The organism is Cupriavidus sp. HY129 (assembly GCF_059492215.1).
Window position 1 is genome coordinate 2696091 of sequence record NZ_CP083255.1, and the last position, 56125, is coordinate 2752215.

The window sequence follows — 56125 nt, forward strand, 5'->3', positions numbered from 1 at the left end:
TCGGCCACGGCGCGGCGACGGATACCACCCGTGACCATCAGTGGCATCTGCGCGATGGCAGCGATATCGCGCGCAAAGGCCAGAAAGTACGCCTCGCGCTCGAGCGTGCGGCCATCCCGCGCCTGCCCTTGCATGGCCGGGGCTTCGTAGCTGCCGCCCGACAGTTCCACCAGATCGACGCCGAGCGGATTGAGCAGTTCAACCACGCGCTTCGCGTCATCGGGGCTGAATCCCCCACGCTGGAAATCAGCCGAGTTCAGCTTGACGGACACCACGAAAGCTGGCGACACCGCCTGCCGCACCGCACGTACGATGTCGAGCAGCAGGCGCGCGCGGTTCTCGATCGGGCCGCCCCATTGGTCCTGTCGCCGGTTAGCCAGCGGCGACAGGAACTGACTGAGCAGATAGCCATGGGCCGCGTGGATCTGCACCCCAGTGAAGCCGCTCTGCTCGGCCAGTTGCGCGCTGCGGACGAAGCGCTCGCGCACATCGTCGATGTCGGCTGCCGTCATCTCCCTGGGAACGGGAAACTGCTTGGACAGCGCGCCCAGTTCCAGCGGAACCGCTGACGGCGCCAGCGTGGTCTGTCCCAGCGCGGCGGGCATCTGGCGGCCGGGGTGGTTGATCTGCATCCAGACGTGGGCGCCGCGCGCGCGCGCGATCCGCGCCCATTGCCGGAAGCGATCCAATTGGGCGTCGTTCTCCAGCACGACGCCATTCGGTCCGGTCATTGCCCGGTGATCGACCATGACATTGCCCGTAAGCATCAGGCCGGCGCCGCCCGCGGCCCAGGCTTCGTAGAGGCGCAACAATGCGTCGGATGGCGCATGGTCCGCATCGGCCATGTTCTCTTCCATGGCGGCCTTGGCCAGGCGGTTGGGAATGACTGCGCCGTTGGGCAGGGTGAGGGGCGTGAACAGTTTCATGGCTGGGGTTCGCAGGCATTTGCGCATTGCGTTGACGACTGCGTAACCCTAAGCTTAAAGTCAACTTTAATGTCAAGTCCCCTGGAACACTGCAGATGAAGATTGGAGAACTGGCACGCCTGAGCGGCGTGGCCGCCTCGCGCATTCGGTTCTACGAGGCAAGTGGCCTGCTCCAGCCGGTACAGCGGCAGGCCAATGGCTACCGTGAGTACGCCCCGGAAACGCTGACACGGCTAGAAATCATCCTGCGAGCCCAGAACGCCGGCTTCTCGCTCGACGAAATCCGCGCCATCCTTCCGACCCATCTCAACGACTGGCCGCGCGAAAAACTGATCGAGGTATTGCGGCGCAAGGCCGGCGAGATCGAATTGTTGGAACAGCGGCTGGCAGGCACCCGGCGCGACCTGCTCGCGCTCGCCCACGACATCGAGAACCTTGCCGACGACGAAGACTGCTCGGGACACGCGCGGCACGTGCTGGGGCAGATGGATCAGCGCTCCGGGCGCTGATCCATGCTGTTTCATTCAACGGTTACACCGATTACGCCGGGCATATCCCGTGCGTAGCACGGCGATGCTGGACCAAAGTCCCCTACCCGATCCAGGCGTCGATTGATAGGCTTAGCTGCAGTGGCTCCCACGAGCCGCGTGTGGCTTGACGCCTGTGCAAAGAGGAAAGGACCAGGAAGCCACTCCGGCATCGGCGATATCAACAGGCAAAGCACGATCGTCAAGGCCGAACACGTCACGGAGGTGGCGCATGACCCGCACCGATCTGATCGCCTGCCCCGAATGCGACCTGCTCCAGCGCGCATTGCCCGTGCCCGTCAAGGGCACGCTGCGATGCTGCCGCTGCGACGCTGAACTTGCCCGCAACCGCCCCGACGGCCAGGAGCAAGCGCTGGCCCTTGCGCTCGGCGCGCTGGTGCTGCTGGGCATCTCGAATCTCTACCCGATCGTCGGTCTCTCCGTCAGCGGCACGCTGGTGCAAACGACCCTCGCTGGCGCGGTGCGCGTGCTGTTTCACGGCGACATGTGGCCGCTGGCCATCCTGGTCCTTGTCACGACCATCGTGATGCCGGTGCTGCAGACCGTGGGCATGTTGTGGATCCTGCTGCCGCTGCGTCTGGGTCGCAAGCCCTGGTTTGCGCCTCAGGTGTTGCGGCTCTGCCATCAGGCCGAGTCCTGGGGAATGACCGAGGTGCTGATCCTTGGCCTGCTGGTGGCCCTGGTCAAGCTCGCGCACATCGCGTCGGTAGTGCCCGGCGTCGCACTTTGGTCGTTCGGCGCGCTGATGCTCGTGCTGGTCGGGGCCCACACGGCCTTCGACCCGCATTCGCTATGGGCACACTTCTCGGCAGTGCGCGCAACCGGCGGTGCACGCGCGCATCTGGAACCGCCAATCGTTTCGGGCCCCATCACGGCGGCGCATTGCGGCCTGCTTTCGTGCCACGATTGCGGACTGCTGACCAGCGCCCACACGCGTGACCATGCGCTGGCCTGCCCGCGATGTGGCGCGACACTGCATAGCCGCAAACCCGCGAGCCTGACACGCACCTGGGCATTGCTGATTTCCGCCATCGTGCTGTACATCCCCGCTAACGTACTGCCGGTCATGTACACGAGTTCGCTGTTCGGCGCGGAGAACGACACGATCCTGAGTGGTGTCGCATACCTGTGGACATCAGGCTCGTGGATGCTCGCGATCGTGGTGTTCATTGCCAGCATTGCGGTACCGATGCTCAAGATCCTCGCGCTCGGCTACCTCGCCTTCTCCACGCAGTTTCATTCCACCTCTGCGCCGAAGCGCCGCACGAAAATCTATCGCGTGGTGGAGTTCGTCGGCCGCTGGTCGATGCTGGATATCTACGTGATCACCGTGCTCGTCGCACTGGTGCAATTCAAGGCCCTGGCCACGATCCAGGCCGGCCCCGCCGCCATCGCCTTCGGCGCCGTGGTGGTACTGACCATGTTCGCCGCGATGACATTCGATCCGCGGCTGATCTGGGATGAAGCGGAGCATCAAACATGACCAGTCCAGGCCAGGACCCCGATACCCCGGACTTCCCCGAAGCCGTCGCCAAGGCGCCATCGCGCTCGCGCTGGCGCCTGCAGCTCATATGGCTCGTGCCGATCATCGCCGTGCTGATCGGCGGCTGGCTCGCGGTGAAGGCCGTGATCGAACAAGGACCGACGATCACCGTCAGCTTCAAGACCGGCGAGGGCCTGGAGGCCGGCAAGACCAAGATCAAGTTCAAGGACGTCGACATCGGCATAGTCAAGTCGGTGGCGCTCTCCCCCGATAGCAAGCGCGTGGTGGTGACCGCCGAGATCGCCAAGGACGCCGGACGCCTGCTTGTCGACAACACGCGTTTCTGGGTGGTGCGGCCGCGCATCTCGGGCGGGTCCGTTTCCGGCCTCGGCACACTGCTGTCCGGCTCGTATATCGCCACCGATACCGGCACGGCGACGGCGACGCGCCACGACTTTGTCGGGCTCGAGACGCCGCCCGCATTCACCAGCGACGTGCCGGGCCGCGAGTTCACGCTAAAGAGCGAGGACGTGGGCTCGCTCGATGTCGGCTCCCCGGTTTACTTTCGCCGCCTTCAGGTGGGACAGATCACCGCGTTCGACCTCGACTCCGACGGGCGTGGCGTCACGCTCAAGGTGTTCGTGAATGCCCCGTACGACCGGTTCGTGCAGCAGGGCACACGCTTCTGGCACGCCAGCGGCGTTGACGTTTCGCTCGATACGAGCGGCTTGCGCGTGAACACCCAGTCCGTGGTGTCGATCCTGATCGGTGGCATTGGCTTCGAGACCCCGTATGAAGCGCAGGACCAACCTGCTGCAGCGGCAGGATCGACCTTCGCGCTGTTCCATGACCGTGTCACCGCACTCAAGCGCCAGGACAGCGTCGTGCATCACTACGTGGTCAATTTCACGGACACGGTGCGCGGCCTGGCCGTCGGCGCTCCGATCGAGTTCCGGGGCATCGTGATCGGCGAGGTCACTGGTATCTACACGCGCTACGATCCGGCGACGCGCAAGTTCAGCATTCCGGTGGAAATAAACTTCTACCCGGGACGATTCACGTCGCGTTACCGCACCGGGGCCGCCTTGGGCCCGGTAGCCGAAAATCCCCGCGAGCTTGGCGACTTCCTGGTCTCCCAAGGGCTCCGAATGCAATTGCGGAACGGCAACCTGCTGACCGGGCAGCTTTATATCGCGCTGGATTTCTTCCCCAACGCACCCAAGGCCAAGATCAACTGGAACGAAAGCCCGCCGGAGTTTCCGTCCATCCAGGGCGATCTGCAGTCGCTGCAGCAATCCCTGACACGCGTTGTCGCGCAACTGAACAGCGTGCCCTTTGCGCAGATCGGCCAGAACACCAAGGACATGCTCCGCAACGCGACCTCGCTATTGACGCGGCTGGACTCGGAGCTCGTGCCGCAAGCACGCGACACGCTGGCATCGGCACGCTCCACGCTCGACTCCGCCAACACCGCGCTCGGCCCCGACTCGGCGCTGCAGCAGAACACGGCGGACGCCATGAAGGAACTCGCACGTACGGCCGCCGCGCTCCGCTCGCTTGCCGACTATCTGGAGCAACACCCCGAAGCGCTGATACGCGGAAAATCGGAGGACAAGCCATGAAACGCGTGACAAGGTCGATCGCCAGCGCAAGCGTGGCATTCGTGGCGCTCATCGGGCTGCTGGCCGGCTGCAGCTCGCCGAAAGCGCGGTTCTACACGCTTGATCCGGACAACACTGTGGAGCGTGCCTCCACCGCGACACCAGTCCGTGTCGTCGTCGGGCCGGTGACGATACCGGATCTGGTCGACCGGCCTCAGATCGTGACACGTGTCTCGGCCAACGAAGTCAAGGTCAACGAATTCGCACGCTGGGCCGAGCCGCTCAAGTCCGAAATCTCCCAGGTCATTGCCGCAGATCTGAGAACCATGCTGGGGTCCGATCAGGTGACTGTCGTCGATACGGGTTCGAATGCAATGCCGGCCTGGCGTGTCCGCGTGGATATCCTGAGTCTGGATACGGAGCCGGCCGTCGCCGTGTCGATGGATGCGCTATGGACCATCCAGCCGCCGGGGAAACAGCCGGCGATCGCCGGGCGCTCGGTGGTACGCGAGGCCGTTGCCGGCGATGGCTTCGAGGCGATCATCTCGGCGCATAACCGCGCCCTCGCCTCGGTGAGCCGCGATATCGCCACGTCGATTCGCACCCCGTCGGGCCGCTGAGCACCCAGAGCTGTCCGGCGCTGTCCGGCGGCTCAGCGGATAACCGAGTGAATCGGCGCGTCAGTCCAGCAGATCGGAGTAATCGCCCTGCGCGTAGCCGCGTGTGCGAGACCAGGGCGCGCTCGCCGGCGTCGCGACCGACGTGACACGCGTGATCTTCTTCTGTGTGCCGCTCGTGTTGAGCGACTGCACCAGGCGCGGATACTGCCCGGCCACATCCCATTGCACCGTCACGCGCTCGTCGCCGCGGCGGGCCGTGTATTCCTGCACGCCATCGCGTACGGGCCCGTTGGCCTTCATCGTCTTGAGCAGGGCGGGGTCGAGCAGATGGCTCGCCGCGGCCCAGGAACCATCGAAACCGATATTGCCGTAGTCACCCTGGCGCACCTCGAAGGTCTTGCGCATCTGATCGCTGACGAGCCGAACATTCAGTTCGCCGTTGGGCTTGCGTTCGATCCAGCGCGCCGCCGTGGAAACATCCATGTGCTTGTGGCCCTTGTCACCCGCCGCATGTTCTGCCTCGTCATGCGCATGCCGCACGCTCGCCGGCACTTCGCGCTCGATCCAGACCGAGTCACCGTTGCGATAGACACGCTCGCCGAACGACACATCACGCTTCACGCCATCCTTGCCGAGTGCCGACAGTTCGTGCTGCACGCGCAGCGCGAGTGGCCTGCCCGAATCCGTAGCCGTGGCCGCGAGAGCCGTCGACGAGGCGCATACGCCGAGCGCCAGCAGAACGAACTGGCCGATTGCCTGCTTCACGCCGGCTTGTTTCATGCTGGCTTGTTTCATGCTGGCTTGCTTCATGTTGATCATTGCCGTGCTGAAAGTGGAAAGCGCACGCCGGCGAACCGGCGTGCGTCATGGCACGGGCACGTGAAGTGCCCGTGTCGGGTACGACTAGGATCAGAGACCCAGGGCCGACTTGACCACACCGAACACCTTGGTGTTGTCGAGGGTGCCCTTCAACGGCGCGCTGCCGGGGCCGGTGGAGAACAGCATCACATCGCCGCCACCGTGCGTTTCGGCACCCGGGGAACCCAGGTTCACGCCAACTTCCTGCAGATAGTCATTGGCGGTGGTGTCCACCAGCGACGGGTTGTCGCGGGTAGCCTTGCGCGGGGTGCCACCGTTGCCGAACACCAGCGTGGTGTAGGGCAGACCGTCGGCCGCCAGGGCGGTCTTCTTGGTCTTGTAGTCGGTGGCCGTGGCCAGGATCGGGTTGCCGCGGTGCGAGTAGCCGTTGATCGTCATCGTGTGATCGTGATCGGCGGTGACCACGATGATCGTGTTCGACAGATCGACCATCGACAGCGCGCGCTTGATGGCGTCGTCGAAGGCGATGGTGTCTTCCAGCGCGCGCTTGGCGTTGGTGCCATGCAGCGCGTGGTCGATACGGCCACCCTCGACCATCAGGAAGTAGCCGTTGCCGTTCTTCGACAGCAGCTCGATCGCCTTGGCGGTCATGTCGGCCAGGCTCGGCTGGGTAGCGCCTTCGCCCTTGCCCGCCACGCGGTCGATCTCGTACTCGAGATGGCTCGTCGTGCTGAACAGACCAATCAGCTTGTTGCCGCTGGCCTGCATCATCTGGTCGCGCGTGGCGGCCACGGCGTAGCCCTTGGCGGAGAACTCCGTCAGCAGATTGCGGCCATCGGCACGGCCCTTCTTGTTGGTCGTGGCGTCAAACGGCGTCCAGTGGTTGCGTCCGCCGCCCATCAGCACGTCGACACCGTCACCCAGCGCCGTGTTGAAACCCGCGCCGCCCGGCACCGCTTGCGCGGCGATGTCGTACTGCGCATCGCGATGGCAGATGTGCGAGTACGTGGCGGCCGGCGTGGCGTGCGTCAGCTCGGTCGTGGTGATGGCGCCGGTCGCCTTGCCGCGCGCCTTGGCCAGTTCCAGCAGCGTCGGCACCGAAGTACCGTTGGTCGGCAGGCAGTTGTTGATGGTCTTGTTGCCGTTGCCGTCTGTGCCCGGCGCGGTCGCCTTCGTGTCCGGGGACATCGAGATGACCTCGTTGTTCATCTTCACGCCGGTCATGTAGGCAGCCATCGACGGTGCGCTGTCGGTGGTTTGCGCGTCGTTGGAGAACGTCTTGATGCGCGCGGTGCGCTTCAGCGATTCCATCGTCAGCTTGCCCGATTCGCCGTACTTGTAGATACGCGATGCGGTAACGGTGGCGGGGCCCATGCCGTCGCCCAGGAAGAAGATGACGTTCTTGGCCTCGCCAGCGGCGTGCGCCGCGGGCATCGTCAGGCAAGCGCTGGCCGCCGCGGCCGCCAGCATTCCGATACGGGTAGTAATTTTCATGTCGATATTCCGTTGTGCGGTGATGGCGGGTTGGCTCAGAGTCCGATTGCCTTCTTGATCAGGCCGAACACCTCGATGTTGTCCATCACACCGGTGAAGCTGGTGGCCCCGTTGCCCATGGCGCCGATGAACACATCGGTGCCACCGTGGGTTTCACCACCCGCGGGCATCGGAATCACAGCTTCCTGGTGATAGGTCTTGTCGAAGACCTGCACATCGGTCAGCGCGGTACGCGTGGCCGGACGGTTCTCGCCATTGCCGAAGCCGATGATCGAGAACGGGTTGCCGGTCGAATCGAGCTTGGCCGAACCAGTCACGTAGTCCTTGACCAGACCCAGCACGCCGGGGTTGGCATCGCTGGTCTTGCCCGTGCGCTTGGCGTAGCCGTTCAGGACCAGGGTGTGGTCATGGTCGGCGGTGACGACGATCAGCGTGTTCTTCAGGCCCGGGTCGATGACGTTGAGCTTGTCGATGGCAGCCTTGATCGCGTCGTCGAATGCGGCGGTGTCCTGCAGCGCCTTGCGGGCGGTGGTCTCGTGCAGCGCGTGGTCGATACGGCCGCCTTCCACCATCAGGAAGAAGCCCTTCTTCTTGGCAGCCAGCACGTCGATGGCCTTGCCGGTCATTTCTGCCAGGCTCGGCTCCTTCGCCGGATCGCGATCGAGGTCGTAATCCATGTGGCTCGCGTTGAACAGACCCACCACCTTGGCGGAGCTGGCCGTGATCTTGTCGAAGTCCGACTTGCTGGCAGCGTAGCTATAGCCAGCCGTCTTGAACTCGCCGACCAGATCGCGGCCGTCGGTACGCTTGCCGCCTGCGGCCGTAGCCAGGAAGTGCTGGCGGCCGCCGCCGAAGATCACGTCGACGCCATCGGTCAGCGCGCCGTTGAAGCCAGCGCCCTTCGGTACCAGTTGCGCAGCGATGGCGTTCTCGCCGTCGCGGTGGCAGATGTGGGCGTAGGTGGCCGCCGGCGTGGCGTGCGTGATACGCGTGGTGGTGACCACGCCCGTGCCGTAGCCGGCAGCCTTCATCTGCTCGAGCAGCGTCGGCACGCTCTTGCCGTTGCCCGTCGCCGGGCAGGTGCTGTCAGCGCCCGACACGTAGGCCTTGCCGTTGGCGTCCACGGCGCTCGTTTCCGGAGTCATCGAGATGACTTCGTTGTTCATTTTCACGCCGGTCATGTAGGCGGCCATCGACGGGGCGCTGTCCGTGACCTGGGCGTCGTTCGAGTACGTACGGACGAAGCCGCTTTCCGGCATCGTGTCGATCGTCAGATCGCCTTCCTCGCCCACCTTGTAGATGCGCGCGGCGGTCAGCGTCGTCATGCCCATGCCGTCGCCGAGGAAAAACACGACGTTCTTGGTCGGCGTGGCGCCGCCTTGTGGCTGCTCGATCGGCGGCGTCGTGCCACCGTTGCTGCCGTTGTTGCCATTCGACGCCGCGGCGTTGTTGTCATCGCCGCCGCAGGCCGCGAGGGCGACCGACATGGCGGCTGCCGCGAGTACGGAAATCCTTCTCATTATGGTGTCCTCCCTGTTTGAGACGGACTGGAGGATGCATGAGAAATGTGGCAGGAAGATTACTACTTGATTCTTCTGAAAGACATTCTTGGCCAACCCAGAATGGCAGCCATGTTGCTGCGCATTCGTTACATGGCAATGGCAACAGGCCGCGTTGCCGCGCGGAAGGCGCTTCATTTTTGCAACACCTCGCGCCACACCACGGGATCGCGTTCCCCGAAATGAGCATGGGATGACCACGAACCGCATCCGGTCGCCAGTGGTTCGCAAATTGCGTGCTTTCGGCATTGCTCAGGCTGTTTTGCCGAATCTTCCAGGCGAGCGCCGTCACCGCCATCGTCTTCGGGTGAACGACGAAGCGCCGCGCGAATTCGCGCTGAATCCCTGAACCACCGTCCCCACGCTCTCCCTGCCGGATGGGGTTCACGCCCACACCCGGCGCTGCGCCGACGGCGCCCATCCACTTGTTGCCGGAGACTCACCATGACCCGCTACATCGTGCTGGCAAGCTTCACCGATCAGGGCATCCGCACTGTCAAGGAAACGACCAAACGCGCCGCCGCCGTGCGTGAACTGGGCGCGCAACTTGGCGTGCAAGTGAAGGATGTGTTCTGGACACTGGGCAAATACGACGTCGTGCTGACGCTGGAGGCACAGGATGACACCGTGGTGACGGCGTTCGGGCTGAGCGTCGGCGCGCTTGGCAACGTTCACACCCAGACGCTTCGGGCATTCGATGCCACCGAGATGCAGGCCATCCTCGGCAAGATGCGCTGAGCCGCGCAGTGCTCCGAGTCGGTGTTTGCCACGGTCATCGTCGGCGAACACCGCCGCCGATGCATCGCGACAACAAATGTAATGCGCTTGGCGAAATTGGAAACACAAGTTTACTCGCCGTAGGGCGCGTGCGTTCTTAGACTCTCCGACTTCTGGAGATTGATATGAACAACTGGCTGAAGGAACGATTCTCAGACCCCCATCGGGCGATGGACACGCTCTGCACGGTGGCGTTTTCGCTCTGCGGACTGCTATTCGTGTACTTCATGGTCCTTGTGATCGCCGCGCAAATCATGTTCCGGTCGTAGGTGCCAGCGGTAGCGGAAGTCCTTGGGCTGGCCCGCTGCGCAATGGTTGGCCTCATCGTCAACTATTGGCCCAGCCTATCGCCCGAATAACGATCCGGTCTTGGACGCTATGGCGGAAGGCGCGGATCATTCTGGGCATGGTTTTTCCCACCCGTCGGAGTTTTCTGATGAAGTCCGCCCTGCTCGCCCTGTGTGGCGCAGCCTCCCTCCTTGCCTCGCTGTCAGCCGTTGCCGGCCCCGACTTTGCCGTGATCGAGCGCGGTCGCGCCGAGGCCCGGCAGCGACAGCAAGTCACCCGCCCGGCCTGCGACACCGCCGCGGCCAGCACGCCGAAGGTTTCGGCCACTCCGGCCACCGCTACCACTCCTGCGCAGTCGAGCTGACTGACACCGATCAGCCCTAGTCCATCGCCCATCTGCGGCGATACAAGCGCCAATCCGCTTCGTGACTCAGGCTGCGACCTGAACGCATGGTCGCCGCGCCGTCGGGTGCGGATTGGGATCTGGATTTCCTCATGTCGCCTATCGAAAACATTCACTTCGATCCAGGGCGGCATTCGGTAAAGATCGTGCATCTTGACCGGACCAAGGGAATGCGCACGCGATGGGAGTACTCGGCGGACGAATCGGCTGCCTGCCGCTTGCCGCCCACGGTTGGACCGCGGGCGGCGGCGGTGCGGCAGCGGCCAGACTACCCGCCTGAACTACCAGATGGCCGAGCAGGTCACTGGGCCCTGGAGCGGATCCGTGGGCGCGAGCTGGGCAATCAACCGCGGCGTCGGCTTACTGCTGGAGATCGGTTACGGGTATAACCGCAACTACGTGATTGCTACTGGCTTCCTCCGGTTCTGACGACGATGCGCACGCCCCTGGTTATCCCGCTCGCTCTTGCCCTGGCCGCCGCGAACGCGGCCGCGCAGTCGAGCGAGCCGGCGCAGGACCCGGAACACGTAGGCTGGATAGACAAGATCCTTAACAAGCTCGGCGCCTCGAAGCAGGTAGACCTGAGCCACGGCATCGACTGGGGCGTGTTACCGGGTCCTTTTTATAACCCGGAGATGGGTTTCGGCATCGGCGCCGCGGCCATCGGCCTCTACAAACCGAAGAACGCCGAGGAAGATACACAGCTCTCCACCGTCAACATCCATGGCTTCGCCACCACCACGGGGGCCCTGGGTATCGGCGTGGACAACAACACGTTCTTCGCCGACGACAGTTACCGCTTCGTGTTTTCCGGCGCGCTGATCAATATACCCACGTCGTACTGGGGCATCGGATACGACAACGCGGTCAACGACGCCAACAAGGAGGGCTATACGCGTCGCGGCGTCGTGTTCAAGCCCCGGGTCATGATGCGCGTGCAGCCCAACACCTATATTGGCGGCGGCGTCGACGTCGAGTACGACGACGCAACGCACCTGGATCGCGGCGCGAACAGCGCGCTGGCCACCGACCCGCACGGCACTCGCGTGCTCAGCAGCGGCCTGACCGCCCATTTTTCGTACGACACGCGAGACTTCCTGCCCAATCCGTACAAGGGGCAAGCGCTGCTGCTGAACGGCACTGTCTACCGGCGCGCGCTGGGCAGCGACACCGATTTCGAATCGCTGGAACTCACCTACGACCGCTACTTCCGTATGCGTGAGCGGGACGTGCTGGCGTTCGACATCTACGGCAAGTTCAACTGGGGCGATGTGCCGTGGAGCATGATGTCGATTCTCGGTGACAACAAGCACATGCGCGGCTACTTCATGGGCCAGTATCGGGACAAGGCGATGCTGACCGCCCAGGTGGAATACCGCTGGCACATCGTGGGCCGGCAGGGCATGGTGTTCTGGCTCGCCACTGGCGCCATCGCCGGCAACCCCGGCGGGCTGACGTCGGCCCACTGGCTACCGAATGGCGGCGTGGGCTACCGCTTCGAGTTCAAGCCGCGGGTCAATGTCCGGTTCGATGTCGGTGTCGGTCGCCAGACGAAGGGCGCCTACTTCCAGATCAACGAAGCCTTCTGACGTTCGGCTGACCTTCCCGGGCGCAAAAAAAATGCCGCGACCATTGGCCGGCCGCGGCGTGTCAATTCGCCGGTCCGTGCGACACCCACTTGTCGCCCGTTTGCACCCATCGCTGGTGACCGGCTTGTCTTTCCATGGCAGAGGAAAACCGCCACGGCACAGATCGTAGGCGTCGCACATGACGCATTCGTGACAATTTGTCCTATCAATAGGGCATCTATGGCCGTATATGCCGTCCACACATTATTCAACGCTGTCGCAAAAACCACACGGTGAATATCGTGCCGCGCCGACGTTTTTCATGCATCACATCGAAAGTGCCGTTGGTAGGGAATATGTCCTCGAAAACCTATTGAAGTCAGCGATCGACACGGCTAAGGTTCAGCGCACATAACATTTTCCACGGTAGTCATTGTTGGTCAGAACAATGACTGCTCGCCCCCGACGGAAAAATAATGAGCCATTTCATCCCGGGACGCCTCGCGTCTCTCGCCACACCGACTGCCGGATCCGCCGGCACTCGCTCGCGCCAGTTGCCGCGGCGCCATTACCCGCAGCGCAATCCCATTTCCGATTTGTAGTGTGGTAGCAAGCGTCGACCAGTCCGGGCCATAAATATGTCCAACACCCGGTGCGTCGACACATCTGGGGGTAATCCGACCGCGGCGTGACGGGTCAACCGGCTGGGCCACCCAGACCCGCCGGCGCGCCATGCTGCAAGCGGAACGGTTGCCCAGGACCCTCGTCTGGAGAACGCTCGATGAGCAGTGTGATGAATCAAGGCAGCAGCCCGGCCTATGGCCCGGCCCCGTTCTTTTCCAAGGAAGCGACCTACGCCAAGCCGGGATTTTCCCGCTGGATGGTCCCGCCCGCCGCGCTGGCGGTTCACCTTTGCATCGGCCAGGCCTATGCATTCTCGGTATTCAACGTACCGCTTTCGAGGGTAATCGGCATTACCGAGTCAGCACCCGATGACTGGAAACTGACCACGCTTGGCTGGATTTTCTCGCTGGCGATCTTCTTCCTTGGCATTTCCGCTGCATTCGCCGGTAAATGGCTCGAGCGCGTGGGTCCGCGCCTGACGATGTTCACCGCCGCCTGCTGCTTTGGCAGCGGGTTCCTGGTCTCCGCATTGGGTATCTACACGCACCAGATCGCCCTGCTCTATCTCGGTTACGGCGTGCTGGGCGGCATCGGACTGGGCCTGGGCTATGTATCGCCCGTGTCCACGCTGATTCGCTGGTTCCCGGACCGTCGCGGCATGGCCACCGGCATGGCGATCATGGGCTTCGGCGGCGGCGCGATGATCGCCGCGCCGCTGTCCGTGGCGCTGATGAACACCTTCAAGACCGCTACGTCGGTCGGTGTGGCCCAGACTTTCGTGGTCATGGGCATCGGCTACTTCGTGTCGATGCTGATCGGCTCGCTGGCCATCCGTGTGCCCGCCCCGGGCTGGAAGCCGGCTGGCTGGACCCCGCCCACCACCGCCAGCAAGATGATCACGCGTAATCACGTGCACATCGACCAGGCCCTGAAGACGTCCCAGTTCTACCTGCTGTGGCTGGTGCTGTTCCTGAACGTGACGGCCGGCATCGGCGTGCTGGGCCAGGCATCGCTGATGATTCAGGAGAGCTTCAAGGGCAGCGTGACCGCCGCAGCAGCAGCCGGCTTCGTTGGCCTGCTGTCGCTGTTCAATATGGGCGGCCGCTTTTTCTGGGCTTCGTCCTCTGACTGGATCGGCCGCAAGAACACCTACTTCGTATTCTTCGCGCTGGGCGCTGTCCTGTACTGGCTGGTGCCACAGCTTGGCGCAAGCGGCAACATCGCGCTCTTCGTGCTGGCCTACTGCGTGATCATGTCGATGTACGGCGGCGGCTTCGCCACGATCCCGGCTTACCTGGCCGACATGTTCGGCACCGCCTTCGTGGGCGGCATCCACGGTCGCCTGCTGACGGCCTGGGCCGCCGCGGGTATCGCCGGCCCGGTGCTCGTGAACTACATCCGCGAGTACCAGGTCGCGCACGGCGTGACCGGCGCCGACGCATACACGATGACACTGCACATCATGGCGGCCCTGCTCGTGGTCGGCTTCATCTGCAATCTGCTGGTGGCGCGCGTCAGCGACAGGCACCACATGAGCGAAGCCGATGTATCCAGCCTTGCCGGCAATGCCAGCGCAGCCCACTGACCGCCCGACGGAGAGATGCACATGGACAATTCACAAGTGAAAGCCCACCCCACCAGCAAAGGCCTGCTGGCCATCTTCTGGCTGTATGTGCTGGTGCCGCTGGTCTGGGGCGTATCCAACACGATCACCCAGGCAATGAAGCTCTTCCACTGAGCGGCATCGCACGAAGAGAAGGCCGCATTCATGCGGCCTTTTTTCTTGCTCCCGGATCGAGCTGCCGAGTGAGGTCGTTTGAGCCGCGATACAACAATCTGGTATCGTAGAAAATCCAAAAATTACAAAACTCGCCATGTCATCAGCGATACTCGGCGTTGCTGCAGCGGGAGTGCTTTCTTTCTGTTATCGGGTGACCAATGTCTAGGCGCGATCCGGCGCTTCGCCGCAGTCAGAATCCGCCCATGTCGGCGGGCCGCCGGCGACTTCTTATTGCTGGAGGCTTACTGCTGCTGGTTGCACTTGGCTGGTCACTGGTAGCTGTCATCCGGCCCGCCATCCAGCATACGATCATCATCACCACCGGCGCGGACAAGGGCATCTATCAAGGTTTCGCGGATCGCTACGCGGCCATCCTGAAACGCGACGGCATCAAGCTCGAGATCCGCAGTTCTTCCGGTTCGATCGAGAACTACGAACGGCTGAAGAATCCGGATAGTGCGTACGAGGTGGGGTTCATCCAGTCGGGCACGGTCAGCCCGAGCGATACCGACGGGCTGCAGACCATTGCCGCCGTCGCCTATGAACCGATCTGGGTGTTCTATCGCGGCGCCGCCAGGATGGACCGACTGTCCCAACTGCAAGGGAAGAAAGTCTCCATTGGCGTTCCGGGCAGCGGGCTACTCGAAGTCTCCCGGATCCTGCTCGCGCATAGCGGCATTACCGCTGCCAATACCACGCTGCTGCAAATGGACGCCAATGCGGCCTACCAGGGCCTCAAGGATGGGCAGGTGGACGCCGCGTTCTTCATCGGCAGGCCGGATGCGGAGATGCAGCAGACGCTATTGAACAGCGACCTGAAGCTGATGAGCTTTGCCCAGGCCGATGCGCTGGTGCAGAAATTCCCGTCGCTCTCGAAGATCGTCTTCCCGCGTGCCTCGACCAGCATCGTCAACGATCTTCCGCAGGCCGACGTCACGCTGCTGGCCGCCAAAGCCCTGCTCGTATCCAAGGACACCATGCACCCCGCATTGGTGTACCTGCTGCTGGAAGCCGCCAAGACCGTCCACGGCGGCGAAGACTACTTCACGCCGCTCGGCACGTTTCCCAACCTGAACACCAACGAGTTCCCCGTTTCGGAGGAAAGCACGCGCTTCTTCAAGTCGGGGCGTCCTTTCCTGCAGCGATACCTGCCCTTCTGGCTGGCCAGCTTTGTCGAAAGACGGCTGCTGATCCTGCTCCCCTTCATGGCCCTGCTATTGGGCCTGTTGCAGGCCCTGCCGCGCTTCGCGGAGTCGCGGATCAAAGGCCGGCTCGTGGTCTGGTATCGGGAGATCAAGGCGCTGGAAGATGAAATCTGGAAAAGCGAGCGGCCAACGCGGCACCAGATTGCGCAGTGGCGCGAGGAAATCGAGCAGATCGATGCGCACGCCAGTCAGATACGGATGCCGCAGCGCTATTTTCAGGACGTCTACGCCCTCAAGCAGGCAATCGCCGTGGTGCGGAACCGGATTCTGCACGTGGCCGGAACGGTGAAGGAATAGCCGGTACACAAAAACAAGGGCTGGCCACGTCACCCGCCGGTGGCTCACCTGACCCCGGCGCAGTTCCCGTTTCATTGCCGTTTCCTTTCACGGGCGGAACGCAGCATTCCACAGGCCCGGCTTGCAGTTCGCCGGCGGCTTCATACACTTGACGGGTTGCCCTGCCGTAGCGGCCAAGGGCTCACCTTCCAACGAAATGGAGTCGCCATGAACATCGATCTGTCGGGCAAGACCGCCCTGGTCACCGGTTCCACCGCCGGCATCGGCTTTGCCACGGCGCGCGGACTGGCCGAGTCTGGCGCCCACGTGATCGTCAACGGCCGTAGTCAGGCCTCGGTCGATAACGCGCTGGCATCGCTGAAGAAATCCTATCCCACCGCCCAGGCCACCGGATTCGCAGGCGACCTGACCGACGCTGCCGTCTGCGACACCCTCGTCAAGACCCACCCGGCTGTCGACATCCTCGTCAACAACCTCGGCATCTTCGAGCCGAAGGATTTCTTCGATATTCCGGACAGCGACTGGACACGCTTCTTCGACGTCAACGTGCTGTCCGGCGTACGCCTCTCGCGCGCCTATGCCAAGGGCATGGCCGAGCGCAAATGGGGCCGCATCGTGTTTATCGCCTCTGAGTCTGGCATCAACATTCCGGTCGAGATGATCCACTACGGCTTTACCAAGACCGCGCAGTTGGCAGTCTCGCGCGGTCTGGCCAAGCGGATGGCAGGCACCGGCGTCACGGTGAACGCCGTGCTGCCCGGCCCGACGCTATCCGAAGGCGTGACGGCCATGCTCAAGGATGAAATCGCGAAATCCGGCAAGAGCGCCGAGGAAGTGGCGGCCGAGTTCGTCAAGGCACACCGCAGCACGTCGATCATCCAGCGCGCGGCCAGTGTCGAGGAGGTGGCCAACATGATCGTCTACGTCTGCTCGCCACAGGCGTCCGCCACCACCGGCGCGGCCCTGCGCGTCGACGGCGGTGTGGTCGACACGATCGTGTAAAGCACACCAGGGATCGGCGGCGGCCTGCTCCCGCGGGGAGAGGGCCATCGCCGTCCCTGCGGCTACGCTGCCTCGCCGCTCCACTCGCGTATCAGGTCCACGGTCAGGCCGTCGGCCTCACAGGTCGCCTCGCCAAGTTCGCGCGCCCAGTACCGCTCCGACCCATCCGCCAACCGCCACGCGTGCAGCCGGCGCGTGTAGAGTTGCAGGTCGTACTCCGCCGTCACACCAATCGCGCCATGCACCGCGTGGGCGATCGACGTCACGGCCGTCACCGCATCGCTCGCATTGAACTTGCCGATGGCCGCACGCAGCCGGTCAGGTTGCCAGCCGTCGGCCGCGCAAGCGATCTGTGCCGCCATACGCACCGCCGCCACCTGCTCCGCCATCACGCTGATCTGATGCTGGATCGCCTGGAACTTGCCGATGTTGCGACCGAACTGCGCCCGGTCGTTGGCGTATTGCAGCGTCAAGTCGAATACGCTCGACATTGCACCCGCCATTTGCACCGCGTGCAGGCACGCGCCCACCGAACGCAACAGCCCAGCCGGTAATGGAAAGCGTGGCGCGGCACATCCCCCGAGCGACAGCGTCAGGTCATCCCTCACGCCAGTGGGCGAAAGCGCCACGGCATCGCGATGGACGAGCGCCGCCTGGGCGCCGTCCTGCACCAGAAACCACGTTGCCGTAGCGCCGCACGGCACGTGCGTGCGTTGCGCGCCGTCGAGATCGGCCAGCGCAATCGGTCCCTCCGGCACCTCCGGCACACCTACGCCCGCCATCCGCAGCACGGCACGCGCAAACATCGTCTGCGCCAACGGCACCGGGAGCACATGCCGGCCCATCACGAACAGCATCGGCGCGACGTCCGCCAGGCTCAATCCGGCTTCCGGCAGCAAGCTGTCCGCGAAACCGCTGTCATCGAGCAAGCGCCAGAGATCTGCGCCACTGCCGCCGGACTCGATCTGTCGCACGACAGCGGGCGTGCAGTGATCGCCTAGTAGCGCTTCCAGTGCTTCCGAGTATTCGTTGTACATGGTGCTTCCTTAATCCCTTAAGCGTCCCTCAGCATCACTAGCGTCCCTGCATCCCTGTGTCCCTGTGTCCCTTAGAGGCGCTATCAAAATGAAGCGAAGCGGTTCTGGCTAGACGCGCGGCCGCAGACAGTACAAGTGGATCGGCCAAGGCCGCGCAACGACGCCAGAATCTTTTTGATAGCGCCTCTTAGCGAAGGCCCAGGCCGCGGGCGATCATGCCGCGAAGGATCTCTCGCGTACCACCGCGCAGCGAATAGGTTGGCGAAATCTGGCTGACATAGGCAGCGGTGCGAACCAGCTCCGCATCCATCGCCAGCTCCGGATCATCGCCCAGCGCCGCTTCGGCCAACGCGCCGATCGACTGCTCCAGGCCGGTGCCGAGATCCTTGACCAATGCGGCCTCCACCAACGGGCTTTCTCCGGCAGCCAGCCGCGCCGTCACGGCCACGGACATCGCCCGTAGCGTCGCCAGCCGGCCGACAATCCCGCCGATCGTGACCGCATCGCGGCGCACTGCGGGCAGACGACGGAGCGCAGCCACCCAGGCATCGAGCAGCACCACGCTCGAGTACAGCCGCTCGGGGCCGCTGCGCTCGAATGCCAGTTCCGCGTTGACCTGTTCCCAGCCCGCGCCTTCGTTGCCGATCAGCGCGTCGGCTGGCAGCAGCACGTCCTCGAAGCTGACCTCCGAGAAATGCGCATCACCGCTCAGATCATGGATCGGCCGAACCGTCACGCCCGGCAGGGACAGGTCAACGATCACCTGCGACAACCCCTTCTGCCGGTCTCCAGCCTCGCCCGACGTTCGCACCAGCGCGAGCATGTAGTGGCAGCGATCCGCGTTGGTCGTCCAGATCTTGCGGCCGTTCAGGCGCCAGCCGCCACCTGGCTGCGGCACCGCACGCGTGGCCACGCTGGCCAGATCGGACCCCGAATTGGGCTCGCTCATGCCGATGCAGAAGAACGCCTCGCCCCGGCAGATACGCGGCAGATAGAACTCGCGTTGGGCATCGCTGCCGTAGCGCAGGATCAACGGGCCACTCTGGCGATCGGCAATCCAGTGCGCGGAAACCGGCGCGCCGCAGGCGAGCAGTTCCTCCACCAGCACGAAGCGCGAGAACGCATCGAGCCCCGCACCGCCGAACCGCGCTGGCAGCGTGACGCCAACCCACCCACGTTGCGCAAGCGCGCGGCTGTACGCGGCGTCGAATCCCATCCACGATCGCGCGCGGACATCGGCGGGAAGATCCGGCAGATGCTCGGCCAGGAATGCCTTCACCTCGCGCCGGAACGCCAACGCCTCAGGCGGCAGGGATGTCAGCGAGAACGTGCCAAACAGTGAACTCAAAACGGTACCTCCGTAAGCGCCCGGTGAGCGCCTGATGCTGCTTCAATCCAGCGTCACGCCGGTGTCCTTGACCACCTTGTGCCAACGGTCGATTTCCGATGCCACGTACTTCGCATAGGCCTCCGGGCTCGACGCCCGCACCTCCGCGCCCTGCAGCGCCAGGCTGGCACGCACATCGGGCGCCGCAAGCGCCTTCAGCGCCGCGCTGTTGAGCTTCTTGATGATCTCCGGCGAGGTCTTCGCGGGCACCATCATGCCCTGCCACGCACCCACTTCAAAACCATGCATGCCAGACTCGGCCAGCGTCGGCACGTCCGGGAGTTGCGAACTGCGCGCGCTGCTGGTGACGGCAAGCGCGCGCATCCGCTTGTCGCGGATAAACGGCAGCGACGAGTTGATGGTGTCGGTCATGAACTGCACCTGCCCGCTGGCCAGATCGGTCAGTGCCGGGGCGCTGCCCTTGTACGGCGCATGGGCGGCGTCGAGCCCGTTGGCCTGCAGGAACAAGAAAGCCGCCAGATGCGTGACGTTGCCGTTGCCCGCCGAACCATAGGTCATCTTGCCCGGATTGGCCTTCAGCCAGGCAACGAACTCCGGCACGGTGCGCACCGGCACCTGCGCGTTGACTTCCAGCACGAGCGGCACCATCGCGGTCATCGCCACCGGCGCGAAGTCACGCTTCACGTCATAGGGCAGCTTCTTGTACAGCGCCGGGCTCAAAGCGATCGACGACGTGTTGTACAGCACCGTGTAGCCGTCAGCCGGGGACTTGGCCACCATCTCGCCGGCGATATTGCCGTTGGCGCCGGGCCGGTTGTCTACGATGACCTGTTGCCCGATCTCCTCGGACATCTTCCGCGCAATCACGCGCGACACCAGATCGGTAGGTCCGCCGGGCGGGAACGGCACGACGAGCCGGATCGGATGATCCGGAAACTCGCCCGCCATGGCCGGCTTAATGGCCAGCGCGACGGCCGCCGTCAGCGCGAAGGCGCAACCGGCAAGCAGAATCGAACGAATGGAATGCCCGGCTTTTTTGCTCTGTGTCGGCATGATGGTTGTCTCCTCCAGAAAGTACGGCAAGTACGGCAAGTACAGCGAAAGCGGCTACGCCACCGGATCAGCGGCCCGCCAGCAGGCGTCGCGCCGTGTACGTCATGACCAGCTCGTTACGCTGATTGAACACCTCGATCGACGAATCCACCACGGCGCGACCGCTCTTCGACGTCGGACGAATGCCAGTCACGGTGATCCTGGCATGGATCGTGTCACCCACCACCACCGGACCGAGGATCTTCTGCGTCAGCTCGAGCATCGCCAGCCCCGTGCCCTGGATCATCGTTTGCAGGATGAAGCCCTCGATCAGCGAGTACGTCAGCGCGGCGGGCACCGGACGTCCCTTGATGGCGCCAGCCTCGTAACCTTCTTCGATAAAGATCGCTTCGAGCATCCCGGTGACCGAGATGAAGTTGACCAGATCGGTCTCGGTAACGGTACGGCTAAAGGTCTCGAAAACCTGCCCTTCGCGGATGTCCTGCCAGTAGAAGCCCTGGCCCAGGCGTTGCGGTTGTGAAGTCGTCATGGTGTCTCCTCGGGAATTCGGTGATGGATGCGGGGCCTACTGATTCGATTGCAGCCGGTCGATCTCGTCGTCGCCAAGTCCGGCGGCGGCAAGAATCTCGCGCGTGTGCTCGCCAAGCCTGGGCGGCACGGCCGCGCGCGCGCGTTCGCCATCGAAGCGCACTGGCGCGCCGGGAAAACGCAGCGTGCCCATCGACGGATCTTCGATCTGGTCGAAGAAACCGGTCGCGCGCAGGTGCGGATCGTCAACGAGTTCGTGAAGGTCGTTCACGCGGGCCACCGGAATTTGCAGCCGCTCGCAGATGGCCAGCCAGTCCGCCGTGCTGCGCGCGCGCACGAGTTCGCCAGTGATTTCATAGAGCGTTTCGATATGGCGCGTGCGGGCGGCGATATCGGTAAAACGCGCGTCGGCAGCCAGGTCCTCGCGCCCCGACGCCTGGAAGAAGTCACGCCAGTGCGCGTCGGTGTACGGCATCATGCAGACGTAGCCGTCCGCGGTCTGGTACGGCCGGCGCAGCGGTGCCAGCACACGCGGATAGCCGGACGGCCCGCGCGGCGGCTCGAAGTGCTGCCCGTACAGATGCTCGACCATATTGAAGGCCACCATCGATTCGAACATCGGCACTTCGACCATCGAGCCCTTTCCGCCTTGTCGCGCCCGGCCCGCAATCGCAGCCGAGATCGACAGCGCGGCCACCAGACCACTGGTCTTGTCCGCCGAGATGGTCGGGAAATAGCGCACGGTGCCGGTCTGCGCGGCCATCAGCGCCGCGTTGCCACACAGGCCCTGGATGATGTCGTCATACGCGGGACGGCCACCGTACGGGCCGTCCTCGGCAAAACCGAGCAGGCTCACGAAGATCAGTTGCGGATGGCGCGCCATGACGCTGGCGGGATCGAGATCCAGCTTCGCCAGCTTTTGCGGCCGCATGCTGTGGACGAAAACATCGGCCGACGCCAGCAGCCGGTGCAGCGCCGCCTGCGCCTCCGGGCGCTTCAGGTTCAGCACCACGCTCTTCTTGCTGCGGTTCACGCCCAGGAAGATCGCGGACATGCCGTCTTCGGTCGCCGGGCCGGTACGGCGCGTGGAATCGCCTTCGGGCGTTTCCACCTTGATGACTTCCGCGCCAAGATCGGCCAACCACTGGCTGGCGTAAGGACCCATCACCACGGTCGACAGATCCACCACGCGGATGCCGGACAGAGGCAGCATACCGTGTCTCCTGTTGTATTGATTCGATGTATTGATCGGCCAAGATTAAGGCAGCCGGCCTCATTGCGTCTAATATTAGATTTTTAGCAACCGATATTCATTGGATATCATCATGGATCTACGTCAGCTCCAGCAATTCGTCGTGCTGGCCGAAACCGGCAACTTCCATCGCGCCGCCGAGCGCCTGCACATGGCGCAACCCCCGTTGTCGATTTCGATCCGCAAGCTGGAGGAATCACTGGGCACGCCGCTGTTTGTGCGCACCACGCGCGGCGTGCGGCTCACCCAGGCGGGCGAAGCGGCGCTCAACGATGCGCGCCGGGCCCTGTTCCATGCCGGCCAGGCGCGGGCCGCAGCGGTGTCTGCGGCGCTTGGGGAACGCGGCGCGCTGCGTATCGGCTTTGTCGGCTCCGCTACCTATGCGTTGCTTCCCCGTCTCATCCCGGCCTTCCGCTCGGCACACCCTGGCATCGACCTGATCCTTCACGAATCCACGTCGGCCGCGATTCTGGACCGCATCGAACACGGCCAGCTAGACGCCGGACTCGTACGCTTTCCGATCCTCAACAGCGGCCCCTATACGCTGACCCCGCTCGAGTCCGACGCCTTCGTGGCGGCCGTGCCGGCCGACGGGCGTTTTGCCGAGCAGGAGAGCATCGCGTTGAAGGCACTGGCCGACGAGCCCTTCATCATGCATCCCCGTGCCGATGTGCCGAACCTGCAGGCCGTGGCGATGCTGCTGTGCCAGCAGGCCGGTTTCGTACCGCGCATCGCGCAGGAAGCGGTGCAGGTCCAGACCATCGTCAGTCTGGTGGAAAGCGGATTGGGCGTGGCGCTAGTGCCGGGCGTGGCGGCGCGTTACACGAATCGGCGCGTGCGCTTTCTGCGCCTGTCCAGCCCGCGCCCGGCGGCACGTATCGGCATCGCCCTGGCCACGCAGCAGGACACCGACGATCGCCATGTGCAGCGCTTTATCGCTGCAGCGCAGCGAATCGCAGGCGACTAGGCGCAGCGGCACAAGGCCGCTCCAGGCGGCTTCAGGCAGCAATTCCGCAGGGCGGCTGCGGCTATACAGCCGATGCATGGCCGCCATGAAACTTGCGCCATGGGTGCATGCACCTTGCCGCACGCGCCTTACATTCTGGCTTGCATCCGGGCGGTACCGCATCCATCCCTCACGGAATCGAGCCAGTGAAAAAGCTTCTGATTGCCAACCGCGGCGAAATCGCGCTGCGGGTTCAACGCGCCGCGCAGGATCTCGGCATTGCCACTGTCGCGGTGTACGCCACCGACGACGCGCAATCGCGCCATCGCCAGCTTGCCGATGAAGCCATCGCGCTACCCGGCAATGGTCCGGCCGCCTATCTCGATATCGACGCCATTCTCGGCGCGGCGCGCGCCGCTGGCTGCGATGCGATCCATCCCGGCTACGGCTTTCTGAGCGAGCGTGCCGACTTCGCGCAGGCATGCGCGGCAGCAGGTATCACGTTCGTCGGCCCCACGCCCGAGCAGCTTGCCCTGTTCGGCGACAAGGGCCGCGCGCTCGAACTGGCCGCGCAGTGCGATGTCCCGGTGATGCCGGCCACCCCCGGTGGCGCTTCGCTCGACGACGTCCGCGCGTTCTTCGCGGCGCAGCAAGGCAATGGCATCGTGCTGAAGGCCGTGGGCGGCGGCGGTGGACGCGGGATGCGCGTCGTCCGCGATGCCGAAGCGCTGCCCGAAGCCTACGCGCGCTGCCAGTCGGAAGCCCGCAGCGCCTTCGGCATCGAAGCGATCTATGCCGAGCGGCTGGTCGAACGCGCGCGCCATATTGAAGTGCAAATCATCGGCGATGGGACCGAGATCATCGCGCTCGGCGAACGCGACTGCACGCTACAGCGCCGCTTCCAGAAATTGGTGGAAATCGCGCCGAGCCCGGTGCTGACACCCACCCTGCGCGATCGCATCGTGCAGGCCGCCAGCAGAATCGCAAGGCACACCGGCTACCGCAGCCTGGGCACGTTCGAGTTCCTGGTGGAGACCGACGACGCCGGCACGCCCCACGGCTTCGTGTTCATCGAAGCCAATCCCCGTCTGCAGGTAGAGCACACCATCACGGAACAGGTGACGGGTCTCGATCTCGTTGCCCTCCAGCTTGGCCTTGCCGATGGCCGGAGCCTGCGCGACCTGGGTCTCGACCCCGCCGCGCCGCCGACAGCGCGGGGCTTCGCTGTTCAGCTACGCATCAATGCCGAGGCCACCGATGCGCAGGGCCAGGCGCGCCCGGCGCAGGGAAGGCTCGAACGCTTCGATCCGCCTACCGGGCCGGATGTTCGCGTCGACACCCACGGCTACACCGGTTACGCGCCGCCTGCAGGCTATGACTCCCTGCTGGCCAAACTGATCGTGAGCACCGCCTCGCCCCGTTTCGAAGACGTGGTGCGGCGCGTGCGGCGTGCGCTCGGTGAGTTCCGTGTTGACGGCGTGCCAAGCAACCTCGACCTGCTGCGCGCCCTGGTGGCACGCGAAGACTTCGCGACGCAGCACGTCCATACGCGTCACTTCGAGGCGATCCTTCCGGAACTGCTGACCGCCGCGCAACGCGTGGCGGCCAGTGACGCAGCGCGACAGGCTTCCATCGGTATCACGCAGACCGCCCCCGTGCCTGTGCCGGTGCCGACCGCTACTGCCGAGGCCATCGACGAAGGACTGGTTGCAGTGCGCGCGCCAATGAACGGGCGCGTGGTCGAGATGCGCGTTCAGGAAGACGACATTGTGCAACCGGGCCAGATCGTGGCGATCCTCGACGCGATGAAGATGGAGCACACCATCGCGGCCGAGTGCGCGGGGCGTGTGATCGATGTGCGCGTCGGTGCCGCCGGCCAGACTATCGAAGGGCAAATCCTGCTCGTGCTGGAGCCGGTGGCTGACGCCGGCGTCGCGCATCACCGCAGCGAAGCGGCCGACCCACGCGCGATCCGCCCCGATCTGCAGCGTGTACGCGATCGCGATGCGTTCCTCGATGATGCCGCGCGGCCGGACGCGGTGGCGAAACGCCATGCGCGCGGCCAGCGCACCGCGCGCGAGAACGTGGCTGATCTGTGCGATGCAGGCAGTTTCGTCGAGTACGGCGCCTATGCGGTAGCCGCGCAGGCCAGCCGACGCAGCGCCGAGGACCTGATCGCCAATACGCCGGCCGATGGCCTGATCACCGGCACCGGCCGCATCAACGGCACCCGATTCGCACCGGAGCGCGCGCGCTGCGCGGTGCTGGCGTACGACGCCACGGTCCTGGCGGGCACGCAGGGCAAGCGCAACCACATCAAGACAGATCGCATCCTGCAGGTGGCCGCCGAACAGAAGCTGCCAACTGTGATCTTCGCGGAAGGCGGCGGCGGACGCCCCGGCGATGTGGACTTTCCCACCGTCGCCGGCCTCTACCAGCCGTCCTTCGCCGCATTTGCCGCGCTGAGCGGCGAGGTGCCGGTGATCGGCATCGCCGCTGGCCGGTGCTTCGCGGGCAACGCGGCCCTGCTCGGCTGCAGCGATGTGATCATCGCCACGCGCGACGCGAACATCGGCATGGCCGGCCCCGCGATGATCGAAGGCGGCGGCCTTGGCGTGTATCGTCCGGAGGACATCGGCCCCGCCGCCGTGCAGTACCAGAATGGCGTGGTCGACCTGCTTGTCGACGACGAAGCCGAGGCCGTGCGCGCGGCGAAGCATTACCTGTCGATGTTCCAGGGCCGCACGCAGGACTGGGAGGCGCCCGACGCCCTGATGCTGCGCGGCGTGGTGCCCGAGAACCGCCTGCGCGTTTACGACACCCGTGCCGCGATCCAGGGCATTGCCGATGTTGGCAGCGTGATCGAATTGCGCGCGGGCTATGGCACTGGCGTGCATACCGCGCTGGCGCGTATCGAAGGCCGACCCGTGGGCATCGTCGCCAACAACCCGCGCCACCTGGGTGGCGCCATCGACGTAGACGGCGCGGACAAGGCCGCGCGATTCATGCAGCTGTGCGATACGCATGGCCTGCCGATCGTCTCGCTGATCGATACGCCGGGCTTTATGGTCGGCCCGGAGATCGAAGCCCGCGCGCAGGTCCGCCATGTGTCCCGCCTGTTCGTGCTGGGCGCCAAGGTGCGCGTGCCATTCATGGCCGTGGTGCTGCGCAAGGGCTACGGCCTGGGCGCGATGGCCATGGCTGCGGGCGGCTTCCGCGCGCCGGCGTTCACCATCTCCTGGCCAACCGGCGAGTTCGGCGGCATGGGACTGGAAGGCGCGGTACGGCTCGGCTTCCGCAAGGAGCTGGAAGCGCTGCCGGCTGGCCCCGAACGCGATGCCCTCTACCAGCAGCTCGTGGCGCAGATGTACGAACGCGGACACGCGATCAATGCCGCGGCCGGGCTCGAGATCGATGCAGTGATCGATCCAGCCGAAACGCGGCGCTGGTTGCTGGCCGGGCTCGATGCCGCCCCACGAGACGAGGCGCCCCGACGCTACGTGGATGCGTGGTAGCCACCGCATTGACTGAACTGCCCCCTGACTCCGCTCCCGCCGTGCCGGAGCGCGGAGCAAATACTCCTGGAGACACGATGGAAGACGCAGCTTTCTTCGCAGATCTTGAAGCGCGGCATCGCCGCATCTGGCCCGCCGGCCTGCCCACCTCACCGCAGTATCCACACGGCGAGATCAGCCTTGGCGAGACCCTGCGCGCATGGGCGCGCATCCAGCCTGAGCGGCCCGCGCTGATCTACTACGGCAGCGAGATCACCTTTGCCGAACTCGACGACCTGAGCGAGCGCTGCGCGGAACTGCTGCGGGGCCACGGCATCGGCCCCGGCAATCGCGTGGCCGTTCTACTGGGCAACTGTCCGCAGTTCCACATCGTGTTCTACGCGATTCTCAAGCTTGGCGCCGTCTATGTGCCCGTGAATCCGCTGTTCAAGGAACACGAACTGGCCTACGAGCTGAACGACGCCGGTGCGACCATGGTGATCGCGCTCGACACGCTTGTGCCGATGCTGATGACGGTGAAGCCGCAGACCAGCGTGGAAACCGTGTTCAGCACATCGGCCGGCGAATTCCTGCCCGCGCATCCCACGCTGCCCGTTCCGGCTGGACTCGATGCCGCGCCCGTGGCGCACGCGGGCACGATCGACCTGATGGCGGCCATCCAGACATGCACGGGCAACGTGCGCGACGTGAGCGTGGATCTCGACGCACTGGCCGCGCTGAACTACACGGGTGGTACCACCGGTATGCCCAAGGGCTGCATGCATACCCAGCGCGACATGATCTACACGGCGGCCGCCACGCTGGCGGTCACCAGCGGGCGCGAAGACCAGGATGCAACGCTGCCGTCGTCGGACGTGATGCTGAACTTCCTGCCGATGTTCTGGATTGCTGGCGAGAACCTCGGGTTGATCTATCCGATCTTCAGCGGCGCCACGCTGGTGCTGCTGGCGCGCTGGGACCCCCTCGCCGTCATGACCGCCGTGGACCGCTACCGCGTCAATCGCACCTTCATGGTCGTCGACAACCTTGTGGAATTACTGCAGCACCCCGAACTTGCGCGGCACGACATGCGCTCGCTGCAACATACGCGCGTGGCATCGTTCATCCGCAAGCTGACCGTGGACCTGCGCCGCCAGTGGCACGCGCTGACCGGCAGCGTCGTGGCCGAAGGCGCCTGGGGCATGACGGAGACGCACACGAGCGACACCTTCACCACGGGGATGCAGACAGACGATATGGACCTGCACGGCCGGCCAGTCTTTGTCGGTCTGCCAGTTCCGGGCACGCGCATCAAGATCTGCGACTTCGAAACCGGCGTGACGCTGCCCGTTGGCGAGGAAGGCGAGATTGTCGTCACCACGCCCTCGCTGCTCAAAGGCTATTGGGGCCGCCCCGACGCCAATGCCGAGGTGTTCCGGGACGGCTGGTTCCGGACAGGCGATATCGGCGCCTATGACGATGCGGGCTACCTGCACTTCCTGGGACGGCGCAAGGAGATGATCAAGGTGCGCGGCATGAGCGTATTCCCGTCCGAACTGGAAGTCCTGCTCGGACGTCATGCCGCCGTACTCGGGTCCGCCGTGGTCGCACGTCCCGATCGGGACAAGGGCCAGGTGCCGGTGGCCTTCATCCGCCTGCGCCCCGGGCATGACGATGTGTCGGCCGAGGCGCTGACGGCATGGTGCCGCGAGCATATGGCGACCTACAAGGTGCCCGAGATCCGCGTGGTGGACGAGTTGCCGATGACGGCAACGGGCAAGGTCAAGAAGGGGGAACTGCAGAAACAGTTCGAGCAGGACGAATAAGAGGCGGGCGGACAGCCTGCCACCGCGCCCCGACACGACCAAGAGAACATTGGAGACAACGATGAACACCCAGCGACGCCACTTGTTGAAGCTCTCCGCCGCGATGCTCGGCGGCCTCGCGCTGCACCGCCCCGCGTTGGCGCAGGCCGTCACCGGCCCGATCCGCATCGTCTTGCCCTATCCGCCCGGCGGCTCCACCGATGCGATCACGCGCTTTATCGCGGACAAGCTCGGTACCGCGCTGAAGACCAACGTGATCGTCGACAACCGCCCGGGCGCGGCTGGCATGATCGGCGCCGCCGCTGTTGCCACAGCCGCGCCTGATGGCCGCACGCTGCTGTTCACGAACACCGCCCTGATCCAGAGCCCGTTGATTCAGCCCCAGCCGCTGTACAACCCGCTGACCGATTTCGAAGCGCTCACTCTCGTGGCGGATGCCGCGCAGGTCCTGGTGGCCAGCGATGCCACCCCGGCCCGGACACTGCCCGAGTACGTCGAATGGGCCCGCAAACATCCCGGCTCCGCCTATGGCAGCCTGGGGGTCGGCTCCACTGGCCATCTGTACGGTGAACTGCTCAAGCGCAAGGCCGGTATCAATATCGTCCATGCCGCCTACAAGGGCGATACGGCGGCCATTGGCGATCTGCTGGCCAACCAGTTGCCGGTGGGCTTCGTCTCCACGGTGATGGCCAAGACCTATGGCGATGCCGGCCGCATCAAGGTGCTGGCAACACTGGGCCGGTCGCGCGTGCCATCAATGCCGAATGTACCGACGTTCGCCGAAGCCGGGCTCAGCGGCTTCGAGTCCATCGGCTGGATCGGCATGCTGGCGCCGGCCCGGACGCCGGCGCCACTGGTGCAGCGGCTATCGAACGAGCTTGCGACGATTATCAGGACGCCTGCCGGTTCGAAGATGCTGATTGACAGCGGCATGTTGCCCAGAGGCACGACGGCGCAGGAGTTCGCCGCGTTGCTCCGACGCGACCAGCAGGTCTGGCAGACGCTCGTGGCTCAGTCGGGCATCAAGGCCGAAGGATGAGGCACGAAGTGGCAGTACAGGAATGACTGCGTGTGCCCCGCCGGGGTTGTATGGGTCTCCGTGGTGTGCGCGACGAGATCGAACGCGGGGGCGAATTCGGCCCGCAGCCCTGCGACGTCGTATCGCGCCACCGGCAGGCCGCTGCACTGCGTGGGCCCGTCCAGCGCGAAGGTGGCGATGATCAGGTGACCGCCGGGCCGGACCGCGCGTCTGGCCTGCGCCACATACGCCCCGCGATCCTCTGACTCAGTCAGAAAGTGAAATACGGCACGGTCATGCCAGAGATCGACGGACGCTTCCGGCAATACCGGCGTGGTGACATCGCCAACGATCCAGCGCACGCCGGCCGCCCGCGCGCCCAGACGGTCCCGCGCGGCGGCCAGTGCATGGCCGGCGAGATCGACAACCACCAGGCGATGAAATCCCTGTGACAAAAGATGATCGACCAGCGTCGCGGCACCTCCGCCAATGTCGGCGATGGTGGCGTCCGCTGGCAGATCGAGCTTGCGGATCAGGTCGAGTGACAACGTCGGCGCAGATTGATACCAACTGACCTCTGTTGGCGGCTTCGTCGCGTAGACAGTCTCCCAGTGATCTTTGCTTTGCATGGCTTTACGGGCGATAGGCATGGTAGGGCCGGCGGCGGGCACGGCGATCTCCGTCGAAGGTACCAGAACCACGCTTTTCCATCTTCAGCGCCTTCGCGCAGGCCACGGTCACGGTCACGCATCAGATCACGTCTTGATATATTCCACCGCCGTCGGAGCGGCGTGACCACCGCGTGTGGCCGCCTTGACACTTCGCTTAATGGTTTCTTTAATAAGTACGCATAACCGGCGCAAAGTCCGGCAAGCCTGTACATAACCAGAGGCCGCTATGCAATCAGGCAGCGTCGAAGATCCCCAACGCAAAACGGAAGAGCTGCGCAGCTTCCTGTTTCTGACCGCCGTGATGGTGCCCGTGCTCTCGATCATCGTCGTGGCCGGCTATGGCTTCATCGTCTGGATGAGCCAGTTGATCAGCGGACCGCCAACCCATTGAATATTGCCATTCAGGATTGGCCTTTGGTCCAATGCCCGGGCCATAACAAGGCTGCGACGCTAGGCTGAGCAGCCGAAAAGCTGGAGTCCCCCGCCATGCCAGCATCAGGAGTGTCGATTCCCATCGTGCCCGTGCCGGCCGGCGAAGAGTGGCATATCGCCGGCATCATGGTGTACGCGAACCCAGAAAAGCTCGATGCCGTCTGCACGGCCATCGAGGCCATGACTGGCCTGGAGATCCATGCAATCAGTGACGCCGGCAAGATCGTCGTCACCGCGGAAGCGCCCAGCTCGCGCGCCATCGCCGCGCAACTCACCTGTCTGCATCAACTCGAAGGCGTCTTTTCCGCCACGCTGGTCTACCAGCACAACGAAGATGCCGCCGCCATGAACGAGGAGATCTCCGATGCCACTCACGCGCCGTGATTTCATCAAGCAGACAGCCATCGCCGCCACGGCCTCGGTGGCGGGCGTCTCGCTGCCGACGGATGCGGCCAATTTCGTGACGGACAGCGAAGTCACGAAACTGAAATGGTCGAAGGCGCCCTGCCGCTTCTGCGGCACGGGGTGCGGTGTGACAGTCGCGGTCAAGGACAACAGGGTGGTGGCCACCCAGGGCGACCCGCTTTGCGAGGTCAACAAGGGCCTGAACTGCGTGAAGGGCTACTTCCTGTCGAAGATCATGTATGGGCAGGACCGCCTGACCAAGCCGCTGCTGCGGATGAAGAACGGCAAGTACGACAAGAACGGCGAATTCGCGCCAGTCAGCTGGGATCGCGCCTTCGACGAGATGGAGACCCAGTTCAAGCGCGTGCTCAAGGAGAAAGGCCCGACCGCCGTGGGCATGTTCGGCTCCGGCCAGTGGACCGTATGGGAAGGCTACGCCGCTTCCAAGCTGTACAAGGCGGGGTTCCGCTCCAACAACATCGACCCGAACGCGCGCCATTGCATGGCATCGGCCGTGACCGGCTTCATGCGCACCTTCGGCATGGACGAGCCGATGGGCTGCTACGACGACATCGAGGCCGCCGACGTCTTCGTGCTGTGGGGCTCCAATATGGCGGAGATGCACCCGATCCTGTGGACACGCATCACGGACCGCCGCCTGAGCCACCCCAAGACCCGCGTGGCCGTGCTGTCCACGTTCACGCACCGCTCGTTCGACCTGGCCGATATCCCGGTCATCTTCAAGCCCCAGACCGACCTGGCGATGCTGAACTTCATCGCCAATTACATCATCCGCAATAACAAGGTCAACAAAGACTTCGTCAACAAGTACACGGTGTTCAAGGAAGGCGTGACCGATATCGGCTATGGCCTGCGCCCGGACAATCCGCTCCAGAAGGCGGCCAAGAACGCCGGCAACCCGAACGACTCCAAGCCGATTACGTTCGACGATTTCGCGAAGTTCGTCTCGAAATACGATGCTGACTACGTCAGCAAGCTCTCAGGCGTGCCCAAGAAGCAGCTCGAGCAACTGGCCGAGCTTTATGCCGATCCGAATCTCAAGGTCATGTCGCTGTGGACCATGGGCTTCAACCAGCACACGCGCGGCACGTGGGTCAATAACATGGCCTACAACGTTCACCTGCTGACGGGCAAGATCGCCACGCCGGGCAACAGCCCGTTCTCGCTGACAGGGCAGCCATCCGCCTGCGGCACGGCGCGGGAGGTAGGCACGTTCTCGCACCGGCTGCCGGCCGACATGGTCGTCACCAATCCCAAGCACCGCGAGGAAGCCGAACGCATCTGGAAGCTGCCGCCGGGGACCATCCCCGACAAGCCCGGCTACCATGCCGTCCTGCAAAACCGGATGCTCAGGGACGGCAAGCTCAACGCATACTGGGTGCAGGTTAACAACAACATGCAGGCTGCGGCCAACATGATGGAGGAGACCCTGCCCGGCTACCGCAATCCGAAGAATTTCATCGTCGTCTCCGACGCCTACCCGACGGTCACCGCGCTCTCCGCCGACCTGATCCTGCCCACCGCGATGTGGGTGGAAAAGGAAGGCGCGTACGGTAACGCGGAACGCCGCACGCAGTTCTGGCATCAGCTCGTGGACGCCCCGGGCGAGGCGCGCTCCGATCTCTGGCAGTTGATGGAATTCTCGAAGCGCTTCAAGGTCGAGGACGTCTGGCCGGCGGACCTGATCGCGAAGAAACCCGAGTACAAGGGCAAGACGCTCTTCGACGTGCTGTATCGCAACGGCCAGGTCGACAAATTCCCGCTCAAGGAGACCGCGTCCGACTACAACAACTACGAGTCCAAGACGTTCGGCTTCTACGTCCAGAAGGGCCTGTTCGAGGAATACGCGACGTTCGGCCGTGGCCACGGCCACGACCTGGCGCCGTTCGACATGTACCACGAGGCACGCGGCCTGCGCTGGCCGGTGGTCAACGGCAAGGAGACGCGCTGGCGCTATCGCGAAGGCTCGGACCCGTACGTGAAGGCGGGTACCGGCTTCCAGTTCTACGGCAACCCTGACGGCAAGGCCGTGATCTACGCCCTGCCCTACGAGCCGCCGGCCGAGTCCCCGGACAAGGAATACCCGTTCTGGCTGGCCACGGGCCGCGTGCTCGAACACTGGCACTCCGGCTCGATGACGCGGCGCGTGCCGGAGTTGTACCGCGCCTTCCCGAATGCGGTGTGCTTCATGCATCCGGAGGACGCCAAGGCGCTGGGGCTGCGGCGCGGGGTGGAAGTGGAAGTGGTCTCTCGGCGCGGCCGCATGCGCACGCGCATCGAAACCCGCGGACGCGACGCGCCGCCGCGCGGTCTGGTATTCGTGCCCTGGTTCGATGCCAGCCAGCTGATCAACAAGGTCACACTCGATGCAACCTGCCCGATCTCGCTGCAGACCGACTTCAAGAAGTGCGCGGTCAAGATCGTCAAGGTATGAGTACAGGAGGACACGCCATGTTGCCAAGCCGATCCTGGGTCCCCCTGCCCCTGCTGGTCCTCATGCTGGTGGTCATGCTGCTCGGCGTGCCGCTGGCGCGCGCGCAGGGCCTGGTGGACTCGATGCGTGGCCCCACGCCGGTGGCCAACGAGACCTCGCCGCCAATACTGTTCCCGACCGAGAACAAGGACATCCGCCGTACCCGCAACTACACGATGCAACCGCCGACGATCCCCCACAAGATCGACAGCTACCAGCTCGACAAGGACTTCAACCGTTGCATGTTCTGCCACGCGCGCACGCGCACGGAGGAAACACAGGCCATTCCGGTCAGCATCACGCACTACATGGATCGTGACAACAACGTGCTGGCCGAGATCTCGCCACGGCGCTACTTCTGCACGCAATGTCACGTGCCGCAGGCCGATACCAAGCCGCTGGTGAACAACACGTTCGTCGATGTGGACGCGATCCTCAAACGCAGTGGCGGCACCAAGGGTGCCAAATAACCAGGCGACGGTGACCGATCATGTGGGACCTGATCAAGCGCTACTGGCATACCATCAACCGCCCCAGTGCCTACTTCAGCCTGGGATTCCTGACCCTGGGCGGCTTCATCGCCGGCGTGGTGTTCTGGGGCGCGTTCAACACGGCGCTGGAACTCACCAACACCGAGCAATTCTGCACCGGCTGCCACGAGATGCGCGACAACGTCTACCAGGAACTGCAGGGCACGATCCACTTCACCAACCGCAGCGGCGTGCGCGCCAAATGCTCGGACTGCCACGTGCCGCACAACTGGACCGACAAGATGGCGCGCAAGATGCAGGCGTCGAAGGAGGTCTGGGCCAAGATCTTCGGCACCGTGGACACGCGCGAGAAATTCCAGGCACACCGGCTGGAGCTGGCGCAGCACGAATGGGCCCGCTTCAAGGCCAACGATTCGCTCGAATGCCGCAATTGCCACGACTACCAGTCGATGGACTTCACGCGCCAGAGCCCGCGCGCGCAGGCCATGCACTCGACCTATCTGGCCAACAAGGAAAAGACCTGCATCGATTGCCACAAGGGGATCGCCCACCACGTGCCTGACATCTCCAAGGCCGAGGAGCAATAGCCTATGGCCGACGCGGTACTGGAGGCCCGCGAGCTTGGCGTCCGGCGCGGCCATTGCGCTATCTTCCGCGGCCTCGGTATTTCCCTGGCACCCGGCGACCTGTTGCAGGTGATGGGCCCAAACGGCGCTGGCAAGACCAGCCTGCTACGCGTGTTGTCCAGCCTGATGCCGCCCGCCGAGGGCGACCTGTACTGGCGAGGCCGCCCGGTGCGGGCCGGAGACCCCGACTATCTCGCGCAGGTTGCCTACCTCGGCCACGTCAACGGCATCTACCCCGATCTGTCCGCTTTCGAAAATCTTCAGTTCGCCGCGCGCATGGCTGGCCAACATCCCGATGCGGAAGCCATGCACCATGCACTGGCCAGGTTCGGCCTCGATCGCGTCGCCGATGCACCAGCGCGCACGCTCTCGCAAGGACAGCGCCGCCGCGTGGCGCTGGCCCGGCTGGCACTGGCGCCGCGCGCGCTATGGCTGCTCGATGAACCGCTGACTTCGCTCGACGATGCATCGACCGAGCGCTTCCACACGCTGCTCGCCGAACACCTGCATCGGGGCGGCATTGCCGTGATCGCCACGCATCAGCGGCTGCCCGCCGAGGGTGCCGTGCTCGATCTCGCCAGAGACGCGGGTTCGCCATGATTCAGGCCATCGGCACGATCATCGCGCACGACCTGTCGATCGCATGGCGGCGGCGCACCGGGCTGCTTGCCAGCCTGGTCTTCTTTGTCATCGCCACGAGTCTCTTTCCGCTCGCCATCGGCCCGGACCCGCAGCAGTTGCGCGCGCTGGCGCCGGGCATCCTGTGGGTATCGGCGCTGCTCGCGTCGATGCTGTCGCTGTCGCGGCTATTCACACAGGAACACGAGGATGGCAGTCTCGACCAGCTCCTGCTGTCGCCCCACCCGCTGGCCTTGCTCGTGCTGGCCAAGATCGGTGCGCACTGGCTGACCAGCGGCCTGCCGCTGCTCGTGCTGACGCCGCTGCTGGCCCAGCAATACAGCCTGCCGGCCGGCTCCGCGCTGCTGCTGTCGGCCTCGCTGCTGGTGGGAACCCCTGCACTTAGCCTGATCGGGGCCGTTGGCGCAGCATTGACGCTGGGCGTGCGCGGTGGCGCGGTGCTGTTGTGCATCCTGGTGCTGCCGCTGTCAATTCCTGTGCTGGTGTTCGGCGCCAGCGCGGGCGCGGCGGCCGATGCCGGGCTCGACGTGATCCCGCAGTTTTCGCTACTCGGCGCCTGCCTGGCGCTATCGCTGTTCCTGTGTCCGCTGGCCACGGCGGCAGGCTTGCGCATCGCCATGGAGTGACACGATGCAGCGCGACTTTCCCCTCGACGCCAACGCCCGTTCCCCACGCACCGCGCGGGCGCGCTGGCTGGCGTTCGCCGCGCCAGTGCGCTTCTACCCGCTTGCCGGGCGCCTTGCGCCCTGGTGCTTCGCCGTTGCGGCGCTGTTCCTGGCCCTCGGCCTGTACCTCGGATTCGTGGTGGCGCCCACCGATGCCCAGCAGGGCGAGGTCTACCGGATCATCTTCATCCACGTGCCGGCAGCGTGGATGTCGATGTTCATCTACGTGGTCATGGCGGGCTGGTGCGCGCTGGCGCTGGTGCTGCGCACGCGGCTGTCCTCGATGATGGCGTCGGCGCTGGCGCCCACAGGCGCGATGTTCACGGTTATCGCGTTGTGGACCGGGGCACTCTGGGGCAAACCCACGTGGGGCACGTACTGGGTCTGGGACGCACGGCTGACGTCGGAGCTGATCCTGCTGTTCCTCTACCTCGGCTACATGGCGCTGGAGGCAGCCATCGACGAGCCGCGCCGCGCCGAACGTGCCTGCGCCGTGCTGGCGCTGGTCGGCGTGGCGAATGTGCCAGTGATCTACTTTTCCGTGCAGTGGTGGAACACGCTGCACCAGGGCGCATCGGTCAGCCTGACTGCTGCGCCAACCATGGCGGCCACGATGCTGGCCGGCATGTTGACGATGACGGTGGCGTGCTGGCTATACGCGATCGGCGTGGCGCTGGTGCGCCTGCGCTGCATCCTGCGCGAGCGCGGCGAGATCGACGCCGGCACCCTGGAGACCATGCCATGAGCACGCTGAATCTCGACATGCTGGCCGGACACGGCGGCTATATCGCAAGCGCCTTCGGCATGACCTTTCTGCTAATCGCCGCGGAACTGATCCTGCTCCGCGCGCGGCGCCGCAACAGCCTGCGGGCAAGGTCGCGCCGATGACGCGCAGGCAACGTCGCCTCGGTCTGCTGCTGGCCGCGCTGCTGTGCGGCGGCACGGCACTGGCATTCGTGCTGAATGCGTTTCGCTCCAATCTCGTCTTCTTCTTCAGCCCGACCCAGGTGGCCGCGCACGAAGCGCCGGCATCACGCAATTTTCGTCTCGGCGGCCTGGTCGCCCCCGGCTCGCTGAAGCGCGATCCAGAAAACCTGACGATCCGCTTCGTCGTGACCGATACACGGCACGACATACCCGTGGTCTACCGTGGCCTGCTGCCGGACCTGTTCCGCGAGGGCAAGGGCGTGGTGGCACGCGGGGCGCTCGATCGCGATGGCACGTTCGTCGCCAGCGAAATCCTGGCCAAGCATGACGAGAACTACATGCCGCCCGAAGCCGCAGATGCGCTCAAACGCGCCGCATCGGACAACCCCACGGAAAAAACGCGATGAATCCGGAACTGGGCCACTTCGCACTGATCCTGGCCATGCTCGTGGCGCTGGTGCTGGCAACGCTGCCGATGGTGGGCGCGGCACGCGGCAATGTTGCCTGGATGTGCCTTGCACGGCCCGCCGCTTTCCTGCATGGCATGCTGCTGATCGCGGCCTACCTCTCGCTGACATACGCCTTTGTCGACAACGACTTCAGCGTGCTTTACGTGGCGGCAAACTCCAACAGCGCGCTGCCGCTGATCTACCGCATGGCGGCGGTATGGGGCGGCCATGAGGGATCGATGCTGCTGTGGTCGCTGATGCTGGCGCTGTGGGCGATGGCCGTGGCGGGCTTCAGCCGCCGCCTGCCACTGGCGTTCGTCGCGCGCGTGCTCGGCGTGATGGGGGCCATCAGCACCGGACTGCTGCTGTTCGTGCTGTTCGCCTCGAATCCGTTCCTGCGTCTGTTGCCCCGCGCGATGGAGGGGCGCGACCTCAATCCGCTGCTGCAGGACCCCGGCATGGTGTTCCATCCGCCATTCCTGTACATGGGCTACGTCGGCTTCGCGGTGGCGTTCTCATTTGCGGTGGCGGCCTTGCTCGAAGGCCGGCTCGATGCGGCGTGGGCGCGCTGGTCGCGCCCGTGGACGATCCTGGCGTGGATGTTCCTGACCATCGGCATCGCGATGGGCAGCATGTGGGCCTACTACGAACTGGGTTGGGGCGGATGGTGGTTCTGGGATCCGGTGGAGAATGCGTCGTTCATGCCCTGGCTGGCCGGCACCGCGCTGATCCACTCGCTGGCGGTCACCGAAAAGCGCGGCGCGTTCCGTGCCTGGACCGCTCTGCTGGCGATCTTCACGTTCTCGCTGAGCCTGCTCGGCACGTTCCTGGTCCGCTCTGGCGTGCTCACTTCGGTCCACGCGTTCGCGGTGGATCCCCGGCGCGGCATCTTCATCCTGACCTTGCTGGGACTGGTCACGGGGCTGGCGCTCGCGCTATTCGCGTGGCGCGCGCCCCGCCTGACCCAGCGCACCGATTTCAACCTGACCTCGCGCGAGTCTTTCCTGCTGGCCAATAACGTGCTGCTGGCCGTGGCCGCCTCGGCGGTGCTGCTCGGCACGCTGTATCCGTTGCTGCTCGACGTGCTGGACCTCGGCAAGGTATCGGTCGGCCCCGAGTACTTCGAAGAGGTGTTCGTACCGCTGATGGCCCCCGCCGTGCTGCTGATGGGCGCCGCCCCACTGGCACGCTGGGGACGCAGCGACCTGCCCGACATGGCCAGGCGCCTGCGCTGGGCGGCCGTGGCAAGTGCGGTCATCGCGCTCGGGCTGCTGGCCGTGCTGCGCAACAGCTCCGCCATGACCGGGCTCGGCCTCACGCTGGCCGCGTGGTGCGCAATGAGCGGGCTGGCCAGCCTGGCCACGCAGATGCGGCACGCGCGCGACTGGCGCTCCGGCCTGCGCCAGTTGCCGGCCGGCTACTACGGCATGTTGCTGGCCCACATCGGCGTGGGCGTGTTCATCACCGGCGTCACGCTGGTCAAGAGCCAGGAGAGCGTGCGCGAGTTGTCGATGCGCGTGGGCGATTCGGTCGCGGTGGGCGGCTACGATTTCCGCTTCGACGGTGTGGCGCCGGTCAGGGGACCGAACTACGACGCGCTGCGGGGCACGGTTACGGTGACGCGGCAGGGCCGCCCGGTCACCACGCTAGCCACCGAGCGGCGCGTCTATCGCAGCCAGGACATGCCGACCACCGAGGCCGCCATCGACACCGGGCTCGCACGCGATCTCTATGTCGCGCTCGGCGATTCGTCGGATGCCACGTCCGCCGATGCCCGCTGGGCGCTGCGGGTCTACGTCAAGCCCTTCGTCTCGTGGGTCTGGGGCGGCTGCGCGTTGATGGCGCTGGGCGGACTCCTTGCCGCCAGCGACCGCCGATATCGCGCGCGCCATCCGGCGATGGCGGTCACGTCTGCGGTCACGACCAATGACGATGCGGGGGCTCGCCCCGCCACGCCCCCGCTGACGCTGCCGGCCAGCAAGGAGTCCGAAGCATGATGCGCTTCCTGCTTCCATTGGGCGTATTCCTGGCGATCGTGATCGCCCTGGCGGCGGGGCTGCGCCACGATCCACGCGAGCTGCCTTCGTCGCTGGTGGGCAAGCCTGCGCCCGCATTCGTACTGCCGGTACTTGAAACCTCTGCAAACGCCAACGTGCAAAAATTCGACCCGGCCAGCCTGCGCGGCAAGGTCTGGGTGTTGAATGTCTGGGCGTCCTGGTGCACCGCGTGCCGCGCCGAGCATCCGGTCCTGCTCGGCATGGCCGGGCAGACGCAGGTGCCGCTCTATGGCCTGAACTACAAGGACACGCGCGGTGCGGCGCTGGAGTGGCTGCAACGGATGGGCGACCCGTACAAGGCCTCGGCCGTCGATGCGGATGGCCGCGTCGGCATCGACCTTGGCGTGTATGGCGTGCCGGAGACCTTCATCATCGACGCAGCGGGTGTGGTGCGCTATCGCCAGGTCGGCCCGGTCACACAGCAGGTCCTCGAACAGAAGCTGCTGCCACTCCTGAAATCGCTCGAAAACGGGGGCGGCCGTGCCTAGAACCTGGCTCTCCACGCTGACGCTGCTGATTGCGCTCCATGCCGGCGCGGCATTCGCGCTGACGGATGCGGAACTCGACGCGCGCGTGCTGGCGCTCTCCTCGCAGCTTCGGTGCCTGGTCTGCCAGAACCAGACACTGGCCGACTCAAACGCCGATCTGGCCGTCGACCTGCGCCGCCAGATCCGGGCCCAGATGGCGCAAGGGGCCAGTGACGACGCGATCAAGACCTATCTGGTGCAGCGCTACGGCGACTTCGTGCTCTACAAGCCGCCGTTCAAGCCGCAGACGTGGCTGCTGTGGCTCGGCCCCTTCCTCCTGCTCGTGGCGGTGCTGGCCTGGCTCTGGCGCGGCAGGCGCCGCCAGATGGCCGCGGGCGATGCCGTGGAGGAGACGGAACGGGACATGCAATCGCCCGCGCGCCGCCAGTCGCCGCTGACCAATGCGATGCTGTTTACCGTGCTGCCACCGGTGGCCGTCGCGCTGTATCTGCACCTGGGCTCGCCAGTATCGCTGCTCGGATCGGCAGTGGCGCACGATGGACCTCACGGCCCCGATGGCGAGGTCACCCTGACGGCCGCCCGCGTCGAGGACATGGTCGACCAGCTCGCCGCACGCCTGCGCAAGAATCCGAACGACGCCGAGGGCTGGGTCATGCTGGGGCGTTCGTACATCGTGCTCGAACGCAACGACGACGCGGCGGAGGCATTCGCCCGCGCGGTGGCGCTGGAGCCAGAGGTGGCGTCGCTGCGTTCCGACTACGCGGACGTGCTGGCCAGCGTCAACGGCGGATCGCTCGAAGGCCCGGCGATGGCACAGATCGACGCCGCGCTGCGGCTCGACCCCGACGACCCGAAGGGGCTGGCGCTGGCCGCCAGCGCCGCCGCCGAACGCGGCGACAAGGCTGGCGCGATCGCCTACTGGGAGCACCTGTACCGGCTGCTGCCCCCGGATTCGCAGACCGCCGGCCGGATCGCCGCCAATCTGGCGGCCGCCCGGTCGGTAGCGGAGCCCGGACAGCGCAAATAGGGCCATTCACGGCCGTGCGGCCACACCTGGGCACATGTCACGGGTGGCGATCTCACGGCATCGTAGAATGGCTGCTGGCTTGCGCTTAAGGATTCCACCATGGCCGATTCACCCGGTCTGTATCACAAGACGTTCCTGTTGTTGCTCGCGGCGGTCTCCATCGCGTTCTTCTGGATTCTGCTGCCCTTCTATGGCGCTGTTTTCTGGGGCGCCGTCCTCGCCATCATCTTCGCCCCGCTGCAACGGCGCCTGACGGCCGGGCTGCGTGGGCGCAACAACGTGGCAGCGCTGCTCACACTGCTGCTGGTGCTGGTGCTGGTTATCCTGCCGCTGACGATCATCACCGCCTCGCTGATCAACCAGGGCGCCAGCCTCTACGACAGCATCCGCTCGGGCCAACTGAATTTCGGCGTGTACTTTCAGCGCGCCGTAGACGCCCTGCCGCCCTACGTGCGCACACTGCTGGCGAAGGTGGATCTGACCAGCATCGCGGACTTGCAGGAAAAGCTGAGCGCCAGCGCGTTGCAGGCCAGCCAGTTCGTGGCCACGCGGGCACTGAGCATCGGCCAGAATACGGCCCAGTTCGTGATCAGCTTCGGCATCATGCTGTACCTGCTGTTCTTCCTGCTTCGCGACGGCCCGCGGCTGTCCCGCAAAATCCGCACGGCCGTGCCGCTCAGCGATTTGTACAAGCAGCACCTGATCCAGAAGTTCACCACCGTGGTACGCGCCACCGTGAAGGGCAACGTGGCTGTGGCACTCGTGCAGGGGACACTCGGCGGCGGCATCTTCGCGGTCCTTGGTATCCAGGGCGCGCTGCTCTGGGGCGTGATCATGGCATTCCTTTCGCTGCTGCCCGCCGTGGGCGCAGGCCTGATCTGGGCGCCCGTCGCGGTCTACTTCCTGCTGACCGGCTCGACGGTCACGGGCCTGGTGCTGATTGGGTTCGGCGTGCTGGTGATCGGCATGGTCGACAACGTGCTGCGCCCAATCCTGGTCGGCAAGGACACCCAGATGCCGGACTACGTGGTGCTGATCTCCACGCTCGGCGGCATGGCGCTGTTCGGGCTCAACGGCTTCGTCATCGGGCCGCTGATCGCCGCGCTGTTTATCGCCTGCTGGGACCTGCACGCGCACGGTATCGACGAGAACGGCGATATCGGCAGCAACGGCCCCACCGCCTGACGGAGAACGACGGTGGATCGCCTGCAGGCCATGAAGACGTTCGTGACCGTGGTGGATGCGGGCGGCTTCACGCCCGCCGCCCGGAAGCTCGACGTGTCGCTCTCGGTGGTCAGCCGCGTCATCACCGAACTGGAGACACACCTGGGCGTGCGCCTGCTCACGCGCACCACGCGGCTGGTGCGCCCGACGGCAACCGGCGCCACCTACTACGAAAACTGCCGCCGCATCCTGGCCGAGATCGAGGAAGCCGAGCTTGCCACCACGGGCGCCCATGCCGCGCCGCGCGGCAAGCTGTCGATCACGGCTTCGGTCCTGTTCGGCCGTCGGTTCGTCACGCCGATCGTGGTCGAGTATCTGCGACGCTATCCGGAAGTCGATGCCGAATGCCTGCTGATCGACCGCAACGTCAATTTCGTCGAGGAAGGCATCGACGTCGGGGTCCGCATCGGCCCACTGCCCAGTTCGTCGTTGCAGGCCATCCCTGTCGGTCGGGTACGCCGCGTGGTCTGCGCCGCGCCTGACTATCTGGCCCGCGTCGGCACGCCAGCCACGCCCGACGATCTGGCCCGCCACACCGTCATCCAGACCACGGGTATCTCCACCCTGCCCGAATGGCGCTTCATGCGCGATGGGGAGAGCGCGCCGACACGCCTGACGCCGCGCCTGGCCACCTCGACCAACGACTCGGCCATTGGTGCGGCGGTTGCGGGCTTCGGGCTGGCGGCGGTGCTCTCTTACCAGATCGCCGACGAAGTCCGCGACGGCAAGCTGCGCATCGTGCTCGATACATTCGAGCAACCGCCGCTGCCGATCCATGTGATCCATCGCGAAGGCCGCCACGCCATGCACAAGGTGCGCGCCTTCATCGATCTGGCTGTCGATACGCTGCGCGCCACGGCGTCGCTGAATCCGTAAGACGCCCCCATCGTCAGGTTCTCCGCGGATTCTTCTCGAATCCGCAAGAGTCACTTCTTCCCCCGGCCATTTTTCGTGGCACGGGACGCCCCTATATTTGATGCGAGCCCGGCATTTGCCGTAGCGCCGAACTATCGCATCCAAGGACGTCCCGACCATGAAACTCTATGTGCACCCGCTTTCCGGCCACGCCCACCGCGCACAGCTGTTCCTGTCCCTGCTCGGCCAGCCGGCAGAACTGATCGAAGTGGACCTGATGACCGGCGCGCACAAATCGCCCGAGTTCCTGAAGCTGAATCCGTTCGGCCAGATCCCGGTGCTGGTCGATGGCGAGACGGTCGTGCCCGATTCGAACGCGATCCTGGTCTACCTGAGCAAGAAGCTCGGCCGCACCGACTGGCTGCCCGAAGCACCGGCGACGGCAGCGGCTGTGCAACGCTGGCTGTCGGTCGCCGCTGGCGACATCGCCTTCGGACCGGCCCGCGCGCGCATCGCCACACTGTTCAACGCCCCGTACGATCTGGATGATGCGGTCGCGCGGGCCCACGTCGTGCTCAAGCGCATGGACGATACGCTGGCCGACCGCCCATGGATCGCCGCCGATCAGCCAACAATTGCAGACGTGGCGCTCTACAGCTATACCGCGCGGGCGCCGGAGGGCTTTGTCGATCTGCGGGACTACGGCAACGTGCGCCAATGGCTGGCACGCGTGGAAGCGCTGCCGGGCTTCGTCCCGATTGTGAAAAGCCCGGTCGGACTCGAAGCCTGAATCCGCCAGCCTGAAATCGCCTGCCTGAGAAGTCGCCACCTGGAGCGCGCCATGAACCGTCAACCTGCCCCCCATGCAGAGCTGCTGCCCGGCACGCCCTGGCATACCGGCGAGCGCATCCTGCAATCGCGCGCCGGCGTGGAAGAGCGTCTGGCCGAAGTGGGTCCGCGCGTGGTGCGTGATTACATGCCCGACCAGCATCGCGAGTTCTTCGCGATGCTGCCCTCCATCGTCATCGGCGCGGTAGCCCCGGACGGCCAGGTCTGGGCCACCCTGCGCGCGGGACAGCCAGGCTTCCTCCAATCGCCCAATCCGTATCTGCTGGAAGTCGCGAGCCCGCGCGATGCCGATGATCCCGCCGACAGTGGTATGGAAGACGGCAACGCCATCGCACTGCTCGGCCTTGACCCAATGACCCGCCGCCGCAACCGGCTGAACGGCACCGTGCGCCGCGATGACGCGCGCGGCTTTGGCGTGACGGTGGGACAAAGCTTCGGCAACTGCCCGCAGTACATTCAGAAGCGCGAGTTCGTGGTCACGCGCGACCCCGCGACGCCGGGCACCGTCGCGCCCCAGATCCTGACCGCGCTCGATGCTAGGGCGCGGACGTTGATCCGCCATGCCGATTCGTTCTTCGTCGCGACTTATGTGGATCTGCCGGGAGGACGCCAGGTGGATGTCTCCCATCGTGGCGGCCGACCCGGATTCGTGCGCGTGGATGCCGACGGCAGCCTGACGATTCCGGACTTCGCCGGCAATACGTTCTTCAATACGCTTGGCAACATGCTGGTGAATCCGGTGGCGGGACTGGTGTTCGTCAGCTATCCGACCGGCGACCTGCTGCAGATGACGGGCCGCGCCGAGGTCATCACCGATTCGCCCGAGATCAGCACTGTCGAGGGTGCGGAGCGGCTGTGGCGCTTTTTCCCCCGGCAGATCGTGCGCCGCGATCGGGCGCTGCCGCTGCGCTGGGATTTCATGCCCGGCGGCGAATCGCCGCAGGCGCTGCGGACCGGCATCTGGCCCGGAGATCCAGCTTCATGACAGGAACATGAAACCCCCACGGGTGTCAGGCAGCGCAGTGCCTGTGCCACAATCGCGCCAGTCTCTGCCCGCACGGATGCGCCCTCGAACATGTCCCTGGAAGCCCTGCAGAACATCAATCCACAATCGCTGCTCGACACCGCCATCAGCCTGGCCGCCGCCTTCGTCCTGGGCGGAATGATCGGCTACGAGCGCCAGTACCGCCAGCGCACGGCCGGCCTGCGTACCAACGTGCTGGTGGCGCTGGGCGCCGCGATCTTCGTCGATCTTGCCAATCACATCGCCGGCCATGAGGGCGCGGTACGCGTGGTGGCATACGTGGTATCGGGCATCGGCTTTCTGGGCGCGGGCGTGATCATGCGCGAGGAAGGCAACGTGCGTGGGCTCAACACCGCGGCCACGCTCTGGGGCTCGGCGGCGGTGGGCGCCTGTGCGGGAGCGGACCTGATTCTCGAAGCGGGCATCGGCGCATTGTTCGTCCTGGCCGCTAACACGCTGCTGCGACCCGTGGCCGATCGCATCAACCGCCAGCCGATGGATACACCAGCCGTGGAAGTCACGCACACCGTGCATGTGATCACGCTACGCGAGTACCAGAAGACCGCCATGCGATTGCTCGAAGACGCGCTGGAAGCCGCGCAGTATCCAACGCGCGACCTGGAAGTCCGCGCGTTCGGCGATCAGGATGTGGAAATCGAGGCAGCACTGGTGGCCACCTCGGTGGACGGCGACGCGCTCGACGCGATCGTCGCCCGACTCGGCGGCACCAGCGTGGTCAGTCAGGCGTTCTGGAGCGCAAGCACAACGGAGTAGAAACGGGGTCGGCCTTTCAACCGGCAATCGCTTCAACGACCGCCGGCACCACAAGCTGCCCCAGCAGCCGCAGCGCAGTCATCTCATCGGCCGTCCACGCCTGCACATTCGCCAGATAGTTGAACGTGCCGATCACCGCGCCGCGTCGGCTCAGCGGCACGTTGACCACGCCGTTCAGGCCAAGGCCGCGAATCACGGCGATGTCGTCGAACACCGCTGCCAGCGCCTCGTCGCCCTCGCCGACGAAGACCTCGCCGCGCACCAGCAACTGACGCGTCCAGACCGTATCTCCCTTGATCTTCTTGCCGCCCACCGGATAGGCTGCCGGGTCGGACGACCATAGCCGTTCGATCTCGCCCGTCCTCGCGTGCCATGCGTTGATCGTCAGCAGGCCGGGGCCGACCATCGCCAGCGTGGCCTGCCCCACGGCATCCATCGCGCCTTGCGGCGTGGCCGCATCGCGCAGGCGGTCCAGCAATGCATTCAGTTGTGCCTGCCAATGCATCGGTAACGTCATGTTCGCTGCGCCCGCCATCATTCGCCCTGGATGCCGAGTTCGCGGATCAGCTTGCCGTAGCGGTCCGCATCGCGGCGCAGGATCTTGCCGAATTCCTGCGGGGTGGACGTCGCCGTCTCGACGCCGATCGACTCCATCTTGGCCTTGACGTCGGGCAACGCCATCGCACGGTTGATCTCGTTGTTCAAGCGCGTCACCAGTTCCGCAGGCATGTTCTTCGGGCCAAAGGCGCCGTACCAGACCGAAAGCTCGTAGCCGGGCAGCGTCTCGCCCACCGTCGGCACATTGGGCAGCAGCGGGGAGCGCTTGGCTTCGGTCACGGCCAGCAGGCGCAGCTTGCCGGACTTCACGTGCGTCAGCGTCTGGGTACCCGCCGAGAACAGCAATTGCGTCTGGCCCGCCACTGTATCGACCACGGCCGGCGCGCCACCCTTGTACGGCACATGCAGCAACTGCACGCCAGCCATCTTCTCGAACAGCACCGCGCTCAGGTGATTGGTGGAGCCGGGGCCCGCGCTGGCGTAGGCGACCTTGCCCGGATTGGCCTTCGCGTACGCAATCAGTTCCTTGACGTTGTGCACCGGCACGGACGCGTTCACGACCATCGTGTTGGTCACATAGGCCAGCAATCCCAGCGGCGTGAAATCATCCACGCCCTTGAACGGCATGTTCGGCATCAGCGCCGGGTTCATCGCGTGCGTGCTCATCGAGCCGATCAGCAGCGTGTAGCCGTCCGGCTTCGCGCGTGCCACCATCGCCGAACCGATGTTGCCGGAAGCGCCCGGCCGGTTGTCGACAATGACCGGCTGGCCGAGCGACTTGGTCAACTGCTCGGACAGCGTGCGCGCCAGGATATCCGTCGAACCACCCGCCGCCCACGGCACGATCAGTGTGATCGGCTTGGTCGGCCAGGCATCGGCCGCGCTGGCCAGGTTCGCAAACGACATCGTCAATGCGGCGGCACCGCACAGCAGGCTTCTCAGTACGGACTTCATCTCGGACTTCATCTCCAACCCCCTTCGGTTTCTGTTTCTGTATCGGTCTTCGGTAATGTCGTGCGTGAATCAGCGGCCGACGGCATAGCCCTGCATGCCACGCGCGTTGGCGCCGGCGCGCAGCACGAGCCGCCCCCTGGCGTCGCGCTCGCGTGTGCAGGCCGACATGCGGCCCTCTGACCAGTCATCACCGACGCGAACCTCGTGCCCACGGGCACGCAGCGCTTCGATCGTGGCAGCGGGAAAGCGCGATTCGACGGTGATGCGGTTCAGTGTCGTCTGGCGCGGCCAGAACGACTGCGGGAAGTGGTCGATATGCCAGGCGGGCGCGTCGATGGATTCCTGCAGGTTCATGCCATGCACCGCGTGGCGCATGAAGAATGCCAACGACCACTGGTCTTGCTGGTCGCCGCCGGGCGTGCCGAACACCATGTAGGGCTCGCCGTCGCGCATCGCCAGTGACGGCGACAGCGTGGTGCAGGGCCGCTTGCCCGGCGCCAGCGTGTTGGGCAGGCCCGGTTCGAGCCACGTCATCTGCAGGCGCGTGTTGAGCGCGAAGCCGAGCGACGGAATCGTCGGGCTCGACGACAGCCAGCCGCCCGAAGGCGTGGCCGCCACCATGTTGCCGTGCCGGTCGATCACGTCGATATGGCAGGTGTCGCCGACGAACAGCTCCCGTTCGGCCCATTCGGTTACCGGCGGTAGCGCGGCGAAGGTCGGCTCGCCCACGCCGAAGCGCGTATCGGCAGCGGTCAGCGTGCGCTCGGCCACGGCGGGGTCAGGCATACGCGGCGCGCGGCCACCCAGCGCGCCGGGGCACATCGTCAGCGCCGCCCGATCACCGATCAGCGCCGCGCGGCTGGCCAGATAGTGCGGATTGAGCAGCGTGGCCAGCGGGCTATCGACGAAGCGCGGATCGCCATACCAGGCGGCGCGGTCGGCCATCGCCAGCTTGGCAGCCTCGGCGATCGTGTGGACGAACTCGGGCGATGTTGGCGCGTGCGCCTCCAGCCCCGCATGGCGCAGCATCCCGAGTTGCTGCAGGAACACCGGACCCTGGCTCCAGATATCGCACTTGGCCACGCTGTAACGGCCAAAGTCCAGCGAGACGGGCGCCTCGACCGTGGCTTGCCAGTGCTCCATGTCCTCGAAGCGCAGCAGGCCGATGTGCTTTTCGCCAGTGGTGTCGCGTACCGGCGTGTTGCGGCAGTATGTGTCGATCTCCTCGGCCACGAAGCCCTGATACCAGCAGCGCATGGCCGCGTCGATCTGGCCTTCGCGGGTGTCGCTCTGCGCGATCGCAGTCGTCACGATGCGCGTATAGGTATCGGCCAGCACCGGCAGCGTGTGCAAACTGCCGGGGCGCGGCACCTTGCCGTCCGGCAGCCAGGTATCGGCCGAACTGTGCCATTCGTCGCGGAACAACGCCTGCACGGCAAGGATCGCCTGCGAGATGCGGGGCACGAGCGGAAAGCCGTCGCGCGCGTAGCCAATGGCCGGTGCGAGCACGTCGGCGAGCGACCAGGTGCCATGATCACGCAGCATCGTCATCCATGCGCCGAAGGCTCCCGGCACCGTCGCCGGCATCAGCCCGATGCCGGGCATCATCTCCATGCCCATCTTGCGCAGCGCTTCCGGATCAGCCAGCGCCGGGGCAGGGCCCTGGCCGCAGACCGAGCGCGCGGCACGCTCACGCTCGCTCCAGAACAGGATCGGCACCTCACCGCCGGGCCCGTTCAGATGTGGCTCCACCACCTGCAGCACGAAGCCGGCTGCCACGGCAGCATCGAACGCATTGCCGCCACGTTCGAGCACGCCCATGGCGGTCTGCGTGGCAAGCCAGTGGGTGGAAGCAGCAACGCCGAATGTGCCGACGATCTCGGGGCGTGTCGTGAACATGAAGTGTGCGCGCAATGGCTGGATCGGAATGTAGTCGAGTATAGGCAAGTGAAATAACCACAAAGAGCCAAATACTTATCGGTGCATTACCATTCGGTTATACGACTCCTTTCCATTGCCGCCATGCCGATCGCCACCGACAAGCTGCTGCACAACATCGTCTCCCGGCTGCGCCTGCGCCACCTGCCGCTGCTGCTTGCGCTTGAGCGGCAGCGCTCGATCTCGCGCGTGGCGGCCGAAATGAACCTGTCACAGCCGGCCGTGACCAAGGCGCTGCGGGAAATCGAGGACATTTTCACCACGCCGCTGTTCACCCGCACCCGCAACGGCCTGGAGCCGACCGCAACCGGCACGGCAGTGCTGGGCCATGCGCGCATGGCGCTGGCCGACGCTGACGCGCTGGGGCGCGAGCTGGCCGTGATCGAGGCCGGTCTGCGCGGCCGGCTGCGCATCGGCGCCATCCCCTATACGGCGCGCGCCGTGCTCGATGCCGCGCTCGCCTACGGGCTGAACCGCACGCCGCGCATCTCGGTGCTGGTCAGGGAAGGCACCACCGACGAACTGGTCGTCGCGCTACGCCAGCATGAACTCGATTGCGCGATCGCGCGATCGTTCTACCTGGCTGGGGAAGACATCGTCCAGCAACCGCTCTATCGCGAGGAGCCTGTGCTCGTGGTACCGTCACGCGCTGCCGCGCGGCTGTCGCGCGGCGGACTGGACTGGAAGCGGCTGGCCGAGCTGGACTGGATACTGCCGCCGCACCATACGCCGGTGCGCCGCACGATCAATACGATGTTCGCGCTGGCCGGCGTGGCGCCGCCGCTGCCGATCGTCGAAACCTATTCGGTCAAGCCGATGGCCACGCTGCTACGCAGCCAGCCGCACGTGATCACGATCGTGCCGAGGTCAGTTGGGGCCGAACTGGTCGAACTGGGCGATGCCGAGATGCTGCCGTTCTCGCTCTCGTGGGACCTGCCACCCGTGGGCTTGATGTGGCGGCGCGAGTCGCAGGAAAACGAACTGGTGACGGGGCTGGCAGCGGCGCTGCGCCAGGCCATCTGAAACGACAGCAGGAACAAGGAAAAGGCTGAAAACCGGGATGAAAACCGTCGGACTCTATCTGCTTACCGCGCTGGCCGAGATCCTCGGCTGCTATCTGCCCTACCTCTGGCTGCGCCAGGGTGCGAGCCCGTGGGTACTCCTGCCCGGCGCGGCATCGCTGGCCGTGTTCGCGTGGCTGCTGACACTGCATCCGGACGCCTCCGGCCGTGTGTATGCAGCCTACGGCGGCGTCTATATCGCGATGGCCATCGCATGGCTGTGGGCGGTGGATGGCGTGCGCCCGAGTCCTTGGGATTTGGCCGGCGTGGCGGTGGCGCTGGGTGGCATGGCCATCATCGTGTTCCAGCCGCGCTGACGCGCCGCCCTTCTCTTTCTGCTTTCCCTGCGCTCCCGCTTTGCCTCCGCCTCCGCCGCTATTGGAAGGTGCGCAGGTAAGCAAGAAGATCGGCGATCTGCTGCGGATCGCTCATGCCCCAGAAACGCATCTTCGTGCCCGGCACCACCTTGCCCGGCGACTGCACAAAGGCGCCCAGCGTGGCATCCGACCAGACCACACTCGACGCCTTCATCGCGTCGGAATAACGATAATCCGCCGTACTGCCGGCCTTGCGACCGAACACGCCATTGAGCTGGGGTCCGAATGCGCCACGCGCCGACGGGCCGACGCGGTGGCATGAGGCGCAGAGCCGGGTAAAGGCCTCCTTGCCGGCCTGGGCATTACCGACGGCGGCATTGGCTGCATTGGCTGCATTGGCTGCGTGGGCGACTGGATGGACAAGCAGGGCAAGAACCAGGGGTAATGCGTATTTCATGCTGCGGGATAGCTCGCCACCTCGATCAGGTTTCCATCGGGATCACGGCAATAGACTGATGTGATCGGCCCGAGCGCCCCGGTGCGTTGCACCGGACCGACTTCCACGGCCACCTTGTGGGCCAGGAAATGCGCAATCACCTCCTGCGGCGGCATGTGCGTGATGAAGCAGAGGTCGTCGCTGCCGGAGGTCGGATGCACACCCGTGAACCATGCAACGGTGTCTTCGCCCACCGGGCGCAGATTGATCTTCTGCTGGCCGAACTTCACCGATACCCGTTTGCCGGAACGTGACTCGAAGTCCTCACGCTTCATGCCGAGCACCTGCTCGTACCACGCGGCGCTGGTTTCCACGTCCTTCACATTGAGCACGATATGGTCGAAGCGATCGATTGCGAGCGTCATGGGGGCCTTTTTCCTGATGGGATTGTCGGGGTCCGTACGATACCGACAGAGAGATGTAACAAGACGTTTGGCTGTGAAACAAGCGGTACTGTACACCCCGTGTGATGCATACGCGTACGTATAATGCGGTCTTCCACGACGGGCGCGTCGTGCGTAACTGACGCGCCCAGACTCTGACTCAGACTCAGTCTCCTCCGCCGGGCGGCATCCCATCCGCATGTCAGCCCGCACTCGTTGAAAGCGGCAGGCCGGCCACCATGCGCGGCTGCGCTTTCGTTGTCCATCCTGGCGCGTCGCGCCCGGCACTGCCTGCCGGGACTGGCGAACCCGGAAAATTTCCACGAAGTGCAATTCGCCATGAGCAAGATTTCCAGGCTCGCCTTGAGCCTTGTATTGGCCGCACTGTTTCATGTCGCCGCCCCCGCGCTTGCCGCGGAAAGTGCCTCGGACGCCGAAGCCCAGCAAATTCCCGTGCTGACGCACGCGGAGGCCGTTGCCGAACTCAAGCGCCTGCAGACCGAGCAGGACCAGATCAAGCAGCAGGCTTCTGGCGCCTTGGGGCGCACCAAGCTCGATGGGCTTGGTGGCGACCTCAAGCAACTGGCCAACGATGTCGACAAGCTCGCCGCGTCGCTGACGCCGCAACGCGCGCAGCTCCAATCCCAGCTCGATGTGCTGGGCCCGCCGCCCGAAGCCGGAAAGGCAAAGGAAGCCCCTGCGGTGGTCGCACAGCGCGCCGAACTCACCGCGCGCAAGACGCAGCTCGACGACGAACTGAAGCAGGCGGCCAACAGCAAGGACAACATCGCGCACCTGCAGGAACAACTGGCCAAACTGCAACGCACGCAGATGAAGGATCAGCTTGCGTTGCGTTCGGAGAGCATCCTGAATCCCCAGTTCTGGAAGCCGCTCTTTGGCCGCGCGCCGGAGGACCCGGAGCGGCCCGGCGCCTTCACCGACGAGATCGTCCCGATGTTCGAGCACGCCTGGGCGCCTGGGCAACGGGCGACCACGGTCATCCTGCTCGTGATCGCGCTGGCCGCGTGGACACTTGGGCGTCGTCTGCTCGAACGCGGCGCGGCGTGGCTCTGCCTGACGCAGTTGCCCGAGGCCCGCATCCGACGTAGCGCGCTGGCGTTCGCCACGACACTGGCCACGGTGATCGCCACAGCCATCGGCGTGCGCATTGCATTCGCGGCATTCACCGGCGGCGAAGACGTCCCGCCCGAGCTTCAGGACCTGCTGAACGATATCGCCAAGCTGGCGATGACCAGCGCGCTGATCGCGGGCCTGGGCCGCGCCCTGCTCTGCACGCGGCATGCTTCATGGCGGCTGCCTGCGCTAGCCGATCGGTTGGCGCTCGCCATGAAACCGTTCCCAACGGTGCTGGCCGGTTTGCTCCTGCTGGCCGGCACGCTCGAGCAGTTCAGCCGCATGGCCGATACGAGCCTGCCGGTCACGCTGCTTGGCAGAGGCGTTGTGTCCTTGGTGGTGGTGTTGACGATTGGCGCCGCACTGCTGCGTGCCAGTCGCGTGCGCACCGAACTGCTCGCCGCCGGAGAACAGCCCGAAGCCCGCGCCACGCTCGTCGGATTGATCCACCTCGGCGTCACGCTGACCGTGGCGGTCTCGTTCGGCGCGCTGCTGATCGGCTACATCAGCATCGCGCGCTTCCTGACCTACGAACTGGTCTGGTTCGATATCGTGCTGTGCAGCCTCTACCTGCTCACGCAACTGACGCGCGACATCTGCGAGGCCACGTTCTCCACGCAGTACGGCGGCGGACGCGTCATCAAGCAACTGTTCGGCGCAGGCGATACCCAGCTCGAACAGGCCTCCACGGTCTTTTCCGGTCTTGGCTCCAGCGTGCTGCTTCTGCTGGCCGTGCTGGCGCTCCTTACCGGCGGCTTCGGCACGACTCCCGCCGATCTCTTCAACAGCCTGCTGGCCATGCTCGGCGGCGAGAAGCTACGCGCGCTGAACATCATGCCGGACCGCATCATGAACGCGGTGATCGCGCTGGTGGTCGGCATCTGGCTGCTACGCTCGGTACGCCGATGGCTCGATGCGGAACTGCTGCCGAAGCTTTGCTCGGAGTCCGGACTGCGTGCATCGCTGATCACGCTGTTCAGCAATATCGGCTACGTGCTGCTGGTACTGCTGACGCTCTCGCTGCTGGGCGTCAAATGGGAAAACCTGGCGTGGATCGTCAGCGCGCTATCGGTCGGTATCGGCTTCGGCTTGCAGGAGATCGTCAAGAACTTCGTCTCCGGCCTGATCCTGCTGACCGAGCGCCCGGTCAAGGTAGGCGACATGGTCAGTCTGGCTGGCGTCGAAGGCGATATCCGTCGCATCAACGTGCGCGCGACGGAAATCCAGCTGGCCGACCGCTCGACCGTGATCGTGCCGAACTCGCAGTTGATCTCGCAGAACCTGCGCAACGTCACGATGCACAACAACACGCAAGGCGTGGCCACGCTGCAGTTGACGTTCCCACTGAACACCGACCCCGAAGCCGTGCGCGACCTGCTGCTCGACGTCTACCGCCAGAACGACGCGATCCTCGACATCCCCGCGCCATCGGTGACGTTTAGCCAGTTGGCGCCAAACGGCATCACGCTGAGCGTCACCGGCTATGTGAACAGCCCCCGCATCGCTGGTGGCACCAAGAGCGACCTGCTGTTCGAGATCCTCAAGCGGCTTCGCGCCGAGGAGATTCCGCTGTCGGCGCCACAAACGCTGCGGCTGGAGAATATGGCGGCATTGGGGACGTAAATAGGGGTGTAGATCAGGGGCGCAGATTGGGGCGAGTTGACTCCCCGTCACCCCGTCACCCCGTCAGCCCATTGCTCCTTCGTGCCCAGTCCAATAATCGGCGCCATCGTCATGGGTGGCGAGCGCGATCACCTGGGTGCACCGTTGGCATGTGTAGAGGAAGGCCTGCGCACCGGTGCCGGATATGGCATCGCCGGTGCGGATCAGGCGGGGGTGTGGCGGAACATAACCGGGACGACCCAGCAGGCTCTTGCAGAGTTCGCAAGGAACCATGGCGCTCTCCAGATTCTGGTGCGATTCGCGGCAATGACACCCGCGACAGGTGATTTTTGTGCAACGCAGCAGAATCCAGTATAGGCGCACGATCGTTCGATCGCCACGCCCGGGCGATGTGACTTATTCCTTACCGGCGAAGCGGTCCGTTGCGGCAATCAATTGGTCGAGAATGCCGGGTTCGCTCCAGGCATGGCCCGCGCCTTCGATCAGATGAAAATCCGCGTCCGGCCAGGCCTGATGCAGGGCATAGGCGTAACGCACCGGACAAGGCATGTCGTAGCGACCATGCACGATCACGCCAGGGATGCCGGCCAGACGATGCGCGTCGCGCAACAGTTGCCCGTCGTCAAGCCAGGCACCGTGTGTGTAGTAGTGGTTTTCGATGCGCGCGAATGCCAGCGCGAAATGTCCGTCGGCATGTTTGGTGCTGATATCGGCGTCCGGTAGCAGCGTGATCGTCTCACCTTCCCAGACACTCCAGGCCTGCGCGGCCTCGACCTGCTTTGCCTTGTCCCCGCCGGTCAGGAGCTTCCGATAGGCGGCCATCATGTTGCCGCGCTCCGCCTCCGGCACCGGGGCCTGAAAACGCGCCCATTTGTCGGGGAACATCTCCGATACGCCGAACTGGTAATACCAGTCGAGTTCGGCCCGCGACACCGTATAGACGCCACGCAGCACCAGTTCGCTCACACGCTGAGGATGTGTCTGCGCGTAGGCAAGCGCCAGCGTCGATCCCCATGATCCCCCGAACACAAGCCAGCGCTCGACGCCGATCCGCTCGCGCAGTTTTTCGATGTCGTCGACCAGATGCCAGGTGGTATTGGCCTCCAGCTCGGCATGAGGCGTCGACTGGCCGCAGCCGCGCTGGTCGAACAGCAGCACATCGTAGCGGGCGGGGTCGAACAGGCGTCGATGATCGGGCGAGATGCCGCCACCGGGCCCGCCGTGCAGGAACACCGCCGGTTTGGCGCCGCGCGTGCCGACGCGCTCGTAATACAGCACGTGGCCATCGCCGACGTCGAGCGTGCCGGTCTCGTAGGGTTCGGTAGCGGGATAGAGGGTGCGCGGTTCAGGCATGTCGCCTCCCGGAAAGCCTTGAGGGAAGCCAAGTGTAGCGCCATCGTGCAGCGCAACGCACCTTTAAGTTTCGTTTAAGTCTTGGTCCCTACAGTGGAGCCGTACCGCAACCGCCTCCTGGAAAGGTGACGTATGACCCCTCAAGACATGCAAGCACTGGAAACCTTCCTGAGCCAACTCGTGCAGGCTCGCGCCGATGGCAAGGACCCGCAGGCCGCGGCGATGATCGCCGATGCGGCCGCCCGGCAGCCCGACGCCGCCTATCTGCTCGTACAGCGCGCCATGCTGCTTGATCGCGCACTGGTGAATGCCCAGGCCCAGATTGCATCGCTCCAGCAGCAGGTTCAGCAAATGCAGCAGGGCCAGGGCTCGCGCAGCTTTATCGATGACGCCAACGCCTGGGGCAACCACCCCAACCGCCCGATGCCCGGCGCCGCTCCGTCCGCGCCGCCGCCATATCAGGCCGCCCCGCAGTATCCATCCGCGCCGCAACCCGCCCCGCAGCCGCCGCAAGCGGCCCGGCCCGGGTTTCTGAGCGGAGGCCTGGGCGGCACGCTTGGCAGCATCGCCACCACGGCGGCGGGTGTCGCGGGCGGCGCGATGCTATTCCAGGGCATCGAAAATCTGTTCCACCGCAACAGCGGTGGCGGCTTCTTCGGGCAACCGGCAATGGGTTCGGCGCCCACCGAGACCGTGATCAACAACTACTACGAGG

General features: G+C 65.1%; 57 protein-coding genes (2 of these 57 only partly in view). 40 read left to right on the plus strand and 17 right to left on the minus strand.

The genetic code is table 11. From position 1 onward, the window contains the following. A protein-coding gene (locus K6G35_RS28430) for an NADH:flavin oxidoreductase/NADH oxidase family protein (RefSeq protein WP_495676736.1) crosses the window boundary here: on the minus strand, positions 1-926 show its 5' portion. Its footprint begins 310 nt before the window's first position; only the first 926 of its 1236 coding nucleotides appear in the window; it begins with the start codon at positions 924-926; the stop codon falls past the left edge of the window. Positions 927-1021: 95 nt separating this feature from the next. Here K6G35_RS28430 and K6G35_RS28435 point away from each other — a divergent pair, with 95 nt between their 5' ends. The 4 genes from K6G35_RS28435 to K6G35_RS28450 all read left to right on the plus strand — a co-directional run bounded on the left by K6G35_RS28435 (position 1022) and on the right by K6G35_RS28450 (position 5178). Then, a complete protein-coding gene (locus K6G35_RS28435) occupies positions 1022-1435 on the plus strand; it encodes a MerR family transcriptional regulator (RefSeq protein ID WP_495676737.1) in 414 nt (137 codons plus the stop codon). A 250-nt stretch (positions 1436-1685) separates the two neighbouring features. Beyond that, on the plus strand, positions 1686-2957 hold the full coding sequence (locus tag K6G35_RS28440; protein ID WP_035883221.1) for a paraquat-inducible protein A: 1272 nt from the start codon (positions 1686-1688) through the stop codon (positions 2955-2957). Next, entirely contained in the window at positions 2954-4579 is a 1626-nt protein-coding gene (locus K6G35_RS28445; RefSeq protein ID WP_008644314.1) for a PqiB family protein, read from the plus strand. The genes K6G35_RS28440 and K6G35_RS28445 overlap by 4 nt, the downstream gene beginning before the upstream one ends. Continuing rightward, entirely contained in the window at positions 4576-5178 is a 603-nt protein-coding gene (locus K6G35_RS28450; protein ID WP_008644315.1) for a PqiC family protein, read from the plus strand. The genes K6G35_RS28445 and K6G35_RS28450 overlap by 4 nt, the downstream gene beginning before the upstream one ends. Before the next feature lie 60 nt (positions 5179-5238). Here the strand turns inward: K6G35_RS28450 and K6G35_RS28455 are convergent, their stop codons facing one another. The 3 genes from K6G35_RS28455 to K6G35_RS28465 all read right to left on the minus strand — a co-directional run bounded on the left by K6G35_RS28455 (position 5239) and on the right by K6G35_RS28465 (position 9011). Next, complete coding sequence (locus K6G35_RS28455) at positions 5239-5973, minus strand: hypothetical protein (protein ID WP_051705427.1); 735 nt, start codon at positions 5971-5973, stop codon at positions 5239-5241. 114 nt (positions 5974-6087) lie between these two features. Further along, positions 6088-7491: an alkaline phosphatase gene (locus K6G35_RS28460; protein WP_008644319.1), complete on the minus strand. Its 1404-nt coding sequence runs from the start codon at positions 7489-7491 to the stop codon at positions 6088-6090. Positions 7492-7526: 35 nt separating this feature from the next. Beyond that, the gene (locus tag K6G35_RS28465) at positions 7527-9011 is read right to left on the minus strand and encodes an alkaline phosphatase (RefSeq protein ID WP_495676738.1); all 1485 of its coding nucleotides are present in this window, start codon (positions 9009-9011) and stop codon (positions 7527-7529) included. A 45-nt stretch (positions 9012-9056) separates the two neighbouring features. Between K6G35_RS28465 and K6G35_RS28470 the strand changes: the two genes are divergently transcribed. From K6G35_RS28470 to K6G35_RS28515, 10 genes are all read left to right on the plus strand, one after another. Beyond that, the gene (locus K6G35_RS28470) at positions 9057-9236 is read left to right on the plus strand and encodes a hypothetical protein (protein WP_495676739.1); all 180 of its coding nucleotides are present in this window, start codon (positions 9057-9059) and stop codon (positions 9234-9236) included. 7 nt (positions 9237-9243) lie between these two features. Beyond that, the gene (locus tag K6G35_RS28475) at positions 9244-9399 is read left to right on the plus strand and encodes a hypothetical protein (RefSeq protein ID WP_495676740.1); all 156 of its coding nucleotides are present in this window, start codon (positions 9244-9246) and stop codon (positions 9397-9399) included. Between the two features lie 95 nt (positions 9400-9494). Then, positions 9495-9788 carry a GYD domain-containing protein gene (locus K6G35_RS28480; protein ID WP_008644323.1) on the plus strand — a complete coding sequence of 98 codons (294 nt, stop codon included), beginning with the start codon at positions 9495-9497 and terminating at the stop codon, positions 9786-9788. Positions 9789-9952: 164 nt separating this feature from the next. Beyond that, complete coding sequence (locus K6G35_RS28485; protein WP_160172198.1) at positions 9953-10096, plus strand: hypothetical protein; 144 nt, start codon at positions 9953-9955, stop codon at positions 10094-10096. A 137-nt stretch (positions 10097-10233) separates the two neighbouring features. Then, positions 10234-10479, plus strand: coding sequence for a hypothetical protein (locus tag K6G35_RS28490; RefSeq protein ID WP_234707024.1), 246 nt, complete (start codon positions 10234-10236; stop codon positions 10477-10479). Between the two features lie 473 nt (positions 10480-10952). Beyond that, a complete protein-coding gene (locus K6G35_RS28495; protein ID WP_495676741.1) occupies positions 10953-12107 on the plus strand; it encodes a BamA/TamA family outer membrane protein in 1155 nt (384 codons plus the stop codon). A gap of 760 nt (positions 12108-12867) precedes the next feature. Further along, positions 12868-14295: an L-lactate MFS transporter gene (locus K6G35_RS28500; protein ID WP_008644327.1), complete on the plus strand. Its 1428-nt coding sequence runs from the start codon at positions 12868-12870 to the stop codon at positions 14293-14295. A gap of 21 nt (positions 14296-14316) precedes the next feature. Next, positions 14317-14448 (plus strand): MFS transporter small subunit, encoded by a 132-nt coding sequence (locus tag K6G35_RS28505; protein WP_008644328.1) that lies wholly within the window; start codon positions 14317-14319, stop codon positions 14446-14448. Between the two features lie 245 nt (positions 14449-14693). After that, positions 14694-15992, plus strand: a complete 1299-nt coding sequence (locus tag K6G35_RS28510) for a TAXI family TRAP transporter solute-binding subunit (RefSeq protein ID WP_008644330.1) — start codon at positions 14694-14696, stop codon at positions 15990-15992. A 207-nt stretch (positions 15993-16199) separates the two neighbouring features. Next, a complete protein-coding gene (locus K6G35_RS28515; RefSeq protein ID WP_008644332.1) occupies positions 16200-16994 on the plus strand; it encodes an SDR family NAD(P)-dependent oxidoreductase in 795 nt (264 codons plus the stop codon). 62 nt (positions 16995-17056) lie between these two features. Here the strand turns inward: K6G35_RS28515 and K6G35_RS28520 are convergent, their stop codons facing one another. The 5 genes from K6G35_RS28520 to K6G35_RS28540 all read right to left on the minus strand — a co-directional run bounded on the left by K6G35_RS28520 (position 17057) and on the right by K6G35_RS28540 (position 22173). Next, the gene (locus tag K6G35_RS28520) at positions 17057-18031 is read right to left on the minus strand and encodes an acyl-CoA dehydrogenase family protein (protein WP_495676742.1); all 975 of its coding nucleotides are present in this window, start codon (positions 18029-18031) and stop codon (positions 17057-17059) included. A gap of 187 nt (positions 18032-18218) precedes the next feature. Continuing rightward, entirely contained in the window at positions 18219-19379 is a 1161-nt protein-coding gene (locus K6G35_RS28525; RefSeq protein ID WP_495676743.1) for an acyl-CoA dehydrogenase family protein, read from the minus strand. A gap of 42 nt (positions 19380-19421) precedes the next feature. Further along, on the minus strand, positions 19422-20432 hold the full coding sequence (locus K6G35_RS28530; RefSeq protein WP_008644343.1) for a Bug family tripartite tricarboxylate transporter substrate binding protein: 1011 nt from the start codon (positions 20430-20432) through the stop codon (positions 19422-19424). Positions 20433-20499: 67 nt separating this feature from the next. Then, a complete protein-coding gene (locus tag K6G35_RS28535) occupies positions 20500-20961 on the minus strand; it encodes a MaoC family dehydratase (protein ID WP_008644344.1) in 462 nt (153 codons plus the stop codon). Positions 20962-20997: 36 nt separating this feature from the next. Continuing rightward, positions 20998-22173: a CaiB/BaiF CoA transferase family protein gene (locus K6G35_RS28540; protein ID WP_008644345.1), complete on the minus strand. Its 1176-nt coding sequence runs from the start codon at positions 22171-22173 to the stop codon at positions 20998-21000. 112 nt (positions 22174-22285) lie between these two features. On the opposite strand from K6G35_RS28540, the gene K6G35_RS28545 reads away from it, so the two are divergent. The 4 genes from K6G35_RS28545 (at position 22286) to K6G35_RS28560 (ending at position 29517) form a co-directional block, all read left to right on the plus strand. Then, positions 22286-23179 (plus strand): LysR family transcriptional regulator, encoded by an 894-nt coding sequence (locus tag K6G35_RS28545; RefSeq protein ID WP_008644346.1) that lies wholly within the window; start codon positions 22286-22288, stop codon positions 23177-23179. A gap of 185 nt (positions 23180-23364) precedes the next feature. Next, on the plus strand, positions 23365-26673 hold the full coding sequence (locus K6G35_RS28550) for an acetyl-CoA carboxylase family protein (protein ID WP_495676744.1): 3309 nt from the start codon (positions 23365-23367) through the stop codon (positions 26671-26673). Positions 26674-26750: 77 nt separating this feature from the next. Next, positions 26751-28478: an AMP-binding protein gene (locus K6G35_RS28555; protein WP_495676745.1), complete on the plus strand. Its 1728-nt coding sequence runs from the start codon at positions 26751-26753 to the stop codon at positions 28476-28478. 61 nt (positions 28479-28539) lie between these two features. Next, entirely contained in the window at positions 28540-29517 is a 978-nt protein-coding gene (locus K6G35_RS28560; RefSeq protein ID WP_008644349.1) for a Bug family tripartite tricarboxylate transporter substrate binding protein, read from the plus strand. Here the strand turns inward: K6G35_RS28560 and K6G35_RS28565 are convergent. Then, positions 29490-30125, minus strand: coding sequence for a class I SAM-dependent methyltransferase (locus K6G35_RS28565; protein WP_035883352.1), 636 nt, complete (start codon positions 30123-30125; stop codon positions 29490-29492). The genes K6G35_RS28560 and K6G35_RS28565 overlap by 28 nt on opposite strands. Before the next feature lie 268 nt (positions 30126-30393). On the opposite strand from K6G35_RS28565, the gene napE reads away from it, so the two are divergent. From napE to K6G35_RS28655, 18 genes are all read left to right on the plus strand, one after another. After that, complete coding sequence (gene napE / locus K6G35_RS28570; RefSeq protein WP_008644352.1) at positions 30394-30558, plus strand: periplasmic nitrate reductase, NapE protein; 165 nt, start codon at positions 30394-30396, stop codon at positions 30556-30558. A 95-nt stretch (positions 30559-30653) separates the two neighbouring features. Then, positions 30654-30983, plus strand: a complete 330-nt coding sequence (locus tag K6G35_RS28575) for a chaperone NapD (RefSeq protein WP_035883202.1) — start codon at positions 30654-30656, stop codon at positions 30981-30983. Next, positions 30964-33459 (plus strand): periplasmic nitrate reductase subunit alpha, encoded by a 2496-nt coding sequence (gene napA / locus K6G35_RS28580; RefSeq protein WP_008644355.1) that lies wholly within the window; start codon positions 30964-30966, stop codon positions 33457-33459. Before K6G35_RS28575 ends, napA begins: the two co-directional genes overlap by 20 nt. 17 nt (positions 33460-33476) lie before the next feature. Next, positions 33477-33968 (plus strand): nitrate reductase cytochrome c-type subunit, encoded by a 492-nt coding sequence (locus K6G35_RS28585; RefSeq protein ID WP_008644357.1) that lies wholly within the window; start codon positions 33477-33479, stop codon positions 33966-33968. Between the two features lie 20 nt (positions 33969-33988). Continuing rightward, positions 33989-34576 (plus strand): NapC/NirT family cytochrome c, encoded by a 588-nt coding sequence (locus tag K6G35_RS28590; RefSeq protein WP_035883201.1) that lies wholly within the window; start codon positions 33989-33991, stop codon positions 34574-34576. 3 nt (positions 34577-34579) lie between these two features. Beyond that, a complete protein-coding gene (gene ccmA, locus K6G35_RS28595; protein WP_035883200.1) occupies positions 34580-35215 on the plus strand; it encodes a cytochrome c biogenesis heme-transporting ATPase CcmA in 636 nt (211 codons plus the stop codon). Continuing rightward, positions 35212-35880, plus strand: coding sequence for a heme exporter protein CcmB (gene ccmB / locus K6G35_RS28600; protein ID WP_008644365.1), 669 nt, complete (start codon positions 35212-35214; stop codon positions 35878-35880). Before ccmA ends, ccmB begins: the two co-directional genes overlap by 4 nt. 4 nt (positions 35881-35884) lie before the next feature. Continuing rightward, entirely contained in the window at positions 35885-36664 is a 780-nt protein-coding gene (gene ccmC / locus K6G35_RS28605; protein ID WP_008644367.1) for a heme ABC transporter permease CcmC, read from the plus strand. Next, on the plus strand, positions 36661-36807 hold the full coding sequence (ccmD, locus tag K6G35_RS28610) for a heme exporter protein CcmD (RefSeq protein ID WP_186425699.1): 147 nt from the start codon (positions 36661-36663) through the stop codon (positions 36805-36807). The genes ccmC and ccmD overlap by 4 nt, the downstream gene beginning before the upstream one ends. Next, positions 36804-37253, plus strand: a complete 450-nt coding sequence (ccmE, locus tag K6G35_RS28615) for a cytochrome c maturation protein CcmE (protein ID WP_011518552.1) — start codon at positions 36804-36806, stop codon at positions 37251-37253. Before ccmD ends, ccmE begins: the two co-directional genes overlap by 4 nt. Next, the gene (locus K6G35_RS28620; protein WP_286882577.1) at positions 37250-39292 is read left to right on the plus strand and encodes a heme lyase CcmF/NrfE family subunit; all 2043 of its coding nucleotides are present in this window, start codon (positions 37250-37252) and stop codon (positions 39290-39292) included. The genes ccmE and K6G35_RS28620 overlap by 4 nt, the downstream gene beginning before the upstream one ends. After that, on the plus strand, positions 39289-39840 hold the full coding sequence (locus tag K6G35_RS28625) for a DsbE family thiol:disulfide interchange protein (RefSeq protein ID WP_008651322.1): 552 nt from the start codon (positions 39289-39291) through the stop codon (positions 39838-39840). Before K6G35_RS28620 ends, K6G35_RS28625 begins: the two co-directional genes overlap by 4 nt. After that, a complete protein-coding gene (locus tag K6G35_RS28630; RefSeq protein ID WP_286882578.1) occupies positions 39833-40867 on the plus strand; it encodes a cytochrome c-type biogenesis protein CcmH in 1035 nt (344 codons plus the stop codon). The genes K6G35_RS28625 and K6G35_RS28630 overlap by 8 nt, the downstream gene beginning before the upstream one ends. Positions 40868-40966: 99 nt before the next feature. Beyond that, positions 40967-42052 carry an AI-2E family transporter gene (locus K6G35_RS28635; RefSeq protein WP_008644586.1) on the plus strand — a complete coding sequence of 362 codons (1086 nt, stop codon included), beginning with the start codon at positions 40967-40969 and terminating at the stop codon, positions 42050-42052. Positions 42053-42064: 12 nt separating this feature from the next. Continuing rightward, positions 42065-42967 carry a LysR family transcriptional regulator gene (locus K6G35_RS28640; protein WP_035883196.1) on the plus strand — a complete coding sequence of 301 codons (903 nt, stop codon included), beginning with the start codon at positions 42065-42067 and terminating at the stop codon, positions 42965-42967. 157 nt (positions 42968-43124) lie between these two features. Then, positions 43125-43736 (plus strand): glutathione S-transferase family protein, encoded by a 612-nt coding sequence (locus K6G35_RS28645; RefSeq protein WP_035883195.1) that lies wholly within the window; start codon positions 43125-43127, stop codon positions 43734-43736. 51 nt (positions 43737-43787) lie between these two features. After that, complete coding sequence (locus tag K6G35_RS28650; RefSeq protein ID WP_286882579.1) at positions 43788-44780, plus strand: pyridoxamine 5'-phosphate oxidase family protein; 993 nt, start codon at positions 43788-43790, stop codon at positions 44778-44780. 96 nt (positions 44781-44876) lie between these two features. Further along, entirely contained in the window at positions 44877-45593 is a 717-nt protein-coding gene (locus tag K6G35_RS28655) for an MgtC/SapB family protein (RefSeq protein ID WP_024570655.1), read from the plus strand. A gap of 16 nt (positions 45594-45609) precedes the next feature. Here the strand turns inward: K6G35_RS28655 and K6G35_RS28660 are convergent, their stop codons facing one another. The 3 genes from K6G35_RS28660 to K6G35_RS28670 all read right to left on the minus strand — a co-directional run bounded on the left by K6G35_RS28660 (position 45610) and on the right by K6G35_RS28670 (position 49004). Continuing rightward, the gene (locus K6G35_RS28660) at positions 45610-46110 is read right to left on the minus strand and encodes a GAF domain-containing protein (RefSeq protein ID WP_234707023.1); all 501 of its coding nucleotides are present in this window, start codon (positions 46108-46110) and stop codon (positions 45610-45612) included. A gap of 17 nt (positions 46111-46127) precedes the next feature. After that, positions 46128-47105, minus strand: a complete 978-nt coding sequence (locus K6G35_RS28665; protein ID WP_017512336.1) for a Bug family tripartite tricarboxylate transporter substrate binding protein — start codon at positions 47103-47105, stop codon at positions 46128-46130. Between the two features lie 69 nt (positions 47106-47174). Next, a complete protein-coding gene (locus K6G35_RS28670) occupies positions 47175-49004 on the minus strand; it encodes a gamma-glutamyltransferase family protein (protein WP_186425703.1) in 1830 nt (609 codons plus the stop codon). 123 nt (positions 49005-49127) lie between these two features. Between K6G35_RS28670 and K6G35_RS28675 the strand changes: the two genes are divergently transcribed. After that, positions 49128-50066 carry a LysR family transcriptional regulator gene (locus K6G35_RS28675; RefSeq protein WP_495676746.1) on the plus strand — a complete coding sequence of 313 codons (939 nt, stop codon included), beginning with the start codon at positions 49128-49130 and terminating at the stop codon, positions 50064-50066. A 37-nt stretch (positions 50067-50103) separates the two neighbouring features. Then, positions 50104-50421 (plus strand): YnfA family protein, encoded by a 318-nt coding sequence (locus K6G35_RS28680; protein ID WP_008649032.1) that lies wholly within the window; start codon positions 50104-50106, stop codon positions 50419-50421. Between the two features lie 58 nt (positions 50422-50479). Here K6G35_RS28680 and K6G35_RS28685 read toward each other — a convergent pair whose 3' ends face one another. After that, complete coding sequence (locus K6G35_RS28685) at positions 50480-50878, minus strand: c-type cytochrome (protein WP_495676747.1); 399 nt, start codon at positions 50876-50878, stop codon at positions 50480-50482. Then, complete coding sequence (locus tag K6G35_RS28690; RefSeq protein ID WP_495676748.1) at positions 50875-51282, minus strand: VOC family protein; 408 nt, start codon at positions 51280-51282, stop codon at positions 50875-50877. Before K6G35_RS28690 ends, K6G35_RS28685 begins: the two co-directional genes overlap by 4 nt. 357 nt (positions 51283-51639) lie before the next feature. Here K6G35_RS28690 and K6G35_RS28695 point away from each other — a divergent pair, with 357 nt between their 5' ends. Further along, entirely contained in the window at positions 51640-54057 is a 2418-nt protein-coding gene (locus K6G35_RS28695) for a DUF3772 domain-containing protein (protein WP_495676749.1), read from the plus strand. A 63-nt stretch (positions 54058-54120) separates the two neighbouring features. Here the strand turns inward: K6G35_RS28695 and K6G35_RS28700 are convergent, their stop codons facing one another. Beyond that, positions 54121-54330 carry a hypothetical protein gene (locus K6G35_RS28700; protein WP_008649025.1) on the minus strand — a complete coding sequence of 70 codons (210 nt, stop codon included), beginning with the start codon at positions 54328-54330 and terminating at the stop codon, positions 54121-54123. A 123-nt stretch (positions 54331-54453) separates the two neighbouring features. Continuing rightward, positions 54454-55410 carry a prolyl aminopeptidase gene (gene pip, locus K6G35_RS28705; RefSeq protein ID WP_495676750.1) on the minus strand — a complete coding sequence of 319 codons (957 nt, stop codon included), beginning with the start codon at positions 55408-55410 and terminating at the stop codon, positions 54454-54456. Positions 55411-55542: 132 nt separating this feature from the next. On the opposite strand from pip, the gene K6G35_RS28710 reads away from it, so the two are divergent. After that, a protein-coding gene (locus K6G35_RS28710; RefSeq protein ID WP_186425706.1) for a DUF2076 domain-containing protein crosses the window boundary here: on the plus strand, positions 55543-56125 show its 5' portion. Its footprint extends 140 nt past the window's final position; only the first 583 of its 723 coding nucleotides appear in the window; the start codon lies at positions 55543-55545; its stop codon lies beyond the right edge, outside the window.

Bases quoted from the DNA above. Each gene is read 5' to 3' on its own strand.
- K6G35_RS28435 (WP_495676737.1), top strand. From the start codon at position 1,022: ATGAAGATTGGAGAACTGGCACGCCTGAGCGGCGTGGCCGCCTCGCGC.
- K6G35_RS28440 (WP_035883221.1), top strand. From the start codon at position 1,686: ATGACCCGCACCGATCTGATCGCCTGCCCCGAATGCGACCTGCTCCAG.
- K6G35_RS28445 (WP_008644314.1), top strand. From the start codon at position 2,954: ATGACCAGTCCAGGCCAGGACCCCGATACCCCGGACTTCCCCGAAGCC.
- K6G35_RS28450 (WP_008644315.1), top strand. From the start codon at position 4,576: ATGAAACGCGTGACAAGGTCGATCGCCAGCGCAAGCGTGGCATTCGTG.
- K6G35_RS28455 (WP_051705427.1), bottom strand. From the start codon at position 5,973: ATGAAACAAGCCAGCATGAAACAAGCCGGCGTGAAGCAGGCAATCGGC.
- K6G35_RS28460 (WP_008644319.1), bottom strand. From the start codon at position 7,491: ATGAAAATTACTACCCGTATCGGAATGCTGGCGGCCGCGGCGGCCAGC.
- K6G35_RS28465 (WP_495676738.1), bottom strand. From the start codon at position 9,011: ATGAGAAGGATTTCCGTACTCGCGGCAGCCGCCATGTCGGTCGCCCTC.
- K6G35_RS28470 (WP_495676739.1), top strand. From the start codon at position 9,057: ATGTGGCAGGAAGATTACTACTTGATTCTTCTGAAAGACATTCTTGGC.
- K6G35_RS28475 (WP_495676740.1), top strand. From the start codon at position 9,244: ATGACCACGAACCGCATCCGGTCGCCAGTGGTTCGCAAATTGCGTGCT.
- K6G35_RS28480 (WP_008644323.1), top strand. From the start codon at position 9,495: ATGACCCGCTACATCGTGCTGGCAAGCTTCACCGATCAGGGCATCCGC.
- K6G35_RS28485 (WP_160172198.1), top strand. From the start codon at position 9,953: ATGAACAACTGGCTGAAGGAACGATTCTCAGACCCCCATCGGGCGATG.
- K6G35_RS28490 (WP_234707024.1), top strand. From the start codon at position 10,234: ATGGTTTTTCCCACCCGTCGGAGTTTTCTGATGAAGTCCGCCCTGCTC.
- K6G35_RS28495 (WP_495676741.1), top strand. From the start codon at position 10,953: ATGCGCACGCCCCTGGTTATCCCGCTCGCTCTTGCCCTGGCCGCCGCG.
- K6G35_RS28500 (WP_008644327.1), top strand. From the start codon at position 12,868: ATGAGCAGTGTGATGAATCAAGGCAGCAGCCCGGCCTATGGCCCGGCC.
- K6G35_RS28505 (WP_008644328.1), top strand. From the start codon at position 14,317: ATGGACAATTCACAAGTGAAAGCCCACCCCACCAGCAAAGGCCTGCTG.
- K6G35_RS28510 (WP_008644330.1), top strand. From the start codon at position 14,694: ATGTCGGCGGGCCGCCGGCGACTTCTTATTGCTGGAGGCTTACTGCTG.
- K6G35_RS28515 (WP_008644332.1), top strand. From the start codon at position 16,200: ATGAACATCGATCTGTCGGGCAAGACCGCCCTGGTCACCGGTTCCACC.
- K6G35_RS28520 (WP_495676742.1), bottom strand. From the start codon at position 18,031: ATGTACAACGAATACTCGGAAGCACTGGAAGCGCTACTAGGCGATCAC.
- K6G35_RS28530 (WP_008644343.1), bottom strand. From the start codon at position 20,432: ATGCCGACACAGAGCAAAAAAGCCGGGCATTCCATTCGTTCGATTCTG.
- K6G35_RS28535 (WP_008644344.1), bottom strand. From the start codon at position 20,961: ATGACGACTTCACAACCGCAACGCCTGGGCCAGGGCTTCTACTGGCAG.
- K6G35_RS28540 (WP_008644345.1), bottom strand. From the start codon at position 22,173: ATGCTGCCTCTGTCCGGCATCCGCGTGGTGGATCTGTCGACCGTGGTG.
- K6G35_RS28545 (WP_008644346.1), top strand. From the start codon at position 22,286: ATGGATCTACGTCAGCTCCAGCAATTCGTCGTGCTGGCCGAAACCGGC.
- K6G35_RS28555 (WP_495676745.1), top strand. From the start codon at position 26,751: ATGGAAGACGCAGCTTTCTTCGCAGATCTTGAAGCGCGGCATCGCCGC.
- K6G35_RS28560 (WP_008644349.1), top strand. From the start codon at position 28,540: ATGAACACCCAGCGACGCCACTTGTTGAAGCTCTCCGCCGCGATGCTC.
- K6G35_RS28565 (WP_035883352.1), bottom strand. From the start codon at position 30,125: ATGCAAAGCAAAGATCACTGGGAGACTGTCTACGCGACGAAGCCGCCA.
- napE (WP_008644352.1), top strand. From the start codon at position 30,394: ATGCAATCAGGCAGCGTCGAAGATCCCCAACGCAAAACGGAAGAGCTG.
- K6G35_RS28575 (WP_035883202.1), top strand. From the start codon at position 30,654: ATGCCAGCATCAGGAGTGTCGATTCCCATCGTGCCCGTGCCGGCCGGC.
- napA (WP_008644355.1), top strand. From the start codon at position 30,964: ATGCCACTCACGCGCCGTGATTTCATCAAGCAGACAGCCATCGCCGCC.
- K6G35_RS28585 (WP_008644357.1), top strand. From the start codon at position 33,477: ATGTTGCCAAGCCGATCCTGGGTCCCCCTGCCCCTGCTGGTCCTCATG.
- K6G35_RS28590 (WP_035883201.1), top strand. From the start codon at position 33,989: ATGTGGGACCTGATCAAGCGCTACTGGCATACCATCAACCGCCCCAGT.
- ccmA (WP_035883200.1), top strand. From the start codon at position 34,580: ATGGCCGACGCGGTACTGGAGGCCCGCGAGCTTGGCGTCCGGCGCGGC.
- ccmB (WP_008644365.1), top strand. From the start codon at position 35,212: ATGATTCAGGCCATCGGCACGATCATCGCGCACGACCTGTCGATCGCA.
- ccmC (WP_008644367.1), top strand. From the start codon at position 35,885: ATGCAGCGCGACTTTCCCCTCGACGCCAACGCCCGTTCCCCACGCACC.
- ccmD (WP_186425699.1), top strand. From the start codon at position 36,661: ATGAGCACGCTGAATCTCGACATGCTGGCCGGACACGGCGGCTATATC.
- ccmE (WP_011518552.1), top strand. From the start codon at position 36,804: ATGACGCGCAGGCAACGTCGCCTCGGTCTGCTGCTGGCCGCGCTGCTG.
- K6G35_RS28620 (WP_286882577.1), top strand. From the start codon at position 37,250: ATGAATCCGGAACTGGGCCACTTCGCACTGATCCTGGCCATGCTCGTG.
- K6G35_RS28625 (WP_008651322.1), top strand. From the start codon at position 39,289: ATGATGCGCTTCCTGCTTCCATTGGGCGTATTCCTGGCGATCGTGATC.
- K6G35_RS28635 (WP_008644586.1), top strand. From the start codon at position 40,967: ATGGCCGATTCACCCGGTCTGTATCACAAGACGTTCCTGTTGTTGCTC.
- K6G35_RS28645 (WP_035883195.1), top strand. From the start codon at position 43,125: ATGAAACTCTATGTGCACCCGCTTTCCGGCCACGCCCACCGCGCACAG.
- K6G35_RS28650 (WP_286882579.1), top strand. From the start codon at position 43,788: ATGAACCGTCAACCTGCCCCCCATGCAGAGCTGCTGCCCGGCACGCCC.
- K6G35_RS28660 (WP_234707023.1), bottom strand. From the start codon at position 46,110: ATGACGTTACCGATGCATTGGCAGGCACAACTGAATGCATTGCTGGAC.
- K6G35_RS28665 (WP_017512336.1), bottom strand. From the start codon at position 47,105: ATGAAGTCCGTACTGAGAAGCCTGCTGTGCGGTGCCGCCGCATTGACG.
- K6G35_RS28670 (WP_186425703.1), bottom strand. From the start codon at position 49,004: ATGTTCACGACACGCCCCGAGATCGTCGGCACATTCGGCGTTGCTGCT.
- K6G35_RS28675 (WP_495676746.1), top strand. From the start codon at position 49,128: ATGCCGATCGCCACCGACAAGCTGCTGCACAACATCGTCTCCCGGCTG.
- K6G35_RS28680 (WP_008649032.1), top strand. From the start codon at position 50,104: ATGAAAACCGTCGGACTCTATCTGCTTACCGCGCTGGCCGAGATCCTC.
- K6G35_RS28685 (WP_495676747.1), bottom strand. From the start codon at position 50,878: ATGAAATACGCATTACCCCTGGTTCTTGCCCTGCTTGTCCATCCAGTC.
- K6G35_RS28690 (WP_495676748.1), bottom strand. From the start codon at position 51,282: ATGACGCTCGCAATCGATCGCTTCGACCATATCGTGCTCAATGTGAAG.
- K6G35_RS28695 (WP_495676749.1), top strand. From the start codon at position 51,640: ATGAGCAAGATTTCCAGGCTCGCCTTGAGCCTTGTATTGGCCGCACTG.
- K6G35_RS28700 (WP_008649025.1), bottom strand. From the start codon at position 54,330: ATGGTTCCTTGCGAACTCTGCAAGAGCCTGCTGGGTCGTCCCGGTTAT.
- pip (WP_495676750.1), bottom strand. From the start codon at position 55,410: ATGCCTGAACCGCGCACCCTCTATCCCGCTACCGAACCCTACGAGACC.